The 56205-nt window shown below is 64.0% G+C and carries 52 protein-coding genes, 2 tRNA genes and 1 riboswitch (2 of these 55 only partly in view); of the genes, 32 read left to right on the top strand and 22 right to left on the bottom strand.

The window, feature by feature from the left end; all coding sequences use genetic code 11:
* Positions 1 to 75: riboswitch (ZMP/ZTP riboswitch) on the bottom strand (it extends 5 nt beyond the left edge of the window).
* Between the two features lie 216 nt (positions 76 to 291).
* Positions 292 to 2007: a heparinase II/III family protein gene (locus JQ628_RS17470; RefSeq protein WP_212224232.1), complete on the bottom strand. Its 1716-nt coding sequence runs from the start codon at positions 2005 to 2007 to the stop codon at positions 292 to 294.
* Positions 2008 to 2161: 154 nt separating this feature from the next.
* Positions 2162 to 3505 (bottom strand): RsmB/NOP family class I SAM-dependent RNA methyltransferase, encoded by a 1344-nt coding sequence (locus JQ628_RS17465; RefSeq protein WP_212224045.1) that lies wholly within the window; start codon positions 3503 to 3505, stop codon positions 2162 to 2164.
* 197 nt (positions 3506 to 3702) lie between these two features.
* Here JQ628_RS17465 and JQ628_RS17460 point away from each other — a divergent pair, with 197 nt between their 5' ends.
* Together JQ628_RS17460 and JQ628_RS17455 are read left to right on the top strand one after the other, a co-directional pair.
* Positions 3703 to 3903 carry a DUF1674 domain-containing protein gene (locus tag JQ628_RS17460; protein ID WP_212224044.1) on the top strand — a complete coding sequence of 67 codons (201 nt, stop codon included), beginning with the start codon at positions 3703 to 3705 and terminating at the stop codon, positions 3901 to 3903.
* Between the two features lie 125 nt (positions 3904 to 4028).
* Positions 4029 to 4526 (top strand): thermonuclease family protein, encoded by a 498-nt coding sequence (locus JQ628_RS17455; protein WP_433996142.1) that lies wholly within the window; start codon positions 4029 to 4031, stop codon positions 4524 to 4526.
* Between the two features lie 54 nt (positions 4527 to 4580).
* Here the strand turns inward: JQ628_RS17455 and JQ628_RS17450 are convergent, their stop codons facing one another.
* On the bottom strand, positions 4581 to 5093 hold the full coding sequence (locus JQ628_RS17450; RefSeq protein ID WP_212224042.1) for a L,D-transpeptidase: 513 nt from the start codon (positions 5091 to 5093) through the stop codon (positions 4581 to 4583).
* A gap of 315 nt (positions 5094 to 5408) precedes the next feature.
* On the bottom strand, positions 5409 to 7361 hold the full coding sequence (gene acs, locus JQ628_RS17445; protein WP_212224041.1) for an acetate--CoA ligase: 1953 nt from the start codon (positions 7359 to 7361) through the stop codon (positions 5409 to 5411).
* A gap of 373 nt (positions 7362 to 7734) precedes the next feature.
* Here acs and JQ628_RS17440 point away from each other — a divergent pair, with 373 nt between their 5' ends.
* Complete coding sequence (locus tag JQ628_RS17440; protein ID WP_212224040.1) at positions 7735 to 8880, top strand: DNA topoisomerase IB; 1146 nt, start codon at positions 7735 to 7737, stop codon at positions 8878 to 8880.
* Between the two features lie 111 nt (positions 8881 to 8991).
* On the opposite strand, the gene JQ628_RS17435 is transcribed toward JQ628_RS17440, so the two are convergent.
* Genes JQ628_RS17435 through tsaD form a run of 3 tightly spaced genes read right to left on the bottom strand, consistent with a single transcriptional unit; the run spans position 8992 to position 11465 of the window.
* Complete coding sequence (locus JQ628_RS17435) at positions 8992 to 9405, bottom strand: EVE domain-containing protein (protein ID WP_212224039.1); 414 nt, start codon at positions 9403 to 9405, stop codon at positions 8992 to 8994.
* A gap of 2 nt (positions 9406 to 9407) precedes the next feature.
* On the bottom strand, positions 9408 to 10388 hold the full coding sequence (locus tag JQ628_RS17430) for an NAD(P)H-dependent glycerol-3-phosphate dehydrogenase (RefSeq protein ID WP_212224037.1): 981 nt from the start codon (positions 10386 to 10388) through the stop codon (positions 9408 to 9410).
* 3 nt (positions 10389 to 10391) lie between these two features.
* Positions 10392 to 11465: a tRNA (adenosine(37)-N6)-threonylcarbamoyltransferase complex transferase subunit TsaD gene (gene tsaD / locus JQ628_RS17425; protein WP_212224230.1), complete on the bottom strand. Its 1074-nt coding sequence runs from the start codon at positions 11463 to 11465 to the stop codon at positions 10392 to 10394.
* A gap of 134 nt (positions 11466 to 11599) precedes the next feature.
* Between tsaD and JQ628_RS17420 the strand changes: the two genes are divergently transcribed.
* The 7 genes from JQ628_RS17420 (at position 11600) to JQ628_RS17390 (ending at position 18743) form a co-directional block, all read left to right on the top strand.
* Positions 11600 to 12334 (top strand): uroporphyrinogen-III synthase, encoded by a 735-nt coding sequence (locus tag JQ628_RS17420; RefSeq protein ID WP_212224036.1) that lies wholly within the window; start codon positions 11600 to 11602, stop codon positions 12332 to 12334.
* Between the two features lie 115 nt (positions 12335 to 12449).
* Positions 12450 to 13700 carry a COG4223 family protein gene (locus JQ628_RS17415; RefSeq protein WP_212224035.1) on the top strand — a complete coding sequence of 417 codons (1251 nt, stop codon included), beginning with the start codon at positions 12450 to 12452 and terminating at the stop codon, positions 13698 to 13700.
* Positions 13701 to 13707: 7 nt separating this feature from the next.
* Entirely contained in the window at positions 13708 to 15510 is a 1803-nt protein-coding gene (locus tag JQ628_RS17410; RefSeq protein ID WP_212224034.1) for a heme biosynthesis protein HemY, read from the top strand.
* A gap of 96 nt (positions 15511 to 15606) precedes the next feature.
* Positions 15607 to 15682, top strand: a tRNA-Thr gene (locus JQ628_RS17405).
* A gap of 227 nt (positions 15683 to 15909) precedes the next feature.
* Positions 15910 to 17619, top strand: a complete 1710-nt coding sequence (locus JQ628_RS17400) for a hypothetical protein (protein WP_212224033.1) — start codon at positions 15910 to 15912, stop codon at positions 17617 to 17619.
* A 70-nt stretch (positions 17620 to 17689) separates the two neighbouring features.
* Positions 17690 to 18100 carry a hypothetical protein gene (locus JQ628_RS17395; protein ID WP_212224032.1) on the top strand — a complete coding sequence of 137 codons (411 nt, stop codon included), beginning with the start codon at positions 17690 to 17692 and terminating at the stop codon, positions 18098 to 18100.
* Between the two features lie 82 nt (positions 18101 to 18182).
* Positions 18183 to 18743: a hypothetical protein gene (locus JQ628_RS17390; RefSeq protein WP_212224246.1), complete on the top strand. Its 561-nt coding sequence runs from the start codon at positions 18183 to 18185 to the stop codon at positions 18741 to 18743.
* A gap of 101 nt (positions 18744 to 18844) precedes the next feature.
* Here JQ628_RS17390 and JQ628_RS17385 read toward each other — a convergent pair whose 3' ends face one another.
* Complete coding sequence (locus JQ628_RS17385; RefSeq protein ID WP_212224031.1) at positions 18845 to 19900, bottom strand: polysaccharide deacetylase family protein; 1056 nt, start codon at positions 19898 to 19900, stop codon at positions 18845 to 18847.
* A 286-nt stretch (positions 19901 to 20186) separates the two neighbouring features.
* On the opposite strand from JQ628_RS17385, the gene JQ628_RS17380 reads away from it, so the two are divergent.
* Positions 20187 to 20471 carry a hypothetical protein gene (locus JQ628_RS17380; RefSeq protein WP_212224029.1) on the top strand — a complete coding sequence of 95 codons (285 nt, stop codon included), beginning with the start codon at positions 20187 to 20189 and terminating at the stop codon, positions 20469 to 20471.
* Positions 20472 to 20619: 148 nt separating this feature from the next.
* The gene (locus JQ628_RS17375) at positions 20620 to 20835 is read left to right on the top strand and encodes a hypothetical protein (RefSeq protein WP_212224028.1); all 216 of its coding nucleotides are present in this window, start codon (positions 20620 to 20622) and stop codon (positions 20833 to 20835) included.
* A gap of 117 nt (positions 20836 to 20952) precedes the next feature.
* Here JQ628_RS17375 and JQ628_RS17370 read toward each other — a convergent pair whose 3' ends face one another.
* Positions 20953 to 22641 carry an MFS transporter gene (locus tag JQ628_RS17370; RefSeq protein ID WP_212224027.1) on the bottom strand — a complete coding sequence of 563 codons (1689 nt, stop codon included), beginning with the start codon at positions 22639 to 22641 and terminating at the stop codon, positions 20953 to 20955.
* Positions 22642 to 22784: 143 nt separating this feature from the next.
* On the opposite strand from JQ628_RS17370, the gene JQ628_RS17365 reads away from it, so the two are divergent.
* The 7 genes from JQ628_RS17365 (at position 22785) to JQ628_RS17335 (ending at position 30878) form a co-directional block, all read left to right on the top strand.
* A complete protein-coding gene (locus tag JQ628_RS17365; RefSeq protein ID WP_212224026.1) occupies positions 22785 to 24158 on the top strand; it encodes a hydrolase in 1374 nt (457 codons plus the stop codon).
* Positions 24159 to 24229: 71 nt separating this feature from the next.
* Complete coding sequence (locus JQ628_RS17360; protein WP_212224025.1) at positions 24230 to 25612, top strand: cytochrome P450; 1383 nt, start codon at positions 24230 to 24232, stop codon at positions 25610 to 25612.
* A 184-nt stretch (positions 25613 to 25796) separates the two neighbouring features.
* Positions 25797 to 27206 (top strand): adenylate/guanylate cyclase domain-containing protein, encoded by a 1410-nt coding sequence (locus tag JQ628_RS17355; RefSeq protein ID WP_212224024.1) that lies wholly within the window; start codon positions 25797 to 25799, stop codon positions 27204 to 27206.
* 228 nt (positions 27207 to 27434) lie between these two features.
* Positions 27435 to 27935 (top strand): TerB family tellurite resistance protein, encoded by a 501-nt coding sequence (locus JQ628_RS17350; RefSeq protein WP_212224023.1) that lies wholly within the window; start codon positions 27435 to 27437, stop codon positions 27933 to 27935.
* Between the two features lie 211 nt (positions 27936 to 28146).
* Positions 28147 to 28926 (top strand): SDR family NAD(P)-dependent oxidoreductase, encoded by a 780-nt coding sequence (locus tag JQ628_RS17345; protein WP_212224022.1) that lies wholly within the window; start codon positions 28147 to 28149, stop codon positions 28924 to 28926.
* Positions 28927 to 29168: 242 nt separating this feature from the next.
* Positions 29169 to 29972, top strand: coding sequence for a glutamine amidotransferase (locus tag JQ628_RS17340; protein ID WP_212224021.1), 804 nt, complete (start codon positions 29169 to 29171; stop codon positions 29970 to 29972).
* A 93-nt stretch (positions 29973 to 30065) separates the two neighbouring features.
* Positions 30066 to 30878 (top strand): enoyl-CoA hydratase, encoded by an 813-nt coding sequence (locus JQ628_RS17335; protein ID WP_212224020.1) that lies wholly within the window; start codon positions 30066 to 30068, stop codon positions 30876 to 30878.
* Positions 30879 to 30993: 115 nt separating this feature from the next.
* On the opposite strand, the gene JQ628_RS17330 is transcribed toward JQ628_RS17335, so the two are convergent.
* Positions 30994 to 31069: transfer RNA gene (locus JQ628_RS17330), tRNA-Ala, on the bottom strand.
* Between the two features lie 236 nt (positions 31070 to 31305).
* Here JQ628_RS17330 and JQ628_RS17325 point away from each other — a divergent pair.
* Genes JQ628_RS17325 through JQ628_RS17315 form a run of 3 tightly spaced genes read left to right on the top strand, consistent with a single transcriptional unit; the run spans position 31306 to position 32843 of the window.
* Positions 31306 to 31596, top strand: coding sequence for a YggT family protein (locus tag JQ628_RS17325; protein WP_212224019.1), 291 nt, complete (start codon positions 31306 to 31308; stop codon positions 31594 to 31596).
* Positions 31597 to 31612: 16 nt separating this feature from the next.
* A complete protein-coding gene (locus tag JQ628_RS17320; protein ID WP_212224018.1) occupies positions 31613 to 31957 on the top strand; it encodes a DUF167 domain-containing protein in 345 nt (114 codons plus the stop codon).
* 1 nt (position 31958) lies between these two features.
* Complete coding sequence (locus tag JQ628_RS17315) at positions 31959 to 32843, top strand: bifunctional methylenetetrahydrofolate dehydrogenase/methenyltetrahydrofolate cyclohydrolase (RefSeq protein ID WP_212224017.1); 885 nt, start codon at positions 31959 to 31961, stop codon at positions 32841 to 32843.
* A gap of 129 nt (positions 32844 to 32972) precedes the next feature.
* Here JQ628_RS17315 and JQ628_RS17310 read toward each other — a convergent pair whose 3' ends face one another.
* The 3 genes from JQ628_RS17310 to JQ628_RS17300 form a co-directional block, all read right to left on the bottom strand.
* Positions 32973 to 34454 carry a M20 family peptidase gene (locus JQ628_RS17310; RefSeq protein ID WP_212224015.1) on the bottom strand — a complete coding sequence of 494 codons (1482 nt, stop codon included), beginning with the start codon at positions 34452 to 34454 and terminating at the stop codon, positions 32973 to 32975.
* A gap of 138 nt (positions 34455 to 34592) precedes the next feature.
* Positions 34593 to 35123: an inorganic diphosphatase gene (gene ppa, locus JQ628_RS17305; RefSeq protein ID WP_212224013.1), complete on the bottom strand. Its 531-nt coding sequence runs from the start codon at positions 35121 to 35123 to the stop codon at positions 34593 to 34595.
* A 163-nt stretch (positions 35124 to 35286) separates the two neighbouring features.
* Positions 35287 to 35796: a GNAT family N-acetyltransferase gene (locus JQ628_RS17300; RefSeq protein ID WP_212224012.1), complete on the bottom strand. Its 510-nt coding sequence runs from the start codon at positions 35794 to 35796 to the stop codon at positions 35287 to 35289.
* Positions 35797 to 36070: 274 nt separating this feature from the next.
* Here JQ628_RS17300 and JQ628_RS17295 point away from each other — a divergent pair, with 274 nt between their 5' ends.
* The 5 genes from JQ628_RS17295 to JQ628_RS17275 all read left to right on the top strand — a co-directional run bounded on the left by JQ628_RS17295 (position 36071) and on the right by JQ628_RS17275 (position 40192).
* Positions 36071 to 36958, top strand: a complete 888-nt coding sequence (locus JQ628_RS17295) for an alpha/beta hydrolase family protein (protein WP_212224011.1) — start codon at positions 36071 to 36073, stop codon at positions 36956 to 36958.
* On the top strand, positions 36955 to 37419 hold the full coding sequence (locus tag JQ628_RS17290) for a DUF2269 family protein (protein ID WP_212224009.1): 465 nt from the start codon (positions 36955 to 36957) through the stop codon (positions 37417 to 37419). Before JQ628_RS17295 ends, JQ628_RS17290 begins: the two co-directional genes overlap by 4 nt.
* A gap of 9 nt (positions 37420 to 37428) precedes the next feature.
* Entirely contained in the window at positions 37429 to 38745 is a 1317-nt protein-coding gene (locus JQ628_RS17285) for an SDR family oxidoreductase (RefSeq protein WP_212224008.1), read from the top strand.
* Between the two features lie 63 nt (positions 38746 to 38808).
* The gene (locus tag JQ628_RS17280) at positions 38809 to 39216 is read left to right on the top strand and encodes a thiol-disulfide oxidoreductase DCC family protein (protein WP_212224228.1); all 408 of its coding nucleotides are present in this window, start codon (positions 38809 to 38811) and stop codon (positions 39214 to 39216) included.
* A 73-nt stretch (positions 39217 to 39289) separates the two neighbouring features.
* Positions 39290 to 40192 carry an HNH endonuclease gene (locus JQ628_RS17275; RefSeq protein ID WP_212224007.1) on the top strand — a complete coding sequence of 301 codons (903 nt, stop codon included), beginning with the start codon at positions 39290 to 39292 and terminating at the stop codon, positions 40190 to 40192.
* Here JQ628_RS17275 and JQ628_RS17270 read toward each other — a convergent pair.
* The 4 genes from JQ628_RS17270 to JQ628_RS17255 form a co-directional block, all read right to left on the bottom strand.
* A complete protein-coding gene (locus JQ628_RS17270; RefSeq protein WP_212224006.1) occupies positions 40189 to 40416 on the bottom strand; it encodes a hypothetical protein in 228 nt (75 codons plus the stop codon). The genes JQ628_RS17275 and JQ628_RS17270 overlap by 4 nt on opposite strands.
* Before the next feature lie 61 nt (positions 40417 to 40477).
* Positions 40478 to 41734, bottom strand: a complete 1257-nt coding sequence (locus JQ628_RS17265) for a flavin monoamine oxidase family protein (protein WP_212224005.1) — start codon at positions 41732 to 41734, stop codon at positions 40478 to 40480.
* A gap of 204 nt (positions 41735 to 41938) precedes the next feature.
* Positions 41939 to 43765 (bottom strand): translational GTPase TypA, encoded by a 1827-nt coding sequence (typA, locus tag JQ628_RS17260; protein ID WP_212224004.1) that lies wholly within the window; start codon positions 43763 to 43765, stop codon positions 41939 to 41941.
* Positions 43766 to 43997: 232 nt separating this feature from the next.
* Positions 43998 to 44759, bottom strand: a complete 762-nt coding sequence (locus tag JQ628_RS17255) for a Crp/Fnr family transcriptional regulator (RefSeq protein WP_212224002.1) — start codon at positions 44757 to 44759, stop codon at positions 43998 to 44000.
* Between the two features lie 193 nt (positions 44760 to 44952).
* Here JQ628_RS17255 and JQ628_RS17250 point away from each other — a divergent pair, with 193 nt between their 5' ends.
* On the top strand, positions 44953 to 45333 hold the full coding sequence (locus JQ628_RS17250) for a response regulator (protein ID WP_212224227.1): 381 nt from the start codon (positions 44953 to 44955) through the stop codon (positions 45331 to 45333).
* Here JQ628_RS17250 and JQ628_RS17245 read toward each other — a convergent pair whose 3' ends face one another.
* The 3 genes from JQ628_RS17245 to JQ628_RS17235 form a co-directional block, all read right to left on the bottom strand.
* Positions 45334 to 46083 (bottom strand): hypothetical protein, encoded by a 750-nt coding sequence (locus JQ628_RS17245; protein ID WP_212224000.1) that lies wholly within the window; start codon positions 46081 to 46083, stop codon positions 45334 to 45336.
* A gap of 63 nt (positions 46084 to 46146) precedes the next feature.
* Entirely contained in the window at positions 46147 to 47697 is a 1551-nt protein-coding gene (locus JQ628_RS17240) for an alkaline phosphatase D family protein (protein ID WP_212223998.1), read from the bottom strand.
* 147 nt (positions 47698 to 47844) lie between these two features.
* The gene (locus JQ628_RS17235; protein ID WP_249128022.1) at positions 47845 to 49191 is read right to left on the bottom strand and encodes a TAXI family TRAP transporter solute-binding subunit; all 1347 of its coding nucleotides are present in this window, start codon (positions 49189 to 49191) and stop codon (positions 47845 to 47847) included.
* 279 nt (positions 49192 to 49470) lie between these two features.
* Here JQ628_RS17235 and JQ628_RS17230 point away from each other — a divergent pair, with 279 nt between their 5' ends.
* Both JQ628_RS17230 and JQ628_RS17225 read left to right on the top strand, forming a co-directional pair.
* Positions 49471 to 49776: a 4a-hydroxytetrahydrobiopterin dehydratase gene (locus JQ628_RS17230; RefSeq protein WP_212223994.1), complete on the top strand. Its 306-nt coding sequence runs from the start codon at positions 49471 to 49473 to the stop codon at positions 49774 to 49776.
* Between the two features lie 141 nt (positions 49777 to 49917).
* On the top strand, positions 49918 to 50304 hold the full coding sequence (locus tag JQ628_RS17225; protein ID WP_212223992.1) for a YkvA family protein: 387 nt from the start codon (positions 49918 to 49920) through the stop codon (positions 50302 to 50304).
* Positions 50305 to 50307: 3 nt separating this feature from the next.
* Here JQ628_RS17225 and JQ628_RS17220 read toward each other — a convergent pair whose 3' ends face one another.
* Positions 50308 to 51234, bottom strand: coding sequence for a response regulator transcription factor (locus JQ628_RS17220; protein ID WP_212223990.1), 927 nt, complete (start codon positions 51232 to 51234; stop codon positions 50308 to 50310).
* A 3-nt stretch (positions 51235 to 51237) separates the two neighbouring features.
* Positions 51238 to 54612, bottom strand: a complete 3375-nt coding sequence (locus JQ628_RS17215) for a hybrid sensor histidine kinase/response regulator (protein ID WP_212223988.1) — start codon at positions 54610 to 54612, stop codon at positions 51238 to 51240.
* 152 nt (positions 54613 to 54764) lie between these two features.
* Between JQ628_RS17215 and urtA the strand changes: the two genes are divergently transcribed.
* Positions 54765 to 56024 (top strand): urea ABC transporter substrate-binding protein, encoded by a 1260-nt coding sequence (urtA, locus tag JQ628_RS17210; protein ID WP_212223986.1) that lies wholly within the window; start codon positions 54765 to 54767, stop codon positions 56022 to 56024.
* 127 nt (positions 56025 to 56151) lie between these two features.
* Positions 56152 to 56205: the start of an urea ABC transporter permease subunit UrtB gene (gene urtB, locus JQ628_RS17205; protein WP_212223984.1), read on the top strand. It continues 873 nt past the right edge of the window; 54 of the gene's 927 nt are visible here — the first part of the coding sequence; the start codon lies at positions 56152 to 56154; its stop codon lies beyond the right edge, outside the window.

The following is a 56205-nucleotide window of genomic DNA, read 5'->3' as shown; positions in this document are numbered from 1 at the left end:
CTGCCCAGGCGCGCGGCGATTGCTCTTGCGCTTCCCGATGGTGCTCCATCCAAGTCGCCAGTCGCGCAAGCGCGGGCTGGTTAGCAGCTTTCGGCGCAGGTCTCAATGGGGATGGATAACGCTGTCCGCAGAAGAAGTTACAGCGGCAGTTCCGGCTCGGTACCATTTCTCGTCATTGCGAGGAGCGAAGCGACGAAGCAATCCAGCTTTCTTGCTGTAGCAAAGCTGGATTGCTTCGCGGAGCCTGTCATCGGGCGCGCATTCGCGCGACCCGTTGGCTCGCAATGACGGTCAGAGCGGCAGTTCCGGCTCGCGGCGGGCGTTGCGCCGCGCATTGGTCTGGGCGGCCGATGTGCTCGAGCGCACAAAACTCCAGCGGACCGAAGCGGCCTGGCGGGAGTCCTGGCGGATCACGATCTGGGCGGTGCGGCGCGGGCCGTCATTGCCGGCCAGGAACACGCTGTCCTCAAGATCGACCTTGTCGTCGAGCGCCTCGAAGGTCCAGACATCGCGGTTCGGCAGCACCAGCATGACGCCGCGCGCGTCGGAAAGCCGGCTGGCCTTCACCGACGGGTGCAGATGGAAACGCAGCGCGTAGTCGCTCTCATTGTTCTTGATGCGGCCGCCCGGCGCCGGCGACAGCGTGTCCTCGCCGTCGAGCCGCGAGCCGTCCGTCGCTGCCATCAGCACACGGCGGTGCACGACGCCGAAGCGGCCGAGATAGCCGTCGTGCGATGTCGTCAAAAGTTCGCCGTTCGGCACCACCTCGCGATAGCTCTCGACATTGACCGGGCCGGACACGATCGGCGCGCCCTGGAGCAGTTTCTTCATCGCCGACAATTCGACGAACTGGCAGGACGAGGTGTCGTGACAAACCAGCGTCGAATGCGCCGCGGTGCCGCGCGCAAAGGGGCGCCAGTTGTCGCGGCCGGTCGAGGGCATGCCGCAATTGATCACGATCCGGCTCGGACCGGAGGACAGCTCGAACGACAGGCAGCCGGCATGGGCGTCATGGCTGACACTCGGCGGCGGCGGCGGACCGGTGTCGACGATCAGCGTCATCGGCCCGGCATCGAGCCGCTGGAAACCGGTGTGCGGCATGTTCGACATCGGTACGCCGTGGGTGTCGTCATAGGCGAGCAGCGTTGCGACCAGATCGTTCGGCGCGTTGCTCATGCCGTTGAACAAGGCAAAGCTGCCATCGCCGTGACGGAAGAAACGCAGCATCGGCATCATGCGGTCGATCGCGTTGAGCAGCGCCGGCGGCGGGGCGATGTTGCGCGCCGCAAAAGTCTGCCGCAGCGGCAGCAAATCGCTGAGCAGTTCGACCAGCGCGCCTGGATTGCGCGAGATGTGGCCGCCGTCGGGCAGGATCTGCCGCTGCAATTCGTCGGACAGTTTCTTGGTGGCGCTGCGGATGTGTTTGGCCTGGTTGGCAAGGCAGAGCGAGGCGTAGCACAGCGCGATCAGCACCTGCATCCGCGGCACGCCGTCGGCGATGTCGAGCATGGCGTAGCGCAGATAACGGATCTCGCGGGTCAGGCCGCGCAGATAGCGCCGGTAGAATTTTCCGTCGGTGTCGCCGAGCACCAGCGGCGCCTGCGACAACAGCGAGATCACACGGCGCGCCATCACGTCGGCGCGGCGCTCCAGCGGCCGCTTGCGCGTCGGGTTGGAAAGCCAGTCGTCGACCAGCGAGCGGGCATTGGCGCGGGTCAGCGCGGTATCGGCGGCGCGCAGGTGCCGCAGCCAGCCGAAGCCGAGCAGCGCGACTTCCCAGTCTTCCGACGGCGGCTCGAGGTCGAAGATCGAGCGGCCGTGGCAGGTCACGATCTTGCCGGCGAACACGAAACGCCCGGCATAGATCTCGGCGGCGCGGGTGGCGTCCGCCGTGCGCAAATCGTGCGGCGCGATGATCAGCCGGTCGGTGCGGCCGGGCCACAGCCGCGACAACGCGACCGTGCTGCCGCTGGCGCGCGCCATCGCGCTCCGGGCAAAACGGCCCATGATCAGCGTCGAGATTCGTCTGCGTTGAGCGACCGACACGCCGTGCCTTGTGGGAGGGGGATTCTCGCGAATCCTTTTTATCCGGGAAAGCCTGCCAAGACACTATCTTGAAACCGCCCGAATCAGCCTGTCGGACCGGAAAATCGATGCAGAATCAGGATTTAACCAACCGGGCAGCATAGAAGCCGTCCAGCCCGCCGAGCCGCGGGTCATGGTGCGGGAGGTGGCAGGGTAGGGTACGCAAATCGCCGTCAGCGGTGATGATTTCGGCAAGGCCCGCGACCTCGTCCGGCTCGACGGCGATCCGCCGCATGCCTGATTCGGAAGCCAGCAGCGCAGCCACGGCGCGTTCGCCTTCCTCGGGCTCCAGCGAACAGGTGCAGTAGACCAGCGTACCGCCGGGCTTGAGCAGGCTGACCGCCTTTTGCAGGAGCCGCTTCTGCAAGGCGGCGAGCGGAACCATATCGGCCTCCTGCCGCAGCCATGCGACATCGGGATGCCTGCGGATGGTGCCGGTCGAGGTGCAGGGCGCGTCCACCAGGACACCATCGAACTCGCCATCGGACTTCCATTCGACGGCATCGGCCACGATCGCCTCGGCCCGTAGATTGAGCCGGGTGAGATTGTCGCGCAGCCGCGCCACCCGCGCCGGCGAGCGGTCGATCGCGGTGACGTGTGCGCCCGATTGCGCGAGCTGCGCGGTCTTGCCGCCCGGCGCGGCGCAGAGATCGGCGATGTGTTTTCCTTCGATCGCGCCGAACAGGCGCACGGGCAGCGCAGCCGCCGCGTCCTGCACCCACCATTGTCCGTCGGAAAAGCCCGGCAGCATCGTCACGGAACCCTGCAACAGCGTGCGCACGGTTCCAGTCGGCAGCGTCTCGCCGTGCAGGCGGCTCGCCCATTGCGCGGCGTCGGATTTCACCGTGAGATCGAGCGAGGGCTCGTGGCCGATCGCAATCGCCATCTGCTTTGCGGTGGTCTCGCCGTAATGCGCGGTCCAGCGCGCGAGCAGCCATGGCGGAACATCGAGCGCCTGGGTCTTGATGTCCTCGATCAGCGCCTGGCCCTCGCGCGCGCAGCGCCGCAGCACCGCGTTGACGAGGCCGGCATATTTTGCAGCGCGCCGGTCCGATTGCACCAGCCGAACCGAAAGATCGACAGCCGCGTGATCGGGAACATCCATCCAGAGGATTTGGGCCGCGCCGATCAGAAGCGCGCTCTGTGCGCGCGGCGCATCGGTTGGAATGCCGCGGTCGAGCAGGCGCGACAGCACATGCCCGAGCGTGCCGAGCCGTCGCAGGATCGTCGCCACCAGCCGTCGCATCAGCGCACGGTCGCGGTCAGAAAGGGTTTTCAGCGCCGGATGCGCGCCCGCGCCATCGAGCTGATCATCGAGCGTACGATGCTTGTGCAGCACGCCGTCCAGAATGTCGGCGGCGATCCGCCGTGCCGCAAGACCGGGCACTTCGGAAGGTACGGCAAATCGCTGCGGAGGCATGGCGCGGAAATGTTCTCTAGGCTGAGATGGGTATAATATCGGCTCATGCCATCGTCATGAAATGAACGTGTGGCATGGGAATATGCCAATTGTAAGAATCACTGACGCGGATTTCGCGATTGTGATTTCGCCGATATGGCTCGCGTTCGAGTACGGGCAATAATAGATACGGACCTACAATGGCAGGAGCTTTTGCGATGAGTGACGATCTGCCGAAACCTGCCGCGCGAAAACCGCTCACGCCGGCGGCGCAGCGTGCGCTTGCCGAAGCGGAAGAGCGCCGAAAACTCGCCGCGGCCAGTGCAAAGCCGATGGAGAAGGAATTTCAGGGGCCGAAGGGCCCGGAACCCACGCGCTACGGCGATTGGGAGAACAAAGGCATCGCATCGGACTTTTAGCGAAGCACGGACTCTTGCCGGGTTAGCCGACTCAGTTCAGCTTCCCGGAAATGTTATTTCAGCGATCAAACTCCTATCGGCCGCCGGTCGGGCGCACGAGCCGGCTTTCGTCGGTCTTGCCTTGGATTTTCGCGTTCGCGCTGCTGGCAGTCGGCGCATTGCCGATCCGGCAGTGGCTGCATTGGCCGCACTGGAACGACGGCCGATCGCAGGAATTTGAAACAATCTGGCGGCAGGCCGGCGATCTCGCCCGGCATCATCAGGCCGACGTGATCCGCACCATCGATGGCGACACGTTCGAGGCGCGGGTGCATCTCGCGTCCGGCCAGGACGTGATGACACGTGTCCGCCTGCGCGGCATCGATGCGCCGGAACTCAAGGGGGCTTGCCCCGAGGAATTGCGGATGGCGGAGACCGCGACCGGCGCCTTGCGCGATCTGCTCCGGCAGGGCGACGTTGCGATCTACAATATCGGCCCGGACAAATATCAGGGCCGCATCGTCGCCGATGTCGCCACCAAACGCACCGTCAATGTTTCAGCGGCGCTGATCGGCGCGGGCCATGTGCGCAGCTACAATGGCGGCCACCGCAATGGCTGGTGCGCCAACGCAGCGCGCCAGTAAAGAAAAAGCCGCGCGTATGCACGGCTCTCTCCGTCCTGAAACGATTTACAGAGATCAGCGGGTCACCACCACCGTCGTGCCGACCGATACGCGCTGGTAGAGGTCGGTGATGTCGTCGTTCAGCATGCGGATGCAGCCATAGGACACGAATCCGCCGACCGAGCCCGGCATGTTGGTGCCGTGGATGGCATATTCGCCGCCGGCGAGCGTCATTGCCGCCACGCCCATCGGATTCCTCGGCGAGCCGCCGGGAATCACGTCCGGCATGTTGGGCTTGTCGCGCTTGACCTCACTTGGCGGCGACCAGGCCGGATTGCGGTATTTGCCGTCAATGCGGGTGGTGCCCGCCCATTGCTTGCCGGCGCGGCCGACGCCGACCGGGTAGGAAACCGCCTTGCCCTGCTCGACGACGAGATAAAGCCGCCGCTCGTTGGTCTTCACCACAATCGTGCCCGGCGAATAATCGCCCCGGAACCCGACGATGTTGGGCGCCGCCTCGGCGGCCGACGACATCAAAATACCTGCCCCGATGGTGGCGGCGAGCGCCACCGCAATCCGCACCGACATCAAGCTCTCCACTTCCTCAGCCGCCCCTGGCGGGGCCCGCCCGGCCAATCGCGCCCGAAACACGCGTCTTGCCGGCCTCACGCACGCATTTTTAACCGCGCCCCTTCACCGGACGGTTTCCGCGCCGGCCACGGGGTGCGTTTCGATGAGGGGAAGAAATGAAAAGTTCGGATTAAAGTAAATGACTTGAAAACAACACTCGTCCCGAAAAAGACACAGTGCGGACACGGCTGCGTGAGGCGTATGAAAAGCCTTACAAAAAAGGCTCCGGCGCGCGCCGGAGCCTTTTGCTTTTGTGACTTTTAGGTGTCGGCTTTACGCCGCCGCGCCCTTCTTGTTCTGCCGGTTCTTGACGAGGTCGTCGACCACGGCGGGATCGGCCAGCGTCGAGGTGTCACCGAGGCTCGAGGGATCGTCCTCGGCGATCTTGCGAAGGATGCGGCGCATGATTTTACCGGAGCGCGTCTTGGGCAGACCGGGCGCGAACTGGATCAGGTCGGGCGAAGCGATCGGGCCGATGTCCTTGCGTACCCACGCCACCAGCTCCTTGCGCAAATCCTCGGTCGGCTGCGTGCCCGTCATCAGCGTGACATAGGCGTAGATGCCCTGACCCTTGATGTCGTGCGGATAGCCGACGACAGCGGCTTCCGACACGGCCTCATGCGCGACCAGCGAGCTTTCGACTTCGGCGGTGCCCATGCGATGGCCTGACACGTTAATGACGTCGTCGACGCGGCCGGTGATCCAGTAATAGCCGTCGGCGTCACGCCGGCAGCCGTCGCCGGTGAAGTATTTGCCCTTGTAGGTCGAAAAATACGTCTGCTCGAAACGGGCGTGATCGCCATAGACCGTGCGCATCTGGCCCGGCCACGAGCGCGTAAGGCAGAGATTGCCTGACGTTTCGCCCTCCAGCGTCTTGCCGTCGGCATCGACGATCTCGGGCACCACGCCGAAGAACGGCCGCGTGGCCGAACCCGGCTTGAGTTTGGTCGCGCCGGGCAGCGGCGTGATCAGAATGCCGCCGGTTTCGGTCTGCCACCAGGTGTCGACGATCGGGCAGCGGCTGTCGCCGACCACGCGGTAATACCACTCCCAGGCCTCCGGATTGATCGGCTCGCCGACCGAGCCGAGCAGCCGCAGCGAAGCGCGCGACGTCTTCGTCACCGGCTCGTCGCCGCCCTGCATCAGGGCGCGAATGGCGGTGGGTGCGGTGTAGAAGATGTTGACCTTGTGCTTGTCGATAACCTGCCAGAACCTGGAATTGTCCGGATAGTTCGGCACGCCCTCGAACATCAGCGTGGTCGCGCCGTTGGCGAGCGGCCCGTAGAGAATGTAGCTATGGCCGGTGACCCAGCCGACGTCGGCCGTGCACCAGTAGATATCTCCGTCGTGATAGTCGAACACGTATTGATGCGTGATCGAGGCGAACACGAGATAGCCGCCGGTGGTGTGCAGCACGCCCTTGGGCTGGCCGGTCGAGCCTGACGTGTAGAGGATGAACAGCGGATCCTCCGCATGCATGTGCTCGCACGGGCATTCCGTTGTCACCACCTTGGCGGCCTCGTGATACCAGACGTCGCGCGTCGGGTTCATGTCGACGGCCCCGCCGGTGCGCTTGACCACGACGACCCAGTCGACGCCGCCGGCCTTTGCGATCGCCGCATCGACGTTGGCCTTCAGCGGCACCTTGCGGCCGCCGCGCACGCCTTCGTCGGCGGTGATGATCACCTTGGACTGGCAGTCCGTGATGCGCTGGGCGAGGCTGTCGGGCGAGAAGCCGCCGAACACCACCGAATGGATGGCGCCGATGCGCGCGCAGGCCAGCATCGCGTAGGCGGCCTCCGGAATCATCGGCAAATAGATGGTGACACGGTCGCCCTTCTTGACGTTGCGGTTGCGCAGGATGTTGGCCATCCGGCAGACCTCGTCGTGGAGCTCGCGATAGGTGATGTGCCTGGACTGCGAGGGATCATCGCCTTCCCAGATGATCGCGGTCTGGTCGCCGCGCTTGGCGAGGTGACGGTCGATGCAATTCCAGGCGGCGTTCAGCACACCATCCTCGAACCATTTGATCGAGATGTTGCCCGGGGCAAAGGAGACGTTCTCGACCTTGTGGAAAGGCTTCATCCAGTCGATGCGCTTGGCCTGCTCGCCCCAGAAGCCGTTGGGGTCGGACACCGAGCGGGCATACATCTCGCGGTATTTGGCGTCATCGATCCATGCGCGCTTCGACCAATCCGCCGATACGTCGTAAATTTTCTCGGACATCGTCCCCTCCACACAACTCGCGGCCCGCCGTGCACAGAGATCGCCGGCCGTCTTCGATTGTTCCGGTGATTATCTTCGCCGGGCCGTGACGGGACAAGGCTCCACCGCCTCCAACCTTGGTCGGCTGAGGCCTAAAGCAGTCCCCGCCGCTGGCGGAAGCGATCACGATCGCGTTTTGCCGCAGTCCAAAATCAACGTTATCGGACGAATGGGACCTATGACCGGTATCTAATAACCATCATTAACTGATTCGGGACTCGCAATGGCGGCCGTTACCCCCTAAATGGCCACCCCGGGGCCCGAGGCCCCCAAAGGAACCCAAGCCCAATAACGGGCATTAGCGACAAACAGGCGGAGCAAGGCGTCTAGAACAATGACGGATCAGGTGAATTTCGAGGCTACGCGGCCCGTTTCCGCCGATCCTGCCGTTGCACTCGCCGAAATGCTCGGGCAACTGCCGAAGCCGGCTGAAAAACTGAAGCCGGTTGTCGCAAAAACCTCGGTTGAGGACCTCGCTGGAGAACTTGGGCTCAAGCTCGGCGAGCAGAACCAGCTCACCATCCGCCGCATCAAGCGCGGCAAGGGTTATTCATTCATTCGCGCCAATGGCAGCGTGATCCGCCAGGCCGGTACGATCCGCCGGCTGAACCGGATGGCGATGCCGCCGGCCTATCGCGACGTGCGCTATTCGCCCGACCCGGATTCCCATCTCCAGGCCGTCGGCGTCGATGCCGCGGGGCGGCTGCAATACCGCTACCATGCCGATTGGGAAAAGGTGCGCGAGCAGCGCAAGGCCCATCGGCTGGCCAAGCTTGTCGCGGCGCTGCCAAGGATCCGGCGCAACGTTTCGATGCACCTGTCGGGCGATGAGCCGACGCGTGAATTCGCGCTGTCGGCGGTGATCGAGCTGATCGCGCGCACCGCAATCCGTCCCGGCAACGAATCCTACGCCCGCCTCAACGGCACCCGCGGCGCCACCACGCTCTTGAAGTCCAACGTCACCATCGAGGACGATTGTGTCGTGCTGACCTTCAAGGCCAAGGGTGGCAAGGCCGTGCGCAAGGAATGCGACGCCGCAAAACTCGTGCGCGCGATCGGCATCTTGCGCAGCGTTCCGGGCAAGCGGATGTTCCAGTATCGCGACGCCTCCGGCACGGTGCGCGCGGCCTCGACCACGACCGTGAATGCGTTCCTGCGCGAGATCGCTGGCATCAAGATTTCGCTGAAGGATTTCCGCACCCTGATGGCCTCGGCCGTGGTCCTGGAATCGTTGTCGCGGATCACGCCGGCGGCTAGCGAGCGCGGCCGCAAGAAGCAGGTGCTGGAAGCGGTGCGTGCCGCGGCGGATGAGCTGTCGAATACGCCGGCGATCTGCCGCAAGAGCTATGTGCACGACACCATCGTGACCGCGTTCGAGGACGGCATCCTCGAGCGCTTCGCCGCGACGATGAAGGGCTACCGCACGCAAAAGAAGCGCGAGCAGCTTCTGGCGCAGGTCGTGCTGGCCGCGGCGGCTTAGTATCTCCTCATGGTGAGGAGCCGCGAAGCGGCGTCTCGAACCATGTGGCCCCGATCCCGACGCGGCCATCCTTCGAGACGGCGCTGACGCGCCTCCTCAGGATGAGGTCCGTCAAAGCCCGCCCATCTTGCAGACCATCTTCCATTCGTCCGCCGTCACTGGCTGCACCGACAGCCGCGAATATTTCACCAGCGCCATGGCGGCGAGTTTCTTGTCGGCCTTGATCGCGGCCATCGTCACCGGCTGCGGCAGCTTCTTGTCGGCCTTGATGTCGACGCAGACGAATTTGCCGGTCTTGTCGGTCGGATCGGGGTAGGCCTCCTTGATCACTTCGGCGATCCCGACGATCTCCTTGCCTTCGTTGGAATGGTAGAAGAACGCCTTGTCGCCCTTCTTCATGTTCACGAGGTTCTGGCGCGCGGTGAAATTGCGCACGCCGGTCCAGGCTTCGCCCTTCGCCCCCTTGGCGACCTGCATGTCCCATGACCAGACCGAGGGTTCGGATTTCACCAGCCAGTACGCCATTGTCATTCCTCCGCCTTGAACGGCCGCGTCAGCAGGCCCTCGATCGCGGCATCGATCGTGATCCGGCCAGCCAGGATGGCGGCGACCGCCTGTGATACCGGCATATCGACGCCTTGCGAAGCGGCCAGTTCAATCAGCACCGGCGCGGTGAAGGCGCCCTCCGCCAGCTTGCCCTGTTGCGGGGCCTCGCCGCGCCCGAGCGCGATGCCGAGCGCGAAATTGCGCGATTGCGGGCTGGAGCAGGTCAGGATGAGGTCGCCGAGGCCGGAAAGGCCGGACAGCGTCTCGGGCCGCGCGCCGCAGGCACGGCCGAGGCGGGCCAGTTCAGTGAAGCCGCGCGTGGTGAGTGCGGCCAGCGCGGAAGCGCCGAGTTTTCGCCCCGCGACAATGCCGGCCGCAATCGCCAGCACATTCTTCGCCGCGCCGCCGATCTCGACGCCGCGCACATCGGTGGTGTGATAAGGCCGAAACGTTGCCGAGCCCAGCGCCTGCACCAGCGCGCTTGCCAGCACTTCGTCCTTTGCCGCCAGCGTGACCGCGGTCGGCAGGCCCTTTGCGACGTCATCAGCAAAACTCGGCCCGGAGAGAATCGCCGGGATCGCATTCGCCGCGCTCTCGGCGATAATTTCGGTCATGAATTTATGCGTGCCGCGCTCAATGCCCTTGGCGCAGGCGATGACGGGTTTGGGCTGCTTCAGATGCGGCGCCAGCGCAGTGACGGCCTCGCGCAACTGCTGCGCAGGCGTTGCGATCAAAATGACATCGGCGCGCGCGGCCTGCGCCAGATCGCCGGTGATCCCAACGCCAGGCTCGATGCGGATGCCGGGCAGCCGGAGATTTTCCCGCGTCGCCTTCATGCGCGAGGCGCTCCAGGAGCTGCGCGCATACAGCGTGACATGACGTCCCGCGCGCGAGGCGACGCTCGACAGCGCGGTTCCCCACGCGCCCGCGCCGATCACCGCGACGGACTTGAGGGGCGGCATCCGTCAATATCCCGCGCGGGTGTTTGCGAATCCCTTGGGCGCGGTGGCGTTGGCATCGAGCAGCCACCGCGCGCGCGGCGGCGCGTCCATCGCATCGGTCATGCCGAGCGCCATCCGCTCGGCGCCGGCCCAGGCGATCATCGCGCCATTGTCGGTGCAGAGCGCCGGCGGCGGAATGATCAGCGTGGTCTCGGCCTTCTCTGCGACATCCTGCAAGGCGCCGCGGATGGCCTGGTTGGCGGCGACGCCGCCGGCCGCGACCAGTGCGCGGGGCGGGCCGAACTGTTCGCGAAACAGTTTCAGGCCAACGCTCAGCCGGTCCGCGGTCGATTCCAGCACCGCTGCCTGAAAGCCGGCGCAGAGATCGGCGACGTCCTGCTGCTCCAGCGGCGTCAGGCGGCTTGCCTCGTTGCGCACAGCGGTCTTCAGGCCCGACAGCGAGAAGTTTGCGTCAGTGCGTCCGAGCATCGGGCGGGGAAATGCAAATCGCGTGGCGCTGCCGCCGCGCGCGGCGCGCTCGACTTCCGGCCCGCCCGGATAAGGCAGCGACAGCATCTTTGCGACCTTGTCGAAGGCTTCGCCCATCGCGTCGTCGACGGTGGTGCCGAGCCGCACATATTTGCCGACGCCGGCCACCGCGACGATCTGGGTGTGGCCGCCGGAAGCGAGGAACAGGCAATAGGGAAACGCCAGCGCGCAAGTGAGCCGGGGCGTCAGCGCATGCGCCTCCAGATGGTTGACCGCGATCAGCGGCGTATCGTTCACCATCGCGATCGCCTTTGCGGTCGTCAGCCCGACGATGACGCCGCCGATCAGCCCGGGACCCGCGGCCGCGGCGACGGCCGAGAGCTGCGCGTAGCTGACATCAGCTTCCTTCATCGCGCGGTCGACGATGCCGTCGAGCAGATCGACATGGGCGCGCGCGGCGATTTCCGGCACCACGCCGCCGAAGCGGGCGTGCTCGTCGGTCTGCGAGCGCACGATATTGGACAGGATCCGGCCGCTGCCGTCGCTCTGGCGCTCGACCACGGCCGCTGCGGTTTCATCGCAGGTGGTCTCGATCCCCAATACCAGCATTGGCTTGTCGTTATCCAAGGGGGCGTCCTTGTGCTAATCCGCGGCGTCACCGGTTCCCCGTTTCGGTACCATTGCGAGGTCTCAAAGTGCAATCATTCGGTAGGGCTGAATTCTTGCTGGGCGGAGCCTGACCGATGGCTGTTCTCGTCACCCGTCCGCTTCCGGATGCCGAGGCTACGGCGGCCGGCCTGCGCGCACGCGGATTCGAGGTCATGTCGGCGCCCATGCTGCGGTTCGAGCCGCTGCCTTTTCATGCGGATGACACACAATACGGCGCGGTTGTCGTCACCAGCGCCAATGCGTTGCGCGGGATCGGGCCGCAACTCGCTGGCAGTGCGTTGCTGGAATTGCCACTGCTTGCCGTCGGCGACCATACCGCCGACGTCGCACGCCAGGCCGGATTTACGGATGTGAAGTCGGCCAAAGGCGATGCGTCCGCGTTGCGCGATCTCGTGGCCAAGCGTGCCAAATCGGGCAAGCTGAAGAAGAAAAGCCCGCTGCTGTATCTCGCCGGCGCCGATCTTGCGCGCGATCTCGAAGCCGAGCTGGGTGAAAAGGGATTTTCGGTGGTGACGCAGACCACCTACAAGATGGTTCCGGCACGAGACCTGCCGCGCGAAGTTTGCGAGGCCTTCGTGGCCGGCGGGATCGAGGCGGTGCTGCATTATTCCGCCCGCAGCGCCCGGGCCTTTCTGGACGCGGCGCGCGGCGGCGGTGTCGAGATAACGGCGCTGGCGCTGCCGCAATGCTGTATCTCGCCGGCGGTGGCGGCGATCGTCCGCGAGGCCGGTGCCACCCAGGTCGCGGTCGCCGAGAACCCTGACGAAAATGCCCTGTTCGAGGCCCTGATCCGGGCCGTTCGGGCCTGATTCCATGGTCTAAGCGGCCCTTCGGCGGAAAACCGGTGCCGCCTGCGACGGATCATGCTCTAAGACGGCGGGTCGATTCTGGTATGGTGTGGCGTTCGAAATCGAGGAACTTGCGATGGTCGATGACAGGCCCGAGGAAAAAGGACCGCTGGGCGATTCCGGCAGGCCGAAGCGCGAACCGCCGACCATCGATTTGAAGGCCACCGAGGTTTCCGAGACGCCGAAGGAGCCGGCCGAGGAGATCGCCAAGGAGACCGCCGAGCAGACCGTGACGGCGGAAGCCGATCCGCAGCCGGCGCAGGCCGAAAGCGAGGCTTCGCCGGAACCGGCCTCTCCCGAAATCTCCGAGCCGATCGAGAAGCCGGTCTCAAGGCCCGCCTCTCCCTGGCTCGTTGCGCCCATCTCGGGCGCGGTGGCGGCGGCGCTGGTCGTCGCGGTCGGCTGGGCGCTGGGATGGCCGGCGGCGCAGGCACCCCAGCCCGCGCCGCAGCTCAATGCGGCCGCGCTCGACGATCTCACCGGCCGCATCGCCGGCCTTGAAACCAAGCTAGGCAAGCCTGCCGCCGATCCGGCCGCGGCGGCGCGGATCGAAGGCATTGAAAAATCGCTCGCCGGCCTCCGCGGCGAACTCGCCGCCACGCGCGCGCAGGCGGACAAGCTTGCCTCGGCCGTCAACGAGGTGAAAGCCGCGCCGCGCGAGGCGGCCGCTGCGCCGACGGTCGATCTTTCCGAGGTCAACGCGCGGATCGCCACCATCGAGCGCGAGGTCGCGCAGCAGTCCGGCAGGATCGCCGAGGTCAGGGCGGCGGAAGCGAAGGCTGCCGACGCAAAACCGGCGGACGATCTGCCGTTGCGGCGGCTGGTGGCGGCGTCCCTGCTCGATGTGCTGGTCCGCGTCGGCGATCCCTTCGCCGCGGCGCTGGCGACGACGAAATCGCTTGACCCCAATGCCGCTGCGCTGAAGCCGCTCGAAGGCTTTGCAACGACTGGCGTGCCGAATGCGAACGCGCTGTGCCGCGAGCTGGTGACGATCGTGCCGAATCTCAATCCGCCCGCCGCGGACAATGCGGCGACGACCGGTACGGGTATCGTCGACCGCCTACAGGCCGGCGCCTCAAAGCTGGTGCGGATCCAGCGCGCCGACGCGACCGGCGACGATCGCGGCAGCGTGGTGGCGCGCGTCACCGCGGCGGCGCTGCGCAACGATCTTGCAGAAGCGCGGCGTCAACTGAACACGCTGTCGCCGGCCGATCGCGCGCCGGCGCAAGCCTGGCTCGACAAGGCCGATGCCCGCGATGCGGCGCTGGCCGCGTCCCGCAAATTCGCCAGCGACGCGATGGCGGCGCTCGCTCAAGCCAGGCAATAGGGTTTTCATGATCCGCATCATTCTGTTCCTTGGCCTGATCGCGCTGGCGGCCGCAGGCGCGGCGTGGGTGGCCGACCAGACCGGCGACGTCGTGCTGTCCTGGGGCGGCTGGCGTGTCGAGACCACGATCCCGGTGTTCGCGCTCGCGCTCGGCCTCACCGTCGTTGCCGGCGTCATGTTGTGGTCGATGCTGCACGGGTTCTGGAAAATGCCGGCGCAGTTCCGCCGCCGGCGCCACGAGCGCCGGCAGGCCCGCGGCCGGCAGGCGATCACGCAAGGCCTGCTCGCGATCGGCCATGGCGATCCCACCGCCGCCCGCCGTCACGCCGATGACGCGCGCCGCCATGCATCGCATGATCCGCTGGCGCTGTTGCTGTCGGCGCAATCGGCGCAGCTCGACGGCGACCGCGAAGGGGCGCAGCGCGCGTTCCGCGCGATGGCCGAGCGCGAGGATACGAGGCTGCTGGGCTTGCGCGGACTGTTCGTCGAGGCGCAGCGCGCCGATGATCCCTTGTCTGCGGTGATGATCGCGGATGAGGCGCTGAAGCTGTCGCCGTCGTCGACCTGGGCCTCGCATGCCGTGCTCGGCTTCCGCTGCGCGCGCGGCGACTGGGATGGGGCGCTGTCGATCCTCGACCGCAACCAATCGTCCGGCCTGCTCGACAAGGCGACTTATCGCCGCCAGCGCGGCGTGCTGCTGACGGCGCGCGCGCTGGAGCTGGAAAAGGTCGACCGCGACCGCGCGCGCGAGAGCGCGATGGAGGCGGTGAAGCTGGCGCCGACATTGGTGCCGGCCGCGGTGCTCGCCAGCAAGTTCGAGAGCGAGGCGCATCAGGTGCGCCGTTCGATGCGGATCGTCGAGACCGCGTGGCTGGCGCAGCCGCATCCCGATCTGGCGGATGCCTATGCGCATGTCAGGCTCGGTGACTCCGCGCGGCAGCGCCTGGTGCGGGTGGAGACGCTCGCCGCCAAGACGCCCGGCCATATCGAGGGCGCGCTGGCGATCGCGCGCGCCGCGATCGACGCGTCGGAATTTGCGCGCGCGCGCGAAGCGCTGGCGCCGTTCATCGACCGGCCGACCCAGCGCGTTGCGCTGCTGATGGCGGAGATCGAGCGTACCGAGCAAGGCGACTCCGGCCGCGCCCGGGCCTGGACCTTGCGCGCCGTGCGCGCGCTGCACGATCCGGTCTGGACCGCGGACGGTTATGTCAGCGACCGCTGGCGTCCGGTGTCGCCGGTCACCGGCCGGCTCGATGCGTTCCAGTGGCAGACGCCGGTGGCCAGCCTGCCCTCCGACAAGGGCGCCGCAATCGAATCCTCGCCGTTCGAGGAGGCGATGCTCGCCGCCCCGCCGCCGAAGCAGGTCGAGGCACCACCGGCCAAGGATTTGACGGAGCCGCCGCCCGCAGCCCTGCCGGAACCGCCGGCTGCCGCTGTGCCGGAGCCACAGAAGGCGCCAGAGCCGTCACCCGTACCGTTGGCCACACAGGACAATTCCCCGCCGTCCGCGGTTGCTGCGGAGCCGGCTCCGGCACCCGCCGCGGAGCCCGCGCCGGCTCCCGTTGCCGCATCCGCGCCGCCGCAAAAGCCAGAGCCGGTACCGGCCGTGGCCGCGCCCTTGTTCCGTGCCCGCCAGGACATCCCGAAGGCCCCGCCCCAAAGCATCCCGCAGGTGATCCCCATCGTCCGCGCCCCGGACGATCCGGGCGTCGACGAAGAGGCCGCTCCCGACGAGTTTTCCGAGCAAATCGGCACGCCAAAGGCGCAAGTTGGCGGCTGGCGCGGATTCTGGGCGCGCTGGGGGAGCTGAACCCGCGGGCGGCGGCAGCGTTTTCCTTGCCAATTTGGGCGGTGCCAAGTATCAGGTGCACGCGTTCGGCCGCTTCGGCCGCGTGTTCCTTGGTCCGCCGCAATAGCTCAGTCGGTAGAGCACGTCATTCGTAATGACGGGGTCGGGGGTTCGAATCCCTCTTGCGGCACCACTTCCCTTCCGCCGTTCTCCACTGTTCGTTTTGAATGCGCAGCGCACTGAAAGCAGTGCGCTTCAACAGCGTTCTGCCCGCTCCAGAGGTCCGTTGACCTAGATCAACCACGAATCGGACCGCAGCTAAGACAATTGGGCCGCGTCGGGAGCGAAAATACCAAGACTCAGATGACCGGTTCGTCGCGCGGCGCTGCAATGCGCCGCGCTAGCTGTCGTGGAGGTCACATGCCCTCGCCCATTGCCCTGCCCCCGTGCCTGATGAGCTGCTGCAAGGTCCTCTTTCCCAACCTCGATTTCTCCCGCATCACCTTTTATGAAGGCATGCCGGCTGCCGCCGGCAGCCCGAAGGGCTTCACGATGTCGGCCGGCGGGCCTGGCCCCGACATCAATATCTACATCCGCGACTACTTCCCCTGTTCGATAGACACCTTTCTGACGATCGCGCACGAGCTCGTGCACGCCGTTCAGATCCAGGGCATGATCGGCGGCGGTCATATCCCCGGTTCCTGGGCGGCCTACTACATGTCGCACTGGCTGGGCTGCGCCGGGCGCGGCTCCAAGTGCGAAAACGAGCTGGAGAAGGAGGCCTATGACTTCTCCGACGGCGGATGCAGCGGCAACGGGCAAGTCCAGGATTTCGTCAACATGCAGGCCGGCGGCAACGCGCCGTGCAAATGCAAACTGCCTCCGTGGCCGACACCGAACCCCATCGGCACGCAATCCTATGTCGATGTGTTGAAGGCCTCCGGCATTGTGAAAACCGAGAGCAGCGTCGGGCGCACGTGGTGTTCGCTCCTCAATTGGCCCATCACGCTCCTCGCAGGCGTCTTCTCCGTCTTCGGGTTCAGCAACACCGGCGGCGCGTGGGGTTCCGGCATCGGAATCGTCGTGGGCGGGATCATCGGTGGAATCATCGGCGGCTTGATCGGCGGCCCGCTCGGCGCAGTCATCGGCGCCTACCTCGGCGCGTTGTTAGGCGGACTCATCGGCGGGTTCATCGGCTGGCTCATCGACAGCATCTTCTCCGGCCCATCCGCGCGCATTTGGTTCACCGCGTTCGACGGCACGAGTTGGGTCATTCCCGACATTCCAATCTCGCGAGACGGCCACACCCGAACCAGTCACGCGCCGGCTCTCGCCGTGTTCGGCAACCAGCTGATCACCGCCTACAAGGCGAGCAGCGACAACGATCTCTGGTACAACTGGTTTGATGCCAACGGCTGGCAAGTGCAGGACAAGCAGATCACGAAGAATGGCCACACGCTAACTAGTGAGGCGCCGGCGCTCGCGGAGTACAACGGCAAGCTGTACATGGCGTACAAGGGCAGCGGCTCGACCGACATCTGGTACAACGTGTACGACGGCACGAACTGGCTGCCGCAGGATATCAAGATCACCCAGGGCGGGCACACCAAGACTAACAAAGGTCCCGCGCTTGCTGTGTACAACGGCAGACTGTACATGGCGTACAAGAGCGGCACCAGCAACGAGCTCTGGTACAACTATTTCGACGGCAATGCGTGGCTGCCGCAGGACATCAAGATCACGCAAGGCGGCCACACATACAGCAGCGAGGGGCCGGCCCTGGCCGTGTACAACGGCAAGCTGTACATGGCGTATAAGGGCGGCGGCTCCACCGACATCTGGTACAACGTGTTCGATGGCAGCGCGTGGCTGCCGCTGGACATCAAGATCACGCAAGGCGGCCACACGAAGACCAGCGCGACACCGGCGCTCGCCGTGTGCAACAACCTGCTGTACATGGCTTACAGAGGCGGTGGCAGCAGCGACATCTGGTACAACTATTTCGACGGCAATGCCTGGCTGCCGCAGGACATCAAGATAACCACGGATGGGAAAGTTAAGACGGCTCGAGGCCCGGCGTTGGCCGTGGCGCCGCCTTACCTCGTCATGGTGTATCGCGACGACAGTTGAACCACTGAAGCCAGATCTCGGGGAACCCGCAGCACCATCTTTCAGTTGTCCTTCTTTGGAGAAGACTTCGATGATCCGCGCGTTGCCGCTGGTTGCAGTGCTCGTCGTGCTATCGCCCGCGACATCGTGGGCGCAGCTCACGCCGCCGGCCGGCTCGGCCGGCGCCGGCAATTCCTCGATCTCGGGCATCCCGCCCGGGCCGGCCAACAATCCGACGCTGTATGATCCGAGCGGCATCGGCAATGCGAGCCGGATGCCGGCCTTGCCGTCGCAGGCGGCGATCCCGAAACCGCCTCCTTCGCCCGGATTCGGCAACACGGTGTTGACGCCGCGAACGGGCGCGCGCACCCCGCGGGTGCGTGCGCTGCGTCAGGCCGAGATACGCGAGGAGCGTCCGGCTCGGAGCCATCGCGCTCGCGGCAAGGCCAGCCCGCGCGAAAGGAAGATCGACGGCAAGTTCAGCATTTGCCGGGGCTGCTGAAGTCGGCGAAAGCTTCCGTGATCCAGGTCACAGTGAACTTTCCACCTGTGTGCGATGTCTCACAAATTATTGGGAGATCCACATGCGCAAATTCATTTTGCTCGCAGCAATAGTTGCTGCCTCCGCGACGTCGGCGTTGGCCGGCGATTCGCGCAGCCTGTCGCTGGCGGGCGTTGACGAGAAAATCCCGGCCGCGCTCGGCAAGGCTGCGGAAACGCCAAAGATCGTCGAAGCGCCGAAGCCGCCGGATCCGCCGCGGCCGCCGGAAACTCCCAAGGCTGCGGAGACGGCAAAGCCCACCGAGGAGCCGAAGGCCGATCCTGCGCCGCAATTCGTCACGCGACCGGCGCTTGGAAAGAAAGCCGAGCCGAGCCGGGCAAATTCGAACAGGGACGGCCAGGTCACTTTCGAGGACAAGAAGCCTGCGGCCAAGGAGCCCGTTGCCGTCAAAGAGCCAGCGGCCACCAAGGACAGCGCGGCTGTCGAGACACAGGACAAGCCTGCGGCCGAGAACAAGCCGGAGCAGAAGACCGCGAAAGCCGACAAGCCGCGGCGCAAGCGCTCGCAGCACTGGAATGAAGCGCGGATCATGCGCGAACTCTACCGCTATGGCGTGATGGCCGGCGGTTGGGGCGGCTGGTAAGGCGCGGCGATACCCGTCATTGCGAGGAGCAAAGCGACGAAGCAATCCAGGGTCACGCCCGCGACTCTGGATTGCTTCGCTTCGCTCGCAATGAGCGAAGACTAATCCGTCACCGTCTGCACGACACTGCTGACCGGGCGGCTCGAGATCACCGGCAGCTTGTCGTTCTTCACCATCATCGCGTCATATTCGGGCAGCGTGTCGAACGGCGTCTTCGCCTTCATCAGCACGACCTTGTAGCCGCCTGCCTTCAGGCGGCGCAGCAGTGCGGGCAGCGCCTCGGCCGTGTGCTTCTGGAAATCGTGCATCAGGATGATGCCCTTGCCGAGCTTGTCGACCTTGGTCATCACGGTGTTGATGATCTGATCGGGACCGCTCGAACGGAAGTCGAAGGAGTCGAGATCAGTCGAGAACATCGCGACGTTGCGGCTGCCGAGATAGGCCATGCCGCCCGGATTGTGCTGCAACTGGGGAAAACGGAAGAACGGCGCGGGCGCGGTGCCGATTGCCATCTTCACCGCGGAAAAGCCCTTCTCCAGCTCGTCTTTGACCTGCTGCTCGTTCAGCTTCTTGCTGTTGAGGTTGACGTGCGACCAGGTGTGGGTGCCCACGGTGTGGCCAGCGGCGGCAACGGCTTTCAGAATCTCCGGATGATAGGTCGCATGCTTGCCGACCGCGAAGAACACCGCCTTGGTGCATTCCTCCGCAAGCGCCTTCAGCACGGCCGGCGTGTTGACCGGCCACGGGCCGTCATCGAAGGTCAGCACGACTTCCTTGTCCTGCAAAAAGTCGAGCTGCTTGAAATGCTCGAAGCCGAAGCCGGGTCCGCCCGTGGTGTCGACCGTGACGGTGCGAGACACGCCGAGCGCATCGGGATTGGCGCAGGTGGAAACAGGCTTTTGCGCAACGACCGGCGGGGGCGGCGGAGCAGCCGGCGCGGGCGCAGCAGCCGGCTTGATGCTGAGCGCGGCCGTCGTCTGCACGTCATCTTTTGCGGCCTTCGCAGCGGCGGCGGGCGGCAATGGCTCGGCCTTGCGGGCGGCGACGGTTTGCGGGGGAGCCGCGTCAGCGCGCGGCGAAGAGGTCCAGAACCAAACTCCGGCGATCACGACCGCCGCAACAACACTGGCCACCATCAGGCCGAACGCATTACGCATCGTTACAATTCCTACTCACACAGTAACGGCGCATTAGTACGAACGAGGTCTTAACGCCCCACCAACAGGGCGTCCTCTCGGGCAAAGAAAATTTGCCGCACCCCTCCGGCCTTCGGAGGAAATTTGGAAATAGTACAGCTTTCTCAATGGTCTGAACTGAACTCGGCCGCACAGGATCGCTGTGTGATGTTTGTGTGATGTCTCTCACAGCCGTCCGGAACCCATTGGCGCATGGTGGCACCAACAGACAACGAGCCCGCCGGGCTCGCTTCAACAGGAGCCGACCATGACCACCACCTCCACCAAGACCATCCGCAACGCCAGTATCGCTCTGGCTTTCGCGGCTTCGCTCTCCGCGATTTCTTCGACCGCGAGCTTCGCCTATAGCGCCGAGGCTCAGCAGCAGTGCACGGGCGATGCGTTCCGCCTGTGCAGCAGCGAGATTCCGAATATTCCCAAGATCACCGCCTGCATGATCAAGAACCGCTCGCAGCTTTCCGCTGGCTGCCGCTCGGTGATGGACCGCGACCTCGCGGCCGCGAAGACCCGCAAGGTTTCCTCGGCTGATTAAGCTTGTTGTTCGGCTCCGATGCGGCGCAGGAAAACAGCCTGCGCCGCATCGCCGCGTTTGTTCCCTCGCTACTTGCAGATAAATGCGTTGCCGCCCGCGGTTCCGCGGCCTAGAACGCCTTCATCGCCGGATACGAAGGCTCAATACAATGACCCGTTTTCTTCTCGCCATTTCATTTGTCCTGATGGCCGCCAGCGCTTCGGCGCAGCAGCGGCCGGGCCAGGATGCCTGCGGGCGCGATGCGTCGCGGTTTTGCCGCGCATATCTCGATCAAGGCGATCAGGTGGTGCTGGCTTGCCTGCAACAGAACCGCGGGCGGCTAAGCAAGGCGTGCCAGGCGACGCTGGCGGCGCACGGGCGGTAATTTATCGCTGTCATTCCGGGGCGATGCGTCAGCATCGAACTATGGTGCGCAATTGCGCACCTGAGAATCTCGAGGTTCCGGGTTCATGCTTCGCATGCCCGGAACGACGGCAGCAAATTACGTACTGCTGCCCGCCGCCGTCGCGACCACGGGCAACACTTCGTTGGCGGCACGATCCGGCGTCTCTTCCTTCCATCGCACCGAGCCGAACGGCCGCTCCAGCATGCGGCGGACGCGGATCGGCTCGGGGCCGAGATGGAAGGCGATCGCCCGCTGGTGCAACTCGCGCTCGGACTGGGTGGCGCGGTTGCGCTGGCGCAAATAGTCGAGCCAGGTCGGACAGTGATAACGCTCGGTCCACAATTCAGGATCGGCGATGTCGCGTGCGATCGACCAGCCATAGGCGCCGTTGCGCTGGCGGCTGAGCTGCACTTCCTGCATCACGTTGTGAAAGGCGCGCGCGCTTTCCTGCGCGACGCGGTACTCGATCTCGACCACCAGCGGCCCGCTGCGCCCCGTGAGCTGCAATTGCACCTCGGGATCGGCAAGCAGTTCGGCGGCGTCCTCGTTGCGCGCGCCGACCGGCGGCATCCGCAGCCAGATGCCGAGCAGCGGCGAGAGCGCCATCAGTCCGGCGGAGACCAAGAGCGCGATCTCGACACCGGCATAGTCGGTGAGATGGCCCCAGCCCCAGCTTCCGACCGCGATGCCGCCGGCAATCGCCGCCTGGAATGCCGCCAGCGAGCGGCCGGCAACCCAGCGCGGCGCCGAAAGCTGCACGCCGATATTGAACAGCGCCACCGCCAGCATCCACACCGCGCCGGCAACCACCAGCGCGGCGGCCGTCAGTACCGGCTCCGTGCTCAGGGCGATGGCGACGATGGCGCCCGCCATCGACAGCGTGCAGGCGCGGATCGCGGCCTCACCGGAGAGGCGCTTGCGCACCTCGCCGATATTGAGCGCGCCGATCACGGCGCCCATGCCGAAGGCACCCAGCATGATGCCGTACATCTGCGCGCCGCCCTGCAAGAGGTCGCGCGCGATCAGCGGCATCAGGGCCGAGACCGAGCCGCCGATGATGCCGGTCACCAGCGTGCGTAGCAGCACGATCTTGATCGAGGGCGAATTGGTGATGTAGCGCACGCCGGAAACCATCGCGCGGTTGAGCCGCTCGCGCGGCAGCCGTGACGGCTCGCTGACGCGCTTCCACAGGAACAGCACGACCAGTAGCGGCAGGTAGAGCAGGGCGTTGGCAGCAAAGGCCGCCACCGCGCCGGCGGTCGCGACCACGATGCCGCCGATCGCGGGGCCGAAGCTGCGCGCGATGTTGTAGCTGATGCCGTTGAGCGCGACCGCCGCGGGCAGGGTTTCCGCCGGCACCTGTTCGCTGACGGAAGATTGCCAGGCCGGCCCCATCAGCGCCATGCCGGTGCCGACGATGAAGCAGAACACCAGGAGGAGGTTGGGCGTGACGAGGTTGAGCCACGCCAGCACAGTCAGTGCGGTGGCGCCGACCAGCGAAATCGCCAGCGCGACCATCGCCACCACGCGGCGATCGTGCATGTCGGCGATGGCGCCGGCCGGCATCGAGATCAGCATGATCGGCAGCATCAAGGCCGTTTGCACCAGCGCGACCTTGTCGGCCGACGACGTCATCTGCGTCATCGCCCAGGCCGCGCCGACGCCCTGGATCAAGAGGCCAAGGTTGGAGAGCAGGCTCGCCAGCCAGATGCGCCGGAACACCGAGTGTTTCAGGGGTGCGGTGATGCTGTGGTCGGCGGCGGCGGATTTCGGCGCGTCAGTCATATCCCGTTCCGTTTGGCCTGCTATGGCAGACCGGAAGATTTCGTCAGTGATGCCTGCGAATGTCGTGTCCTGTCCAGTGCCTAAAGGCGCTTTCCGGGCTTTTGCGGTGTCGCTAAAAGGTTGAAAATAAAGGGGAGATTATCATGGGACTGTCGCGGCGGACGCTTTTGAAAGGGGCCGGAGCCCTGCCTTTGCTGGCCGGGAATTTTGGCTTTTCGGCGCTCGCCCAAACCGCTGCCACGGGCGCCAGCGTCGCGGAAATCCCGCCGATCCTGTTCGCCCACGGCAACGGCGATCATGCGGCGCTGTGGATCACGACCATGTGGCGGATGGAATCCAACGGCGTGCCGCGCGATCGGATGTTCGCGATCAACTTTGCCTATCCGCTGGCGCGGGCCGACGACAAGGCCGAGCAAGCCAATCGGTCATCAACCGAAGACCAGCGCCGGGAGCTGGCGGAAGCGATCAAGGACTTGAAGGCGCGGACGGGGAGCTCGCGTGTGGCGCTGGTCGGCAATTCGCGCGGCGGCTATTCGATCCGCAATTACATCAGGAACGGGGGCGGCGCCGATGTCAGCCATGCCGTTCTGTGCGGCGTGCCCAATCACGGCGTCTATGATTGGGACGACAATCCCGGCAATGAATTCAACGGCCGCGGTCCGTTCCTGCGCGTGCTCAACGCGGGCGAGAACGAGGTTACACCCGGCACTGCCTTCCTGACGCTGCGCAGCGACGGCAACGACAAGTTCGCACAGCCCGACGGCCGCTTTGTCGGCAAGCCGGGCGTGCCGACAAACATCACGTCGGATGGTCCGGCGCTGAAGGGCGCGACCAATCTCGCGCTCGGCGCGATCGATCACCGCGAGACCGCGTTCAGCCCGCGCGCCTTCCGCGAGATCTACAAATTCATCGCCGGGCGCGAGCCGTCGCGAATCGAGATCGCGCCTGAAGCCGAGGTGAAGCTGAGCGGTCTGGTGACGGGTATGCCCGCAGGTGTGCCGACCAATCGAACGGTCGAAGGCGCGACGGTTGAAATCTATCGCGTCTCTCCTTACACCGGCGAGCGCCTCGGCGGCCCGGTTCATGCCTCGCAGACCGGCGCCGACGGGCGCTGGGGGCCGGCGAATGTCGATCCATCCTGGTATCTCGAGATGGTGCTCATTTCGGCCGGCTCGCCCACCACGCATTTCTACCGCTCACCATTCCCGCGTTCCTCGGAGGTGGTGCATCTGCGCGCGGCGCGTCCGTTTGGACAGGCCGATGCGGGCGCCGGCGCCGTCGTCCTGATGTCGCGGCCGCGCGGCTATTTCGGGCTGCCGCGCGATGTGGTGCTGTTCGACGGCAAGGAGCCGGTGGACGTCAAGCCGGGCGTGCCGACCGATTCCATCACAACCCTGCGGCTGCCCGCCGCGGAGACCGGACGGATGGTCGTGGCCATGTTCAATGGCGAGCGGATCGTGGCGCGGGCCTGGCCGGCGTCCGAAAACCGAATTGCGGTTGCCGAATTGACCTATTAGCTGTGCTAAGACGGGCGCCTTGACGGCGCCGGGTTCGGACGGCTTGGATCCTCTTTTCTAGCGAGGCGCTGATGAGCATTGCCGAAGCCTATGATACGCCGGTCTCGCTGAAACCGCTGGTGCCGCCGGCCCCGCCCCGCGCGCCCGACAACATGACCGCCTTCCAGCAGGTGCGGGCGATCCGCCAGAACCCGATCGGCGCCTGGACCCAGCGCGCCTATGAGGAAGAGATCGTCACCGGCCGATTCTTCGGGCGCGGCAGTTTCATCCTCAACACGCCCGATGCGATCAAGCATGTGCTGGTCGACAATTACGAGAACTACACCCGCACCCGCTTTGCCATGCGCGTGCTGCGCCCCATAGTCGGCGAGGGCCTGCTGGTGGCCGAGGGCCGACCCTGGAAACATCAGCGGCGCACGCTGGCGCCGGCGTTCACGCCGCGCGCCGTCACCACGCTGATTCCACACATGGTGTCGGCGACCGACGAGACCATCGCGAAACTGAAGGCCGCGAGCAACGGCCCGGTTGATTTGCGCGAGGCGATGCAGCGCATGACGCTGGAGATCGCCGGGCGCACCATGTTCTCTTTCGGTATGGACCGTCACGGGCCGGCGCTACGCGATTTCGTGACCGACTATGGTGACCGGCTGGCGCGGCCGCGTTTCCTCGACATGGTCTTCCCGCTGAACTGGCCGACCCCGCAGGATTTTGCGCGGCGCCGTTTCCGCAAGCGCTGGACCAAGTTCATCGACATGCTGATGGCCGAGCGCCGGGCTGCCGGCAAACGCGAGGGCGCGCCGCCGCGCGATCTGTTCGAACTGATGCTCGACGCGCGCGATCCGGAAACCGGGCATGCCTTCACGGAAGAACAACTCGGCGATGAAGTGGCGACCATGATCCTTGCCGGACATGAGACCACCGCCACCGCGCTGTTCTGGTCGCTCTATCTGCTCGCGCTCGATCCCGCCGTGCAGGAAGAGCTGGCGGCCGAGGTGCGCGCCGCCAACGGCAATTTCGATCTCGAGCGGCTCAAATTCACCCGCGCGGTGCTGGACGAGACCATGCGGCTTTATCCATCGGTCTTCCTGATCGCGCGCGCCGCCGAACAGCGCGACACGATTGCGGGCATGCCGGTTCGCAAGAACGACATGGTGTTCATCTCGCCGTGGCTGTTGCATCGGCACGAAAAGCTCTGGCGCGATCCCAACGTGTTCATGCCGTCGCGCTTCATGGCGCCGTCGCCGCCGCCCGACCGCTTTGCCTATCTGCCGTTCGGCGTCGGCGCGCGGATCTGCATCGGGGCGCATTTCGCGCTGGTGGAGGCAACGCTGGCGCTGGCGAAAATGATCGGCGCGTTCCGGATCTCGCTGGTCGACAAGGCGCCGGTGATGCCGGTCGGCGTGGTGACAACCCAGCCCGATCGCTCGCCGATGTTTGCGATCACGCCGCGCTAGAGCATGATCCGGAAAAGTGGCCACCGGTTTTCCGAGAAGATCATGCTCAAACAAAAAGAGCCGCGTTTTCACGCCAAAGCCTGCCGAGAACGTGGCCCGGGGGTTCCCGGCTCGTGTAACGAAAGCGGGCAAAGGAACGAAACTCTTGCAGGAAGTCCTTCTTAATCTCATCTAGACGGGCACCATGAGCGACACGCAGGCCCACTTCTCCGTCCTGAAGCAGACCGCCGATCCCGCGGTAGCGGATGCGATCGGCAGTCTGATCGAAAAGGGGCAAGACCGCGATCTTAACCGGATCAACCTGCTCGATTTCTCGCGCAACACCGGCCTCGACGAAGAGAAAGTGATCTCCGGTTTTCTGCACGCGGCGCGACTCGGCCTGTTCGATCTGAGCTGGAACGTGTTGTGCCCCGGCTGTGGTGGCGTGCTCGACGCCCATGCCACGCTGAAATCGCTGCGCCATGACGATTATCATTGCGCGATGTGCGCCGCGGGCTACGAGGCTTCCGTCGACGAAATGGTGGAGGTTGCTTTCACGGTCAGCCCGCGGGTCCGCCGCATCGGCGCGCACGATCCCCACACGCTGCCGTTCTGGGAATACTATCGGCAGATGTTCTGGAGTTCAGGCGTTGATCTGAACGAAGAATCGTTTGCGACCCTGACCGAGGAGGTCACACTGGAGTCGATCGAACTGCCGCCCGGCGAAAAGGCAGTTCTGTCGCTGCAACTTCCAAATCAGTTCATCATCGTGTTCGAGCCGGTGACGCACTCGGCGCATTTCATCGACGTGCAGGGCGAGCCGACCAGGGAGCGCCAGCAGCTTTCCATGGTGTTCAACAAGGTGCATGCGCCGACCGGTACGACGGTGATGCGTCCGGGGCCAATTCGCCTGACCCTCGACAACCAGTCGGATGTGCGCGTGCTGCCGGGCGTCTGGATTGCCGGCGACGCGCTGCACGAACTGCTGGGAAAACGCAAGCCGATCCTGACGGCCAAGCGAATTCTCTCCAACCAGACCTTTCGCGATCTGTACAAGGCCGACAATCTCAACATCGACCAGCGGCTGAAGATCACCTCGCTGACTTTCCTGTTCACCGACCTGAAGGGCTCGACCGCGCTTTATGAGCGGGTCGGCGACCTCGCCGCCTTCGATCTGGTGCGGGCGCATTTCCATGCGCTGCTGGAGATCATCGCCTCCGAAAAGGGTGCGGTGGTAAAAACCATCGGCGATGCCGTGATGGCGACCTTCATCCGTCCGGAGCATGCGCTCTCGGCGGGCCTTCGCATGCGCGCGGCCATGCAGGAGCTGAACAGGCAGCGCGGCACCGAGGATCTCGTCGTCAAGATCGGGCTGCACGAAGGGCCGTGCCTCGCCGTGATGCTCAACGAGCGCCAGGATTATTTTGGCCAGACCGTCAACGTCGCGGCGCGCGTGCAGAGCCTCTCGACCAATCAGGAAATGCATATCACCCAGCCCGTGATCGGCGCACCGGAAGTCGCCGCCATCATCGAGCGCGAGGCGATCAAGCCGATCCGCAAGGAAGCGGCCTTGCGCGGCATCGCCGACAAGATGGTGGTGTACGAGATACCTTGATGCGTGCGCAACCCTCTCCACGTCATTGCGAGCGAAGCGAAGCAATCCACTTCTCCACTCGGGGATAGATGGATTGCTTCGTCGCTTACGCTCCTCGCAATGACGGTATTGACGGACTAGATTGCCGAAACGTAATGCTTCTGTGCCTCGGCTCGCCAATTGCGGGGGCCGATATTCCGGCCCATATATTTCAGGCAATGCGGCTCCCCCTTTCGACAGAGAGAATTGATGCTGGACGGACTTCGCCAATTCATCGCCGATATCGTTTCCCCCGATATAGAGAAGGGCGCGTTTGACGAGAGCGATTATCGCCTCGCCGCGACTGCGCTGCTGATCCACGTCGTCTCGCTCGATGGCGAGCCGTCCGCGAATGAGAAGCGCAAACTGCACAGCCTGATCGAAACCCGTTTCAGCCTCGATCCCGGCACGGCGGACCAACTGATCGCCTCCGCCACCCGCGCGGAAGGTGATGCGGTCGATCTCTATCGCTTCACCAGCGTCATCATGCGCGAGGTCGACGAGGCCGGCCGTCTGCGGATCGTCGAGATGATGTGGGAGATGGTCTTTGCCGACGGCAAGGTCAGCGAGTTCGAGGACAATGTATTGTGGCGCGCTGCCGATCTTTTGGGCATTTCCGGGCGCGATCGAATCGAGCTCAAGCACCGGGTGCAGGCGAGGCAGGAAGGCGCGGTCAAGGACAGCGCAGACAAGGCCGACGCCGCCACGTGAGATGCTGTTTCCACAGCACCCCGACATGACCAAAATTTAAGGTGCCGGGCGGGCCGGCGGCGTTTTCCCGATACTTGAACAAAATGCGGATGTTGCTCGCCTTTTGGGCATGACGACATGCCATGTGCGTGGCTTGCGCGGCACCGCAGGCCTATGCTCTCGTCCACAGAACTTGAGATATCAAGACTTGGGGCATTCAGAGCATTCGATCGTGACTGAGCGCGTAACGCTGATTACCGGTGCCTCGGCAGGCATAGGCGCGGAACTGGCGCGTATTTTTGCTTCCAAGGGCCATCGCGTGGCGTTGGTGGCAAGGCGTGAGGATCGCCTGACGCAACTCGCCTCCGAGATTGCCGCTTCCGGCGGCGCCGCGCCGATCGTCATTGCCTGCGATCTCACGCAGCCCGACGCCGGCGACAGGATCGAGGCGGCGCTTACCTCTGCCGGCGCAGAAGTCGAATATGTCGTCAACAATGCCGGGTTCGGCCTGTTCGGCTATGCGATCAAGCGCGATCGCGCCGAGCAGTTGAACATGATCACGGTCAACATCCGCGCGCTGACGGATCTGTCGCTGCGGTTCTCCGAGCAGCTCATCAAAAATCGCGGTGGCATCCTCAATCTCGGCTCGATTGCCGGCTTTCTGCCGGGGCCGGGGATGGCGGTCTACTACGCCTCAAAGGCCTATGTGCTGTCATTCACGGAAGCGCTGCGCGCCGAACTCGGGCCGCATGGCGTCCGCGTCACTGTGGTTTGCCCGGGTCCGGTGCCGTCCGAATTCCAGGCGCGGGCCGGGTTCAATCCCGGCTTCGATTCCGCAATCCTGAACGTCAGTGCCGCCGAGGTCGCCCGCCAGGCCTATGAGGGACTGATGGCCAACAAACGGGCGGTGCTGCCCGGCATCGGCATCAAGATGGTGCCGTTCATGCTGCGGTTCTTTCCCCGCTCGTTTATTTTGGCGGCGGTCGGGGGCTTTCAGCTCCGCAAACGCTGAAAACGGCGATGGAATCCGCTTCGAATGGAGCGGCTTCTATCCTTTTGTTCTGACGCGTTTTCTTCCCACGAACCGGTATCCGCCCCGGATCAAGTCCGGGGCAGGCTCTCGCGCGAAACGCTCTGCAACGTCCAGACATCACACTGGCGCGACAATTGCTTGGATTTCGCCAAGTGTGCGTGAACTCACGCGGAATTAACCCCCACTGAGTACCATGACGTTTTGAATAAGCCCTGAAGGAAATGTCGTTCCGCTCGACCATCGATGGCTCCCACGTCCTGCCCTTTCCGGGCCGCAGGACGTCTGCCGTCGCACCGGTCGCTGAGCAGCCCCTGCCGGTACTGATCATCCTGCATCAGGAGACCTCCGCGCCGGGCCGGGTCGGCAATGCGCTGCGGGCGCTCGGCCACCGGCTGGACATCCGCCGGCCGCGCTTCGGCGACGCGTTGCCGGAAACGCTCGATCATCATGCTGGCGCGGTGATGTTCGGCGGACCGATGAGCGCCAACGATCCTGACCCTTATATCCGCCACGAGATCGACTGGATCGGCGTGCCCTTGCGCGAGCAGCGGCCGTTCCTCGGCATCTGCCTCGGTGCGCAATTGCTGGCGAAGCACCTGGGTGCGCGCGTGGCGCCGCATCCGGAAGACGTGACCCAGATCGGCTATTACCCGATACGCCCGACCGCAGCGGGCGAGGCGGTCTGCCCGCACTGGCCGGCAGAAGTCTATCACTGGCATCGCGAAGGATTCGAACTGCCTGCCGGCGCCGAGCTGCTCGCGGCCGGCGATGATTTTCCGGTGCAGGCGTTCCAGAGCGGCCACGCCTTCGGCTTCCAGTTTCATCCTGACGTGACCTGGGCGATGATGCATTGCTGGACCACGCGCGGTTACGACCGCTTGGATGCGCCGGGCGCGCAGGCACGCCACCGGCATTTCGAAGCGCGCGCGATGTACGATGTTGCCGAGCGCGCCTGGCTCAAGCATTTTATCGACGGATGGCTCGCGCGCATGCCGCGCTCGGTGATGTCGGAAGCCGCGGAATAATCCGCGAGGCAAAATATCCGCTTCGCGTGAAGCGGCTTTCCCGATCCATGGATGTGTTAGTGTCTTCCCATAAGAAAAAATGGGAGGCGCAACGTGGACTATCAGCACATCCTCTATGAGGTCGCCGACAAGATCGCGACCATCACATTGAACCGGCCGGACCGCATGAATGCGTGGACGCCGATCATGGAGCGCGACGTGCGTCACGCCATGGAGAGCGCGGCGGCCGATGACAATGTGCGGGTGATCGTGCTGACCGGCGCCGGCCGCGCCTTCTGCGCCGGCGCCGACATGGATGCGCTGAAGACGCTTGATCCTGACGATATCAGGCGCGCCGCGACGCTTCCGCCGTTCGACATGAACCGCGGACCGGACTGGCAGACGCGCTACGGCTATTACCCATCGATCGCCAAGCCGGTGATCGGCATGCTCAACGGCGCCACCGCCGGCATCGGCCTGGTGCACGCGCTGTATTGCGATTTGCGCTTTGCCGCCGACAATACGGTGTTCACCACGGCGTTTGCACGCCGCGGGTTGATCGCCGAGCACGGCATTAGCTGGATGCTGCCGCGCATCGTCGGCCATGCCAATGCGCTCGATCTCCTGATGTCCGCGCGCCGCGTCTATAGCGACGAGGCGCTGCGCATCGGCCTCGTCAACCGGCTCTATCCGGCCGATCAGCTCCGCGAGCAGACGTTTGCCTATGCGCGCGATCTCGCCGATCTCGTCTCGCCGAGCGCAATCGCCGTGATCAAGCGCCAGCTCTACGACGTGCCGTTCCAGACGCTGGCGGAAGCCACCATCGACGCCAACCGCGAGATGATCGTGGCGCTGCGCGGCAGCGATTTCAGGGAAGGCGTGGCGAGTTTTATGGAGAAGCGGCCGCCGCGGTTTACGGGGAAGTGAGGGGGGAGGCTTATCGGATACAGCCCGTCTTCGCCCAAGAGGGCTTCGCCGGGCACCACGTTTCACCCCTCAGGCAACTCGTGGCTGCGCCACGCGTAGCCCGAAGGGCGAAGCGTGGTGGAGCCAGGCGGGATCGAACCGCCGACCTCGTCATTGCGAACGACGCGCTCTCCCAGCTGAGCTATGGCCCCGTCGCGGTCCCCTAACAGGGCGACCGACAATTGGGGCCATTTACCGTCCGCACCCACGGCAAGTCAAGAACGGTGAAGGCTCGGGTTTTGGGGCAATTTTGCCGGGAACTTCCCTTGTTTGAGGCAGGCCGAACCGATATCTACAGCGTGATCCCGGAAAAGTGGGCACCGGTTTTCCGGGAGGATCACGCTCAGACACGCTCCAGTGCATCACACCTCCGCGAGCCCCTCCCGCCATGCGCGCCGTTCTCGACATCGTCATCATCATCCTTGACCTCTACGTCTGGCTGCTGATCGCCTCCGCCATCCTGTCCTGGCTGATCGCCTTCAATGTCGTGAACACGCGCAACCAGCTTGTCGCGGCGGTGGCCGAGTTCCTGTACCGGATCACCGAGCCGGTGCTACGGCCGATCCGCGGTTTCATCCCTGCCTTTGGCGGGCTGGATATCTCACCGATCATCGTCATCCTGATCATCATGTTCATCCAGCGGGTGATCACCTACTACATCTATCCCAACGTGATTTGACCGCGGGCGGGGCTCATTGACTGAAGCTTCGCGTGTTCCCTGGCGCTACTCCACGGACGGCATCAGCATCGCCTTGCGCGTGACGCCGCGGGGCGGGCGCGACGAGATCGACGGCATCGAAACGCTGGCCGACGGCCGTTCGGTGGTCAAGCTGCGGGTCCGCGCCATCGCCGACGGAGGCGAGGCCAATCGGGCGGTGATCGAGCTGCTATCGAAAGCGCTTCGCGTGCCCAAGGCGCGGGTAAGAATTTTGTCCGGCGTGACCTCACGCCTGAAGCAGGTTGCGGTCGATGGCGACCCCAAAGCGCTCGGTGAAACCCTGCGTGGCCTGACCGCCGGCAAGAGCGAACAGAAGGATTGAAATGACGGCCCGCATCATCGACGGAAAAATCATTGCCGCAGACCTTCGTGCCCGCGTCGCGACCGAAGTCGAGCGCGTCAAGCGCCAGCACGGCCTGACGCCGGGGCTCGCCGTGGTGCTGGTCGGCAACGATCCCGCCAGCGAAGTCTATGTCCGCAGCAAGCATACGCAGACCCAGGCCGCCGGCATGGCCTCGTTCGAGCACAAGCTGCCGGCCGATGTCGCGCAGGCCGATCTGCTGGCGCTGATCGCCAAGCTCAACGCGGATCCCGCCGTGCACGGCATTCTCGTGCAACTGCCGCTGCCGAAATCGATCCATACCGAAACGATCATCAACGCCATCGATCCGGCCAAGGACGTCGACGGCCTGCATCCGAACAATGCCGGGCGCCTCGCCGGCGGTTTTGCGGCGCTGTCGCCCTGCACGCCGCTCGGCTGCATCATCCTGAGCAAGAGCGTGCATCCTTCGCTCGAAGGCATGAACGCGATCGTAATCGGCCGCTCCAACCTGGTCGGCCGTCCGCTGGTGCAATTGCTGCTCAACGAAAACGCCACGGTGACGATCGCGCACTCGCGCTCGCGCGACCTGCCAAAACTCTGCGCGCAGGCCGATCTGGTCTATGCCGCGGTCGGCAAGCCCGAAATGGTCCGCGGCGACTGGCTCAAGCCGGGCGCGACCGTGATCGATGTCGGCATCAACCGCATTCCCGTGCCGGGCGGCAAGCCGCGGCTGGTCGGCGACGTCGCGTTCGACGAGGCGATGAAGGTGGCGGGTGCGGTGACACCGGTGCCCGGCGGCGTCGGGCAGATGACGGTGGCGTGCCTGCTGGTGAATACGCTGCGTGCGGCGTGTGCGATCAAGGGACTGCCGGCGCCGGGGGTTTAGAGCGCGAACGCTACCCCGACCGTCATTGCGAGGAGCGCAGCGACGAAGCAATCCAGCTTTCTTTCCTGTAGCAGGCAAAAGAAGCTGGATTGCTTCGCTTCGCTCGCAATGACGGAGGAGAGAGCGGGATCACCCCGCGCAATTCTCGATCAGCCGCCGATAGAACCGGATCATGTCGGCATAGCCCTCGATCGGCAGCCGCTCATTGGTGCCGTGAAACCGCTTCAAATCCTCCGAATTGGCGCGCACCGGCGAGAACCGGAAGATCTTGTCGGTGACGCCGACATAGTGCCGCGAGTCGGTGGCGGCGACCATCAGGCCCGGCGCCACGATCACATCGGGAAAGACTTCGCGGATGGTGCGGCCCAGCATCTGGAACGACGGGCTCGCCGTGCCCGTCACCGGCGGCGGGTCGGTATTGCCGGGAAACGGCTTTATCGTGATGCGGTCGTTGTTGATCGTGCTGCGGACATGCTCGGTCACGCTCGCCTGGGTGTCGCCGGGAATCAGGCGGAAATTGACGGTCGCCTCTGCATGGCCCGGCAGCACATTGTCCTTGTCGCCGGCGTTGAAGATCGTCAGCGCCGTGGTGGTACGCACGCTGGCCTCTGTCGGGCCGCTCTTTTCAAATTCGCGCAGCAGCAGCGGCTTGAACAGCCAGAGGTTCGACAGCACCACGCGATTGAAACCGGTCATCTCCGGCGCTAGCGTGTCGAACATTTCCGACACCGTGCCGCGGACCTGCATCGGCAGCAGATGGTCCTCGAGCCGCGCCAGCGCCGCGGCCATCATGCCGATCGCGGTCTGCTTCGGCGGCATCGAGGAATGGCCGGGCGTGGCCTGCGCATTCAGCACCAGCGTCGCATAGCCCTTTTCGGCGACGCCGATCAGCGCGGCCGGCTTTTCGAGGCCCTTGATCATGCCATCGGTGATGAGCAGGCCCTCATCGAGCACGAAATCCAGCCTCACGCCGCGCGAGGCGAGCAGCGCCGCGATGCTTTTCGCGCCTTTGGTGCCGGCGGTTTCCTCGTCATGGCCGAACGCGAAATAGATCGTGCGCTTCGGCTTGAAGCCGGCTTTGGCCATCGCCTCAGCGGCTTCCAGCATCGAATAGAGATTGCCCTTGTCATCCCAGGCGCCGCGGCCCCAGATGAACCCATCGGCAATGACGCCGTCATAAGGCGGCTGCTGCCAGTCCTTTTCGGTGCCCGGCGCGACCGGTACGACGTCCTGATGCGCCAGCAGCGCGATCGGCTGCGCCTTCGGGTCAGAACCTTCCCACGTGTAGAGCAGGCTGTAATCGGCGACGATCTCGCGTCTGGCCGCGGCGTGAAACGCCGGAAAGCTTTTTTCGAGATGCGCCTGCATGCCGCGCAGCGCGTCGGCGTGCTGGTCGGGTTTTTCGTAGCTAGAAATGGTGCGGAAGCGGATCGCCTCGGCAAGCCGCGCCGCTGCGGCCTTCGCATCGATCTCGGCGCGCGGGATGGCGGCGACCTGGAGCTGCCGCGAGTGGTGGGTGAAGGTGTTGAAGGCGAGAACGCCGGTGAGGGCGACGAACGCGGCGACCAGCAGGAGGAAGATGTTGCGGATGATTTTGAAGAAACGGCGCATGCAACTCTATCCCCTCATGGTGAGGAGCGCGGCTTCGCGCGTCTCGAACCATGAGGCCACAGACGGGCCTGCATCCTTCGAGACGCGGCCAAGAGGCCGCTCCTCAGGATGAGGAACAGCGCGCCGCGCGCTTGATCCTCACTTCTTCTTCGCCCGCTCGATGCCTTCCATGATCAGCTTCTGCGCGTCGGCGGCGTCGCCCCATCTCAGGACCTTCACCCACTTGCCTTTTTCGAGATCCTTGTAGTGCTCGAAGAAGTGCTGGATCTGTTGCAGCGTGATGTCGGGCAGATCGTTGTAGTTTTTCACCTTGTCATAGCGCTGGGTCAGTTTTGACGTCGGCACCGCGATGATTTTTTCATCGCCGCCGGCTTCGTCCTCCATCAAGAGCACGCCGACCGGGCGCACGCTCATGACGGCGCCCGGCACGATGGCGCGGGTGTTGGCGATCAGCACGTCGCAGGGGTCGCCGTCGCCGGAGAGCGTGTGCGGGATAAAGCCGTAATTGCCGGGGTAGCGCATCGCCGTATAGAGGAAGCGGTCGACCACCAGCGTGCCGGCCTCCTTGTCCATCTCGTACTTGATCGGCTCGCCGCCGACGGGCACCTCGATGATGACGTTGACGTCGTGCGGCGGATTTTTTCCGATCGAGATGGCGTCGATGCGCATGGGAAGGGCTCCGCTGGTGCAGGGATAGCAACTGGTCATACGCGGGCTTGACCCGCGTATCCATCGCACTTGCAAAAAGCGCTTTAGATAAAGATGGATTGCCGGGTCAAGCTATATCGAAGACGCGCTTCGCGCTTTCGCCCGGCAATGACGAGTCCGAACCTCAGTTGGTCCAGGCGAAGGCGACCTTGTCGAGCGACTTTGCCCCGAATTTTTCCGAGGAGCGCGCCACCATGCGGCCGCCGAGCGCGCGATAGAATTCGGTCGCAGGCTCGTTGTCGGAGAGCGCCCAGATCACCATGCTCTTCAGCCCGCTCTGCATGAGGTCGCGGCGGGCGGTCGTGAACAGGCGGCGGCCAAAACCGAGGCCCTGAAACTCGGGGCGCAGATAGAGTTCGTAGATCTCGCCTTCGAAATGCAGGGTACGGGCGCGGTTGCGGCCATAATTGGCATAGCCCGCCACCTTGTCGCCGAACACCAGCACGCTGACGCGGCTGCCCTTGCGGATCGCGCTGTCCCACCAATGCGGGCCGCGGCGATTGATCAGCTTTTCGAGTTCGGCGCCGGGGATGATGCCCTGATAGGCCGAGCGCCAGGCTTCGTCATGGGTAGACGCTACCGCGGCTGCGTCAGCAGCTTTGGCCGGCCGGACCTCGATTAGCGTTGTGCTCATGATCCGGATCAAAGCAAGTCAGCGGGCTCGCTTCAAGATGCATCGTTAATTATCGGTTAACCTGTGGATTTTTTGCATCAGTTTTCCATTAACCATGTGCCGAAAGGGGACAATGCACTACCTCAACGGGAATTTTGTCGGTGCAGCGCCGGGTAAAACGGAAAGATTGCGCGCATTGCGAAGGGTTCGATCACGGAAAATCTCCGCAATGTGATTCGTTGTCGGTATTCTGCTGGCGAATCCGATCCCTTACCTGCGCCCGCCAAGCCATCAGATGCCCTCGCTGAAAGTGTTTTTCGCGCTGCTTGTCCTTGCCTTGCAGGTGCCGCACGCCGCGGTGGCGCAGACGAACCCCGGCCCGCAGGGCGGTGAGGGGCAACCGAATCGGATGCAGCAATGGCTGGTCCCGACGCCGGCAGATATTCTTTCCCACGCCGTGCTGTTTCGACCGCCGGGCGAAGGGCCGTTTCCGCTCGCGGTGATCGCGCATGCCACCACGCAAAACGTCTTGCGTCGTGCGCAAATGCCGCAGCCCGAATATCGCGCGCTCGCCGCCTGGCTCGTCGCGCGCGGTTTTGCCGTGCTGGTGCCGGAGCGCCCGGGCCACGGCGCGACAGGCGGAAAATATCTCGAGGATCAGCGCGGCTGCGATGAAGCGGATTATTCTCGCTCCGGCCGCGCCACCGCGGACGAGATCGCTACGGCTACAGACTTCATGCGCAGGCAATCCTTCATCAAGCCGGACGGCACAGTGATTTTGGGACATTCCGCCGGCGGCTGGGGCGCGCTGGCGCTGGCGGACGATAAGGAAATTTCCGCCATCATCGTGTTCGCCGCCGGACGCGGCGGCCGCGCCAATGATTTTCCGAACCAGGTCTGCGCGCCGCACACGCTGGTCGCGGCGGCAAAGGAATTCGGCCAAGGCGCGCGCGTGCCGGTGACATGGCTGGTCGCCGCGAACGACACATATTTTTGGCCCGCGTTTTCCAGGCAACTGGCCGATGCCTTTCGCTCCGGTGGCGGTAAAGTGGATTTTCATGAGTTGCCGGCGCATGGCGGCGAGGGCCACTGGCTGGCCGAAAGCGAAACCGGCGTTAAACTGGCCGCAAGCGATCTCGATCGCGCATTGAAGGCGCAGATCCCGGCCAAGAAAAAGCGATGACGCTGTATTTCGCGATCAAATATCTGCACGTGCTCGGCGCCATCGTCATCCTCGGCACCGGTACGGGCATCGCCTTCTTCATGCTGATGGCGCATCGCAGCCGCGATACGGCTCTCATTGCGCACACCGCGGGGATCGTCGTGATCGCGGACATGCTGTTCACCCTGACGGCGGTGCTGCTTCAGCCTGTCACCGGTTTTGCCCTGATGATGCTGTCGTCGACCTCTTTCAGTGAGCCCTGGATCATCCTGTCGTTGGGGCTTTACGCCGTAGCCGGCCTGTTCTGGGTGCCGGTGATCTTCATGCAGATCGAGATGCGCGATCTCGCCCGAAAGGCCAATGCGCAGGATCATCCGTTGCCGCTGCGCTATTCCGTGCTGTTCCGCCGCTGGTTCCTGTTCGGCATTCCCGGCTTCGGATCGATCATGGCGATCCTCTGGCTGATGATTGCAAAGCCGTAGGGAGCGACGATGGCCGGGACACGCAGGATATTGGTGCTCGGCGCTTCCGGCCTGATCGGCCGCTTCGTCACCGACGATCTGCGTGTGCGCGGATTTGAAACGGTCGGCGTGGCCCGAAAATTCTCCGCTTCGCAAGGAGGCGGCAAGCTCGATCTCGAATTGCCCGTGATGTCGATGGATGCGGCGGCGCTGGCGGCCCTGCTGCGCGACCACGCGATCGACGTCATCGTCAATTGCCTCGGCGTGTTGCAGGACGGCCCCGGCAGCGACACCGGCGCGGTGCATCGCGATTTCGTCGCGCGGCTGCTGTTGGCCATCCGCGAATCCGGCCGCCCGATTCGCCTCATTCACATCTCGATTCCCGGAACGGCCGAGACGGACGGCACCGCTTTCGCCACGACCAAGCGCGAGGCCGAGCGGCTGATCGCGGTATCCGGCATTCCTCACGCGATCCTGCGCCCGGGTTTCGTGGTGGCGCCGGCGGCCTATGGCGGCAGCGCGATGCTGCGGGCGCTGGCGGCGCTGCCGTTCGATCTGCCCGCGCGCGAGGCGGCGACGCCCTTTCAGCCTGTCGCGGCGGAGGACATCGCCGCAACCATTGCCTGGTTCGCCGAGCGCGACGTTGACGCGATGCCCGCCGTCACATGGGAGCTGATGCAGGCGGAGCCCGTCACGCTTGGCGGTGTGATCGCGCAATTCCGCCGCGCCTTCGGCACTACCAAATGGCCGCGCATTGCGATGCCGGCCTTCTTGCTCGATCTCGGCGCGAGGCTCGGCGATCTCGCAAGCCTGCTCGGCTGGATGCCGCCGATGCGCACCACCGCGATGTCAGAACTTCTCCGCGGCGTCAGCGGCGACCCCGCAGGCTGGATGGCCGCCACCGGCATCGCGCCGAAGACGATCGAGCAGATGGTCGGCCGGCGATCTGCCGCCATTCAGGACAAATGGTTTGCGAGGCTGTTCCTGGTCAAGGCGCTGGTGATCGTGAGCCTTGCCCTGTTCTGGACGGTCTCCGGCTTCATCTCGCTGGTGATCTCGTATGACGCCGCCGCCGGTATCCTGCGCACGCACAATTTCCCACCCGCACTGGTCGGGCCTTTCACCGTGGTGACCAGTCTGATGGATATGTCGATCGGAGTGCTGATCGCTTTCCGCCGCACCTGTGCTGCCGGATTGGCGGCTGGTATCGTTTTGTCGCTGGGCTACATGGCCGGGACGGCGATCCTGACGCCGGATCTCTGGATCGAGCCGCTCGGCGCGCTGGTGAAGACCGGCCCCGCCATCGTCCTGATGCTGGTCGCGCTGCTCACTTTGGATAATAGATAGCGTTTTCCAGCGAAGTGGGGACCGGTTCGCGTGAAGAAAACGCGTCAAGAAAAGAGAATCCTGATGACGACGTGGCCCGACGACGACGTGATTCTCTACGACGGCGTCTGCGTCTTCTGCTCCCGCTGGGTCCGCTTCGTCGCCACCCGCGACACGGCAAGACGTTTTCGTTTCACCGCGATCCAGTCGCCCTACGGCACACGTCTCGCGCAGGCATTTGGTATCAACCCGGATGATCCCGACACCAATGCCGTAATCCACGGTGGCGTCGCGTACTTCAAATCCGATGCGGCGCTGACGGTGCTCGGCACGCTGCCGGGCTGGGGCGGGGTGCAGGTGTTGCGAACAGTGCCAAAACCGCTGCGCGATGCGGTCTACAGCCTCGTCGCGCGCAATCGCTACCGGATTTTCGGGAAGTACGACGAATGTTTCGTGCCGGATGCGGACATGCGGGACAGGGTGCTGGAATAGATGGGCTATCCAAACCCCCAGAGGTTGTTCTACGCTAAGAGATATCTAGCCGCTTGAGCGAGTTCGCAGACCAATGGCTAACGCAGTTTTTACGACCAAGGTAACCCCAAGCTATAAGGACTTGCCAGAACTCCAGTACCATTTTCCTCGTCGATATCTCGATCGAGCTAAGCAAACTGTGGGCGATTACATCGTCTACTACGAACCGCGTCGATCGACATCCGAGTTGTCAAGCTCCGGTGGGCGACAAGCGTACTTTGGGTTTGCACGCGTAACGGAAATCGTCGAGGACGCGGACCTTCCTGATCATTACTTTGCTCACATCGCTGACTATCAAGATTTTGCGAGCCCCGTGCCATTCGCAGACGGCTCAATGTATTACGAAAGTGCACTTCAAAAGGAGGACGGCAGTACAAACAAAGGAGCGTTCGGCAGCGCTGTGCGACTACTGTCTGACAACGAGTTCAATAAAATATTGAAGGCAGGGTTTTCGCCGATCATCGGTCAAGATGCTGCGATCGTTCCCAGTTTGCCTTTGAATGAGATATCGGAACCAAGTGTTCCTTTCGAGCGGCCAATGGTCGAGGTAACGGTAACTCGTCCCTTCCGCGAGAGGTCGTTCATGTACAATGTGCGTGCCGCCTACGCGAACCGATGCGCAATGACTGGGCTACGTCTTATTAATGGAGGTGGTCGCCCTGAAGTTCAGGCAGCGCATATCCAGCCTGTAGCAGCAAGCGGACCCGACTCGGTTCGTAATGGTCTCGCGCTCTCTGGTACAGTGCATTGGATGTTTGATCGAGGACTTATCTCCGTTGGAGACGACTACAAAATACTCATAGCAAAGAATCATGTTCCCGAAGATGCGGCCCGCCTCCTGAATAAGGATGGCGCGATCTACTTACCGAAAGACGAAACTCTTTACCCCAACGCGTATTTCTTGAAATTTCATCGGGACCAAGTCTTTAAAGGCTAAAGACCGAGCGCGTTCTTTGGATCAAGATCGTACTTGAGCCCAAACCATTCGACGAATTTGTACGGCGATTGCTTCATCCGCCAGTGCGAGTTCAGCATTTCGTCATCGATACCGGCGTCGTCAATTGTGATGACGTAAATATCCTTAAGGCGCCGATCCACAGCGTTGCGCCATCTAGGGAAGCTAATCTCTTTCCACGCCCAATTGTCATTGGACTTCTTCACGGCAAACCTCCGACAGCATCGAATGCGTAGCATAAGACATGGCGGGTAACGTGCAACAGCGTTACCTGTTGATTGCGTGAAGCAGCTCCCTCGCCGCCCTTTCCCCCGAATCCCGCGCCCCATGCGCTGTCGAGAAAAAATTCGGCGAGGTCGCTTCTCCCGCGAAGAACAGCCGGCCGTCCACCGGCGCGGCCAGTATCTCGCGGTCGCCCGCATGCCCCGGCAGGGCGTGCGAATACGACCCGCGCGAAAACGGCTCATGCGCCCAGCGCGATTCGGCGAGCGGTTTCAGCTTGCGGCGAAAATCGTTGCCGAGGTAGCCGACGACCTCGTCGATCGCCGCGGCGGTGATGGCGCCGTTGCCGGCGTCCTCGAGTTGGCGGGCGTAGCGGCCGCCGAAAAAGCCCTCGATGCAGGGCTGGCCGAACGGACGCAAATGATAGGTGCCCATTTCGGTGCGCATGCTGGCGCCGCGCAGATTGCCTTCCTTCGGGAGCGCTTCGGGATCGGCGAGGGCGAGGGTGACTTTATCGGCGAGGCCCAGCGGCAGGCCGCGAGCGGCGGCGACTTTTGCCGGCAATGCAGGGTGGAAGCGGATCGCTTCGTCGGCGATCAGGTTGGTTGGCACGGTGACGATCACCTTGCCTGATGTGAGCGTGCCCCTGGCGGTCTCGATGCGAATATTTTTTGCGGAGTGGTCGATCAGTGTCACCGCGCAATCGAGCGCGACCGGGCAACCGGCGGCGTAAGCGGTGACCAGCGCGCCGTAGCCGCGGCGGACGCGCCAGTTGACATCTGAGTCCTCATAGGCGTCCATGTCGAGGATGGAAACGCGATCGAGCTCCGCGCCGTTGATGTAGGTCGAGATCGCATTGATCATCGGATTCCAGCGGTTGTCGGGCTCGAGATAAAGGCTCGCCTGCTCGTCGCGGCCGGTACGCTCCGCCTCCAGCGCAGCCCGCTCGGCACGATCGTAGAATTCGTCGAGCGCACCCATGAAGTCGGCGCGGTCATCGATCGGGAACGCCTTGCCATAGGCGCGCTCGCGCCAGGGCGGCAGGCTCTTGTTGATCTCAAAGCCGAGTTTTTCGGCGATGCCGACGAAGGTGTTTTGGTCTGCCGAGTGCAGCCAGCCGCAGCCGACGTCGAACACCACCTCGGGCGAGGCCTGAATGGTGTAGGCCCGGCCGCCGACGCGGTCGCGCGCTTCCAGCACGAGCACGGAGAGGCCGGAATTCTTCAGCGCGTTCGCCGCACCGAGGCCGGCTGCGCCCGCGCCGATGATGGCGACGTCCACATTGGAGGGGAGGGAGCTCATGCGAGGGCTGTAGCACGTTCGCATGAGGGGCTGAAGGTGCCCGGCGCATGGCCGCCATCACGCGAGGAATCACTGCTTGCGTGTCCCGGACGCGGTGCAGCGTGTAAACGCTGCTCCGCAGAGCCGGGACCCCGGCTGCGGAAACAATGGGCCCCGGCTCAGCAGCGCGTCACTTCGTGATGCACTGCGTCCGGGGTACGAAAATCAGGCCACCGCTTCCTTGGCCTTTTCGGCGCGCTTGCGATCGTTGGCGTCCAGAAACTTCTTGCGCAGACGGATCGATTTCGGCGTCACCTCGACCAGCTCGTCGTCCTCGATATAGGCCAGCGCCTTTTCCAGCGTCATGCGGATCGGCGGGGTCAGGCGCACCGCTTCGTCCTTCGAGGTGGTGCGGATGTTGGTGAGCTGCTTGCCCTTGAGCACGTTGATCTCGAGATCATTGTCGCGGGTGTGCTCGCCGACGATCATGCCCTTGTAGACCTTCCAGCCGGGCTCGATCATCATCGGGCCGCGGTCTTCCAGCTTGAACATGGCGTAGGCCACCGCCTCGCCCTGGTCGTTGGAGATCAGTACGCCGTTGCGGCGGCCCTGGATATCGCCCTTGAAGTTGGCGTAGCCGTGGAACAGGCGGTTCATGATCGCGGTGCCGCGGGTGTCGGTGAGCAGTTCGCCCTGATAGCCGATCAGGCCGCGGGTCGGCGCGTAGAACACCAGGCGCAGGCGGTTGCCGCCGGAGGGGCGCATCTCGATCATCTCGGCCTTGCGCTCGCTCATCTTCTGCACGACGACGCCGGAATGCTCTTCGTCGACGTCGATCACGACTTCCTCAACCGGCTCCTGCCACTGGCCGGTGGCCTCGTCCTTTTTCAGCACGACGCGCGGACGCGACACCGAGAGCTCAAAGCCCTCGCGGCGCATGGTCTCGATCAGGATCGCGAGCTGCAATTCGCCGCGGCCCGACACTTCCATGGAATCCTTGTCGGCGGCCTCGGTGACGCGCAGCGCGACATTGCCTTCGGCCTCGCGCATCAGGCGGTCGCGGATCATGCGCGAAGTGACCTTGTCGCCTTCGGTGCCGGCGAGCGGCGAGTTGTTGACGATGAACGACATCGACACGGTCGGCGGATCGATCGGCTGCGCGGGCAGCGGCGTATCGACGGAGGGATCGCAGAAGGTGTCGGCGACGGTGCCCTTGGTGAGGCCGGCAATGGCGACGATGTCGCCGGCTTCGGCGCTGTCGAGCGGTGTGCGCTCGATGCCGCGGAAGGCCAAAATCTTGGTCAGGCGGCCGCTCTCGATCAGCTTGCCGTCGGCGCTCAGCACCTTCACCGCCTGGTTCGGCTTGATCGAGCCCGAGGTGATGCGGCCGGTGATGATGCGGCCGAGATAGGGGTTGGCTTCGAGAATGGTGCCGATCATGCGGAACGGACCCTCTTCCACCTTCGGCGGAGCGACGTGGCGCAGGATGAGGTCGAACAGCGGCTGCATGCCGGCCTCGTGCGAGGCCTCCGGGCTGTCGCCCATCCAGCCCTGCTTGGCCGACCCGTAGAGGATCGGGAAGTCGAGCTGCTCTTCTGAGGCATCGAGCGCGGCAAACAGGTCGAACACCTCGTTGATGACTTCGGTCGGGCGCGCATCGGGACGGTCGACCTTGTTGATCACAACGATCGGCTTCAGTCCGACCTTCAGCGCCTTGGAGACCACGAACTTGGTCTGCGGCAGCGGGCCCTCGGCGGCGTCGACCAGCACCAGCGCGCCGTCCACCATGTTGAGGATGCGCTCGACCTCGCCGCCGAAATCGGCGTGGCCGGGGGTATCGACGATGTTGATGCGGGTGTCCTTCCACTGCACGGAAGCGGCTTTCGCCAGAATCGTGATGCCGCGCTCGCGCTCCAGATCGTTGGAGTCCATGGCGCGTTCGGCCACCTTTTGATTTTCGCGGAAGGTGCCGGACTGCTGGAGCAGGCGGTCGACGAGGGTGGTCTTGCCGTGGTCGACGTGGGCGATGATGGCGACGTTACGAAGGTTCATGGCTCTTCTTCTGGTCGTGCGGTGGCGTGATCTCACCGGAAAACCGGGACCCAACTTTTCCGGATCGCGCTCTAAAACCTGAAATTTGAAGGGCGTTCATCGCCCCAAAAAGGAAGCCCGGTCAAAAGGACCGGGCACACCTTACGCGTTGCGGCGCAATATATTCAGAAAACGCTAAAAAACAATGGTTTGTTTGGGGTTTGGTTAGCCCATTTTCGGGCACCAGCGCCGCTCAATTGTCCTTTTCCGGGTCCGGATAGACCCCCCGCAGCACCTCCTCGAAGTGGCTTTTGACGGCTTCATTACAGAGGCATGACCGTTGGCGCAGTGCCGGGGGATTTCGCACCAGAATCGAGCCCCGCCGGGTCTCCAGCACGCCCTCGGCCTTGAAGGTCTGGATCACGCGGCTCGCATAGGAGCGGCCGACTCCCAGCAGGGTGGCGAGCTGCTCATGGGTCAGCGGCACGCTGTTCTCGCCGTCGGTGCGCTCCATCGCGGAGACGATCCATTTGGCCGTGCGCTGCTCGATCGAGTGGATGGCGTTGCAGGCGGTGGACTGAAAGATCTGCGCCAGCATGCAATCGGCGTAGCGGGCAAAGATGTTGCGCAACGACGGCGACTTCAGCTTGGCCGCTTCGAGCCGGGAAACCGGTAGCCGGGCAAATGGTCCGCCGAACTTGACGACGATGCGGGTGTAGGCCGGTAAAAAGCCCTGGCTGACGATGCCGCCGACCGCGCCCTCGCGTCCGATCAGGACCGTTTCGACATCGCGGCCGTCCTCGTTTGTAACGAGATAAGAGACGAGGCTGGGCCCGCAGGGAAAATACACCGTCTCGACGTCATCGCCGGCGTTGTACAGCAAGGCATTCGACTTGGCCTCGTCCTGCGTCAGGTGCGGTGCCAGCAACTCGTGGTCAGCGGCGTTGAGTCGCCGCAGCAGATTGTTGAACGGCCGGTCGTTGACCTCGGCAGTCCGGTTAGATCGCGTCAGCATTGGAACTTCCCTGTCCCTACCAAGTCACGGTAGTCGATCCGGTTCCAATTGAATGTTCACAAGTGAACAGACAGCAGACGCCCGATGTGGTGGTTTCATTTCGGGAACTGCCGGTGCCTTATGGGCGACGCGCCGGCCATCAGGCCTCCTCCGTGCGTCCGCCGGGGGCACTCGGTCATCAGAAACGAGCAAAATGAAACCCGCCGATTCCGACGGAATGCCCAGCGACATTTTGATTGTCGAGGATGATCCCCTCATCGCGCTCGATTTCGAGGACCGGATCCTCGGCTTCGGCGTGAAGAGTGTGCGTGCCACGGGGAGCGTGGCCGGTGCGCTCGCGCTGATCGACAAGCAGGCGCCGGATTTCGCGCTGCTCGACGTGGCCCTGGTGCGGGAAAACAGTTTTGCGATCGCCGAGCGGTTGGATGCGCTGAAGATTCCGTTCGTCTTCATCACCGGCTATGGCAGCGAAGCCAAATTGCCGGCGGTATTCTCGAAAATGCCGCTGCTGCCAAAACCGTGCTCCAGCGATACGTTGCGAGCGGCACTCCGGCCACGATCGCGGTGCGAATAGCTATTTCGCCGGGCCGATGCAGAGCTCGGCGAGGTCGGCATCGATGCCGTTCAGAAATTCGAGCGGGCCTGTTTTGGCCATCTGTTCGAGCTTGGCCGCCGCGCCGCTCGCGGCCGCGGATTGCTCCGACAGCTTGACGAATTTCGTCAGCGCGGCCGACTTGTTCGTCGCGAGATATTTATCGACGGCGGCTTCCGCCGCGTCCGTCGGATTCATTTTCAACAACGCCTCGTTGGCGGTCCCGAGCGGCGAAACGGCCATCAGCTTGATCCGCTTGACCAGCATATAGCGATCGAACTGTTCGAAGAATGCATCCAGCACGCTTGCCTGCCGGATCGGCAGCTCGAGCTCCAGGCTCTTCTTCACGGCCGGATCGTTGCGCAGCCGTTTGAACTCGGCGCCGGCGCCACGGCCGGCAGCGCCTGTGAATTTTTCCTCGTAGACTTTGGGATCGATGAAATCGTTGAGGGTAAGCAATAGTTTCTCGTCCCACTTGATGACGAGGTCCCGACCTCGCTGCTCGAGTTGTTCCGGCGCAATGCCCTTTGCGGCCAGGCATGCCGGATCGGCGTCCTTGCGCAGTGACTTGCCGAGTTCAGCGACCAAAGCCTTGCCGTACGCTGAATCGAAAGCTCCACGCACCAGCGAAGGAATCTCGGCGCGCGATTCTTCCGGCGACTGCGCATGCGCCATCGTCGTCACGCCGGCGAGCCACAGCGCGCCGGCAACCATCAACCTGCCAAACTTCATGGCTGCTTCCTGCCCGGAGCGGGCGCACGACCAAAACAAGGGTTTCAGCCGTTTAGGTCGCCGTTACACAGGCTTAGGTTCAAGCGTGGTCGACCAAAGCGCCACGTCAGCGCGGTCGCGCAGGGTCACGGTCATCTGGCCGCTCGTGCCGTCGATTTTGACATGGCCGAAGAACTGCATACCGGCCGATGGCGGCAGGTTCTGCTTGTCCGGCCCCGGCGCCTTGATGAATTTCACCTCGGGCCCAAAGGTGTTGTCGAGCTCGTTCGGGCCGAAGGTGCCGGCATGCAGCGGGCCGGAGACGAATTCCCAGAATGGATCGAACTCCTGGAATTGCGCCTTGTCGGGATTGTAGTAGTGCGCGGCACTGTAATGTACGTCGGCCGTCAGCCAAACCGTGTTGACCACGCCCGATGCCTTGATGAAGCGCAGGAGATCGGCGATCTCCAGCTCGCGACCGCGCGGCGGGCCGTCGCCTTGCGCAAAGGCTTCCGAACCTTTCTTGTTCGCCGCATCGTCATAGACGATGATTGAAAGTGGCATGTCTGAGGCGAGCACCTTCCAGGTGGCGCGCGAATTGAGCAGTTCGCGCTTCAGCCAGGCGAGCTGGTCCGGGCCCAGGAAATAGCTTTCGGGACCGTAGCTCGTCTGGTCGTTGGGTCCGTTCGGCCCGCGATAGCTGCGTTCGTCCAGCACGAACACGTCGAGATGCGGACCATAATGGATGGTGCGGTAGAGCCGGCCGGGTTCGACAATGCTCTCGCGCATCGGATACATTTCGTGGAAGGCGCGGGCGGCACGCGCCGCGAGCAGGCCGATGTCGCGCTCCTTGTAGGCGGCGGGCAGCTGTTTCGACGCCGACCAGTTGTTGGTGACTTCGTGGTCGTCCCATTGCACGAAGATCGGCACCTCGGCATTGAAGGCGCGAAGATTGTCGTCGAGGAAATTGTATTTGTGCGCGGCGCGGAACTCGTCGAGCGTTTCGGCAACCTTGGCCTTTTCCGGAATGGTGAGGTTCTTCCACACCTTGCCGCCGCCGAGATCCACCTCGGGCTTGATCGGGCCGTCGGCATAGATCGTGTCGCCGGAATGCAGGAAGAAGTCCGGCCGGTGCTTGCGCATGGCGGCGAAGGTGAACATGCCGCCGTCATCAGGGTTGATGCCCCAGCCCTGTCCGGCGACATCGCCGCCCCAGACAAAGCTGACGTCGCGCCGGTCGCTGGGGGCGGTGCGGAAGCGGCCGGTGACCGGCTCGCTCAGGATTCCCGGATGGGACAGGTCTCGGAATTTGACGCGATAGAAGATGTCCTGACCGGCGGGGAGATTTTCCAGCAGCATCTTTGCGGTGAAATCGCTCTCGGGCAGCGCGGCGATCGGCGGCAGCGCGCGCACTTGCGCGAAGGATTCGGTGGTGGAGACCTCGACCATCATCTGCGAGGGCCGGTCGGCGCGGGCCCAGACCACGCCGCCATCGGTGCTGACGTCGCCGGATTGCACGCCGCAGGTGATTTGCGGCCGGTCGGCGGCGCGGCTGAGATAGGGCATCGCGATCGCGCCGAGCGCACCGGCCCCTGCGGAGGAGAGAAAACGCCGGCGGGAAAATTTGATGGTCATAAGGGCCTCGCCGCTTCTCCGTCATTGCGAGGAGCGAAGCGACGAAGCAATCCATAGCGCTACGAGTCGCAAGATGGATTGCTTCGCTTCGCTCGCAATGACGGCTTAGAACGAATGTATGACGACTCGATAAAGAGAAGTTGCTCTTTATGCGGTGCCTGCCGCGCGGAATTGTGCGCTGGTGCGCTGGAGGGTCTGCGGCATGCTCATGAGCAGTGTCTTGCGGTCGGCGACGGCGTTGTGAAACTGCTCGAGCGCGATGTTGAAAGCGTTGAGCGTGCCTTGCTCGATCGCGCCGTGCTCGTAGCATTGCAGCGTGTCGCGCAGGATGTCGTCGGCCTCGGCCTGCATGCGGTCGAGCTCTTCGATGGAATCGCACTGGCGCGCGGTGCGCAGCATGTCGAGCAGGCGCTCGCGCTGCGAGGTATTGGTCTGGCGCTCGTCCTTCTTCAGGTAGCCCGCGAACCAGGCGCCGGCCGAGCCCATGGCGGAAAGCGCCATCAGGCCCCACCAGATGAAATCGCTGTAGCGATCGAGGAACGTCTTTTCGTCGCCGTCGACGAAGGCCGCGGCGCCCGGATGAACCGGAATGGTGGCGTCCTTGTCGGTGTCGGGCGTTTCGATCTTGGCCGCCAGCGGGAATTCGTTCTTCAGCGACTGCCGGATGGCGAAAAGCTGCCGGGTGAAGGCGGCAATGGTCGATTCCGAGATGCCGCGCCGCGCCACGATGTGGTGCGTGAAGCTGATGGTCTTGACCTCGTCCTCCGGCCGGTCGGTGCCGAACGAGCCGGCGGGAATTTCCGAGGCCTCGTAGGCCGGATGGTTTTGCGCGATCGCGTCGGCCAGATCGATGGCGAGGAAAGTCGGCTTGCCGCCGTCGCGGGTGGAAGCCGCAATCGCATCGGTCGTGATCTTGCTGTTGACGGGACCGGCGGCCAGGAATGCATCAGCCTTCTGGCTTTTGATCGCTTCGACCGCCTCGTTGGCGGGAAACTGAACGATCGTCACCTTGGCGGGATCGACGCCGTATTGCTGTAGGATCACCTTCAGCAGGTTGACGTTGGCTTGCGTGCGGCCCACGACGCCGATGCGATGGCCGGCGAGCTGCGCCACCTTGGTGATTTTTGGCGCGGCCTTCCTGCCGCGGACTTTCGGCTGCGGCGGCACCCACAACACGGCGACATTCTTGCGCAGCGTCGCCACGGCCTGCGCGTTCCTCGGCACTTCGAGGTCGCCGCGAATGATGGCGAGATCGGCCTTGCCGTCGGCCAAGGCCTGCGCGCTGGCGACGGCGCCGTCGGTCGGAACCAGGCGAAGGCGGATCTGGCTGGATTTCTGGGTGCTGAAGGCCTGCGCCAGCGTCTGCGCCACCTTGAGGTCGTCGCTGTTGGCGGGACCGACCGCGATACGCAGGCTTTCAATCCGCATCGCAAAATAATAGCCGGCCACCAGCGTGCCGATGATCGCGAGAAAGCCGGCCAGCACGACGAACATCAGTCGCCGTTTCGCCGAGCGGGGCGACGGCGGGACTGTCGGTTCGGTTGTGTCCGGTCCGGTCATCGATCTCTGAAATAATGGGCCGAGGTTCAATGTGCTGCTGCCGAATAGGCGGACTATGCCCGCATTCTAGCAAATTCCCTGCCGATTCGGCCGGCTCAGCCGCTTCATGGTTAGCGGGCCGCAATGGACCGGATTTGCTGCCATATTGTGGCATGGATCGGATGGCCGGCGTTCGGTGTTAGGGTAAAGTTCCCGTGAAAGGTGGAGGCGAGCATGTTGGAGCGGCTGACGGCGGAGGCGCGAACGGCGGCGCTGCTGGAATTGTCCGGCTGGAGCGAGGTGTCCGGCCGGGAGGCGATCACCAAAACCTTCACCTTCAAGGATTTCAATGAAGCGTTCGGCTTCATGTCGCGCGCCGCGCTGGTCGCCGAAAAGAAGGACCATCACCCGGAATGGCGCAACGTCTACAAAACCGTGGAAGTGGTGCTGGCGACCCATGACGCCGGCGGCGTCACCCGGCTCGACATCGAGCTTGCCAAGGCAATGAACTCCATCGCCAGGCAGTTCGGCGTCAGCTAGCGCATGATCCGCGAAAGGTGGGCACCGGTTTTTCGAAAAGATCATGCGCCGACAAAAGCGTGCTTGCAGTGACAGGTCGTCATCCCCAATTGAAATACCGGCCGCGTGGCGATACGCCGCGCCGGCTGAGGGGAGAGGTTGATGGCAACGTTTGAACACAGCGTGGGGTTTGAGCCCGCCGACCGGCTGGCGCAGGACCGCGAGAGCGTGCGCCGGCGGTTCAAATCCAAGTTCAAGCAGGTGATGGCAAAGCTGCCGTTCGCCGAGGACCTGCTCGCCGCCTATTATTGCGCATTCGACCGCCAGACACCGCGGCATGTGCAGGCCTCGCTGCTGGGGGCAATCGCCTATTTCGTCCTGCCATTCGACTTCATGCCGGATGTGCTGCCGATCCTCGGCTTCACCGACGATGCCGCCGTGCTGGCGACCGCCATCCGCCTGGTCACGACCCACATCACGCCGGAGCACCGCGAGGCCGCCCGCGCCGCGCTCAAGCGCGGCGTCGAGCCGGCTGACGCATCCGAATAGACGTCAGGTTTTCCGGTTCCTCGCGTGGACCGCAATGGCCGCTGCGGCGGTGCGGTTTTCGACGCCGAGCTTGGAATAAATCTGCTCGAGATGCTTGTCGATCGTGCGCGGCGACAGCCCCAGGATTTGCGCGATGTCGCGGTTGGTCTTGCCCTTGGCGAGCCATGACAGCACTTCGCCCTCGCGCGTGGTGAGGCCAAGTTCGCTGGAGAACTCCACCGGCGTGTCGACGCCGGCGTCCCTTGCGAGCCGCAACAGGAATTCGTTCGGCGCGAGCTTGCCCATGAAATGCAGCCGCAGCGGCTCCTCGCCCGGCAGCAACATCGATGGTGCCTTGGACGGAGCTTTGCCGCCCTGCGCCTGATCCAGCCATTGCGGCAATGGCTCGGGCAGCTCGAAGTCGTCATTCGCGCTGGCCGGAAAGGTCGCCGACAGCAGCTTTTGTGCCTGCGGGGTCGCCCACAGGATCTTCCCCCGACCGCTGACGGCGAGCAGATAGCGGCCGGAAACATCCAGCGCGGCCCGCGCGCTCTGCGTCATCCGCGCGTTGGCGAGATGCACGCGGATGCGCGCCAGCATCTCCTGAACCACGATAGGCTTTGTCACGTAGTCGACGCCGCCGGCCTCCAGACCCCGTACGATATGCTCGGTTTCGGCAAGGCCCGTCATGAAGATGATCGGCACATTGGCAAGGCCGGCGTCGCGCTTCAGCCGCTTGCAGGTCTCAAATCCATCCATGCCGGGCATCACGGCATCCAGCAGCACGATATCGGGCGTGATCTGGTCGACGATCCGCATCGCGCTGGCGCCGTCGAGCGCGACCATGACGGTCATGTCGGCGCCGTCGAGCGCGTCGGTCAATAACCGCAGCGTCTCCGGGGAATCGTCGACGACCAGTGCGACGTCGCGCTTCTTGGGTTCAGTGATCATAGTTCAGTGATCATAGCTGTACAGGGTCTTCAGCGCTGCCATGAATTGATCCAGGTCGAATCGATCAATCAATGAGCGCATTTCCGAGACGAAATCGGCGAGTACGGGAGATTCCTTGCCGATTTCGTCGAGCTTGAGCTGGATGGCTCTGATATGGCCGAGCTGTCCGAGGCGGATCAGCTCCTCGACATGTTTCACCGGCGGGCGCGAACCGGTGTCCGGCCGCCATCGCGGCGCCGCGACCGCATGCTCGGCTTCATACTGCCATTCGAGCTTGAGCAACTGCCGAATGGTTTCGAGCAGGCGGGGGATGTCGATCGGCTTCATCAGGTAGCCGTCGTGATAGGGCTGCGCCAGCGGCGCGCCGTGCGCTTCGAGCGCGCTCGCCGACACCATCAGGATGCGCGCCTGATGATGGCCGTTGGCGCGCAATGTCTCGGCCACCGTCCAGCCGTCCATGCCTGCCATCGAGATGTCGAGCAGGAACAGATCGGGCCGGCAGTGCTGCGCCAGCGCCAGGCAGCCGGGCCCGTCGGGCGCGCTGAGCAGGATGAAGCCGAGCGGCGCCAGCACCTCGCGCAACAGATCGCGCTGGGTCGGATCGTCGTCGGTGATCAGGATCGTCTTGCGCGGGCCGTGATAGCCGAACACGGGGGCATCGACCGGCGCGGATTGCGTCGGGTTGGTCACTTCCGACAGAAGAATTTTTACCCGGAACGTGCTGCCCTTGCCGACCGTCGACGTCACCTTGATGTCGCCGCCCATCACGCCCGCCAGCAGGCGGCTGATGGTCAGCCCGAGACCGGTGCCTGTGTGCGGCTGCGACACGCCGATCGCGCCGCGCTCGAATGGCGCAAAGATGCGCTCGAGATCATCAGGCTGAATGCCGGGACCGGTGTCGATCACCTCGAATTCCGTCACCGGGCTGCGGTAATGCACCACGAACTGCACGCTGCCGGCTTGCGTGAACTTGATGGCGTTGGACAGCAGGTTGATCAAGATCTGCCGCAGGCGCTTCTCATCGGCATAGACCACGACCGGCAGCACCGCAGGTCGCTTGAAGATGAACTCAACTCCCTTGGCCGCGGCCTGCAGGCGGAACATGCCGACGAGCTGGTCGAGGAAATCGCTGAAGCGGACCTGGTCGCGCGACAGATACAGCCGTCCGGCCTCGATCTTGGAAATATCCAGAATGCCGTCGATCAGGCCGGAAAGGTGATCGGCGCTGCGGCGGACGACGCGCACCTGGTCGCGCGGTTTTGCCAGCAGGCTCGCATCCTGTTCCAGCAGTTGCGCGTAGCCGCTGATCGCGTTCAACGGCGAGCGCAATTCGTGGCTGAGTCCGACTACATAGCGGCTCTTGGCGAGGTTGGCGGATTCGGCGACTTCCTTGGCGCGCTGCAATTCGGCGTCGGTGCGCTTGTGCGCGTCGATTTCCTGAATCAACAGCGTGGTTTGCCGCCGCGTCTCGGCTTCCGCCGCGCGCCGGCTCTGCTGCGCCAGCACGAACAGCCATGCCACCACGCCGATGATGATGGTGAGCGCGAAGAACACCTTCCACAGCACGTCTGACAGAAGCTGCGTGTTGGACTGCGCGGTCGCCGATGTCTCCAGATAAATCAGCCCGAGCGTCAGCGCCACCAGACCGGCCGATATCGCGAACACGCCGAGATAATGCCCGAACTGCGAATTGATCCGCGCGAAGATCGGCTGCGGCAGCATCTTGCCGAGCGTCTCCGACACCTGTGCGCCGATCCGCGCATGCGGTTTGCACAGATCGTGGCAGCGCGCATCGAGCGAGCAGCACAGCGAGCAGATCGGGCCGGCATAGGCGGGGCAGGAGGCCATGTCCTCCGGTTCGAACGAATGCTCGCAGATGCAGCACTGGATCGACTGCAGATTCTGCCAGCTCCGCTTCGGCTTGCGCGCGATGTAGTATTTGCCGTCGGTGGCCCATGCGATCAGCGGCGCCGTGATGAATGCCACGGCGAGCGCGACGAAAGCCGACAGCGCCTTAGCCGTCGGCCCGAACAGGCCGTAGAACGCAGAGATCGACACGATGGTCGCAATCAGCATCGCGCCGACGCCGACCGGGTTGATGTCGCAGAGATGCGCGCGCTTGAACTCGATGTGCTGCGGCCGCAGGCCGAGCGGCTTGTTGATGACGAGATCGGCGACCAGCGCCCCGACCCAGGCGATCGCGACATTGGAATAGAGCGCCAGCGTCTGCTCCAGTGCCTTGTAGACCCCGATCTCCATCAGCAGCAGCGCGACCAGCACGTTGAACACCAGCCACACGACGCGGCCGGGATGGCTGTGCGTCAGCCGCGAAAAGAAGTTCGACCAGGCGATCGAGCCGGCATAGGCGTTGGTGACGTTGATCTTGATCTGCGAGAGGATGACGAAGGCGCCGGTCAGCGCCAGCGCCATGTCCGGCTGCGACAGCACATAGCGGAACGCTTCGAGATACATGTGCGCGGGCTCGGCGGCCTGCTCGGCGGTGAGGCCGTGGCTCAACGCGAAGAACGCGAGGAACGAGCCGAGCAGCAGCTTGAGCGCGCCGAAAATGATCCAGCCCGGGCCGGCGATCAGCAGCGAGGTCCACCAGGAGGCGCGTGAGGTGCGGCGATCGCGCGGCAGGAAGCGCAGGAAGTCGACCTGTTCGCCGATCTGCGCCACCAGCGAAAACACCACAGAGGCGGCGGCCCCGAACATCAGGAGGTCGAGGTGGCCCGAGGGATCGCCATGCTCACCCGCGAACTTCCGCCATTCACTGAACGAATGAGGACTGGCCCAGGCGATCGCCGCAAACGGCAGGATGTGCAGCACGACCCACACCGGCTGCGTCCATAGCTGGAAGCGGCTGATCAGCGTGATGCCGTGCGTCACCAGCGGGATGATGACGACAGCGCTGATGAGGTAGCCGAGCGGCCGCGGAATGCCGAAGCACATTTCGAGCGCGCTCGCCAGGATCACCGCCTCGATCGCAAAGAAGATGAAGGTGAAGGACGCGTAGATCAGCGAGGTGATGGTCGAGCCGATATAGCCAAAGCCCGCGCCACGGGTGAGCAGGTCGATGTCGATGCCGCATTTGGCGGCATGGTACGCAATCGGCAGGCCGCAGGCGAAAATGATGACGCTGACGACCAGGATCGCGGCGGTGGCGTTGGTGAAGCCGTAGTTCAGCGCGATGGTGCCGCCGATGGCTTCCAGCGCCAGGAACGAGATCGCGCCAAGGGCGGTGTTGGCGACGCGGGCGGCGGACCATCGCCGCGCGGCCTTGGCCGTGAAGCGCAGCGCGTAGTCTTCCAGCGTCTGGTTGGCAACCCATTGATTATATTGGCGCCTGACGCGGTCTATCCGCTGTCGCCCTGCCACTTGCCTGGAACTCCCCCGTACCCGGACTACGCCACTAACCTACGTCGCTATTTTGCGGTGCAATATACGCGATCTTGCGTATCTGTGCGCTGCACAATCCGGGCCAACCTCACCTGACCAAGCGTGTCCACGAACCAAAAAATGGGGTGCTCATGTCAGACGAGAACAAACGGGGTTTACAGTCTCCTTTTCGCCGTAAGCTGCTCATGGGAGCGGCCGCTCTACCTGCGATGGCGCTATTGCCGCGCGTGGCCTTTGGCGCCGGACCGGCGACATCGGCGGTCAATACGACGGGCCTTGCCGTCACCGACACTGAAGTCACGGTCGGCATCCTGCACTCGGCGACCGGCACCATGGCAATTTCCGAAACCGGATCGATCCAGGCCGAAAAGCTCGCCATCGAGCAGATCAACGCCATGGGCGGCGTGCTTGGCCGCAAGATCAAGGTGATCCAGGAAGACGGCGCCAGCGATTGGCCGACGTTTGCCGAGAAGGCCAAGAAACTCCTCGTCAACGACAAGGTGGCCTCGATCATGGGCTGCTGGACCTCGGCCTCGCGCAAGGCGGTGCTGCCAGTGATGGAGCAGTACAACGGCATGCTCTATTACCCGACCTTCTACGAAGGCCTCGAGCAGTCCAAGAACGTGATCTACACCGGCCAGGAAGCGACCCAGCAGATCCTTGCCGGCATCGACTGGATCACCAAGGAGAAGAATGCCAAGTCGTTCTACTTCATCGGCTCCGACTACATCTGGCCGCGTACCTCCAACAAGATCGCGCGCAAGCACATCGAAAACTTCCTGAAGCTGAAGGTCGTCGGCGAGGAATACTTCCCGCTGGGCAGCACCCAGTTCAACTCGGTGATCAACAAGATCAAGCTGACCAAGCCCGACGTGATCTTCACCGACGTCGTCGGCGGCTCCAACGTCGCCTTCTACAAGCAGCTCAAGGCGGCCGGCATCGACCTGTCGAAACAGGCGCTGCTGACCATCTCGGTCACCGAAGACGAGATCGACGGCATCGGCGGCGAGAACATCGCCGGCGCCTATGCCTGCATGAAGTACTTCCAGTCGCTCAAGAACGACAACAACGAGAAGTTCGTTGCCGCGTTCAAGAAGATGTGGGGCGACAAGACCGTGATCGGTGACGTCACCCAGGCTGCCTATCTTGGCCCGTGGCTTTGGAAGGCGACCGTCGAGAAAGCGGGCTCCTTCGACGTCGACAAGGTGGCGGCGGCCTCGCCCGGCATCGAGTTCAAGGGTGCACCGGAGGGTTACGTCCGGATCCACGAGAACCATCACCTCTGGTCGAAGACGCGCGTCGGAAGGGCAAAGCTGGACGGTCAGTTCGAGCTGGTGTTCGAGACCGCCGATCTGGTCCAGCCCGATCCGTTCCCGAAGGGCTACCAGTAAGCGCGACGTCTCTCGCGTCTTCTCCAACAACACAGCTCCCTGGCGTGGACCGTCAATCCACGCTTGACGGCCCCGCGTCGCGTTCCGGCACGCGACGCGGGGATTTCCTCCCGGCGGAGAAACATTGATGTTCGGCGACTATTCGATTGGCGATCTCGGCTCGATCTTCGTGATGCAGGGC

The sequence above is a fragment of the Bradyrhizobium lablabi genome (assembly GCF_018129385.1).
Lineage (GTDB): Bacteria > Pseudomonadota > Alphaproteobacteria > Rhizobiales > Xanthobacteraceae > Bradyrhizobium > Bradyrhizobium lablabi_C.
Note: the sequence above shows the minus strand (reverse complement) of the source record. Positions and strands in the feature narration are given on the sequence as shown.

What these genes read in the sequence shown, in the direction of transcription:
- JQ628_RS17470 (WP_212224232.1), bottom strand. Translation starts at nt 2,007, where the DNA reads ATGGGCCGTTTTGCCCGGAGCGCGATGGCGCGCGCCAGCGGCAGCACG.
- JQ628_RS17465 (WP_212224045.1), bottom strand. Translation starts at nt 3,505, where the DNA reads ATGCCTCCGCAGCGATTTGCCGTACCTTCCGAAGTGCCCGGTCTTGCG.
- JQ628_RS17460 (WP_212224044.1), top strand. Translation starts at nt 3,703, where the DNA reads ATGAGTGACGATCTGCCGAAACCTGCCGCGCGAAAACCGCTCACGCCG.
- JQ628_RS17450 (WP_212224042.1), bottom strand. Translation starts at nt 5,093, where the DNA reads ATGTCGGTGCGGATTGCGGTGGCGCTCGCCGCCACCATCGGGGCAGGT.
- acs (WP_212224041.1), bottom strand. Translation starts at nt 7,361, where the DNA reads ATGTCCGAGAAAATTTACGACGTATCGGCGGATTGGTCGAAGCGCGCA.
- JQ628_RS17440 (WP_212224040.1), top strand. Translation starts at nt 7,735, where the DNA reads ATGACGGATCAGGTGAATTTCGAGGCTACGCGGCCCGTTTCCGCCGAT.
- JQ628_RS17435 (WP_212224039.1), bottom strand. Translation starts at nt 9,405, where the DNA reads ATGGCGTACTGGCTGGTGAAATCCGAACCCTCGGTCTGGTCATGGGAC.
- JQ628_RS17430 (WP_212224037.1), bottom strand. Translation starts at nt 10,388, where the DNA reads ATGCCGCCCCTCAAGTCCGTCGCGGTGATCGGCGCGGGCGCGTGGGGA.
- tsaD (WP_212224230.1), bottom strand. Translation starts at nt 11,465, where the DNA reads ATGCTGGTATTGGGGATCGAGACCACCTGCGATGAAACCGCAGCGGCC.
- JQ628_RS17420 (WP_212224036.1), top strand. Translation starts at nt 11,600, where the DNA reads ATGGCTGTTCTCGTCACCCGTCCGCTTCCGGATGCCGAGGCTACGGCG.
- JQ628_RS17415 (WP_212224035.1), top strand. Translation starts at nt 12,450, where the DNA reads ATGGTCGATGACAGGCCCGAGGAAAAAGGACCGCTGGGCGATTCCGGC.
- JQ628_RS17410 (WP_212224034.1), top strand. Translation starts at nt 13,708, where the DNA reads ATGATCCGCATCATTCTGTTCCTTGGCCTGATCGCGCTGGCGGCCGCA.
- JQ628_RS17400 (WP_212224033.1), top strand. Translation starts at nt 15,910, where the DNA reads ATGCCCTCGCCCATTGCCCTGCCCCCGTGCCTGATGAGCTGCTGCAAG.
- JQ628_RS17395 (WP_212224032.1), top strand. Translation starts at nt 17,690, where the DNA reads ATGATCCGCGCGTTGCCGCTGGTTGCAGTGCTCGTCGTGCTATCGCCC.
- JQ628_RS17390 (WP_212224246.1), top strand. Translation starts at nt 18,183, where the DNA reads ATGCGCAAATTCATTTTGCTCGCAGCAATAGTTGCTGCCTCCGCGACG.
- JQ628_RS17385 (WP_212224031.1), bottom strand. Translation starts at nt 19,900, where the DNA reads ATGCGTAATGCGTTCGGCCTGATGGTGGCCAGTGTTGTTGCGGCGGTC.
- JQ628_RS17380 (WP_212224029.1), top strand. Translation starts at nt 20,187, where the DNA reads ATGACCACCACCTCCACCAAGACCATCCGCAACGCCAGTATCGCTCTG.
- JQ628_RS17375 (WP_212224028.1), top strand. Translation starts at nt 20,620, where the DNA reads ATGACCCGTTTTCTTCTCGCCATTTCATTTGTCCTGATGGCCGCCAGC.
- JQ628_RS17370 (WP_212224027.1), bottom strand. Translation starts at nt 22,641, where the DNA reads ATGACTGACGCGCCGAAATCCGCCGCCGCCGACCACAGCATCACCGCA.
- JQ628_RS17365 (WP_212224026.1), top strand. Translation starts at nt 22,785, where the DNA reads ATGGGACTGTCGCGGCGGACGCTTTTGAAAGGGGCCGGAGCCCTGCCT.
- JQ628_RS17360 (WP_212224025.1), top strand. Translation starts at nt 24,230, where the DNA reads ATGAGCATTGCCGAAGCCTATGATACGCCGGTCTCGCTGAAACCGCTG.
- JQ628_RS17355 (WP_212224024.1), top strand. Translation starts at nt 25,797, where the DNA reads ATGAGCGACACGCAGGCCCACTTCTCCGTCCTGAAGCAGACCGCCGAT.
- JQ628_RS17350 (WP_212224023.1), top strand. Translation starts at nt 27,435, where the DNA reads ATGCTGGACGGACTTCGCCAATTCATCGCCGATATCGTTTCCCCCGAT.
- JQ628_RS17340 (WP_212224021.1), top strand. Translation starts at nt 29,169, where the DNA reads ATGTCGTTCCGCTCGACCATCGATGGCTCCCACGTCCTGCCCTTTCCG.
- JQ628_RS17325 (WP_212224019.1), top strand. Translation starts at nt 31,306, where the DNA reads ATGCGCGCCGTTCTCGACATCGTCATCATCATCCTTGACCTCTACGTC.
- JQ628_RS17315 (WP_212224017.1), top strand. Translation starts at nt 31,959, where the DNA reads ATGACGGCCCGCATCATCGACGGAAAAATCATTGCCGCAGACCTTCGT.
- JQ628_RS17310 (WP_212224015.1), bottom strand. Translation starts at nt 34,454, where the DNA reads ATGCGCCGTTTCTTCAAAATCATCCGCAACATCTTCCTCCTGCTGGTC.
- ppa (WP_212224013.1), bottom strand. Translation starts at nt 35,123, where the DNA reads ATGCGCATCGACGCCATCTCGATCGGAAAAAATCCGCCGCACGACGTC.
- JQ628_RS17300 (WP_212224012.1), bottom strand. Translation starts at nt 35,796, where the DNA reads ATGAGCACAACGCTAATCGAGGTCCGGCCGGCCAAAGCTGCTGACGCA.
- JQ628_RS17295 (WP_212224011.1), top strand. Translation starts at nt 36,071, where the DNA reads ATGCCCTCGCTGAAAGTGTTTTTCGCGCTGCTTGTCCTTGCCTTGCAG.
- JQ628_RS17290 (WP_212224009.1), top strand. Translation starts at nt 36,955, where the DNA reads ATGACGCTGTATTTCGCGATCAAATATCTGCACGTGCTCGGCGCCATC.
- JQ628_RS17285 (WP_212224008.1), top strand. Translation starts at nt 37,429, where the DNA reads ATGGCCGGGACACGCAGGATATTGGTGCTCGGCGCTTCCGGCCTGATC.
- JQ628_RS17280 (WP_212224228.1), top strand. Translation starts at nt 38,809, where the DNA reads ATGACGACGTGGCCCGACGACGACGTGATTCTCTACGACGGCGTCTGC.
- JQ628_RS17275 (WP_212224007.1), top strand. Translation starts at nt 39,290, where the DNA reads ATGGCTAACGCAGTTTTTACGACCAAGGTAACCCCAAGCTATAAGGAC.
- JQ628_RS17265 (WP_212224005.1), bottom strand. Translation starts at nt 41,734, where the DNA reads ATGAGCTCCCTCCCCTCCAATGTGGACGTCGCCATCATCGGCGCGGGC.
- typA (WP_212224004.1), bottom strand. Translation starts at nt 43,765, where the DNA reads ATGAACCTTCGTAACGTCGCCATCATCGCCCACGTCGACCACGGCAAG.
- JQ628_RS17255 (WP_212224002.1), bottom strand. Translation starts at nt 44,759, where the DNA reads ATGCTGACGCGATCTAACCGGACTGCCGAGGTCAACGACCGGCCGTTC.
- JQ628_RS17250 (WP_212224227.1), top strand. Translation starts at nt 44,953, where the DNA reads ATGAAACCCGCCGATTCCGACGGAATGCCCAGCGACATTTTGATTGTC.
- JQ628_RS17245 (WP_212224000.1), bottom strand. Translation starts at nt 46,083, where the DNA reads ATGAAGTTTGGCAGGTTGATGGTTGCCGGCGCGCTGTGGCTCGCCGGC.
- JQ628_RS17240 (WP_212223998.1), bottom strand. Translation starts at nt 47,697, where the DNA reads ATGACCATCAAATTTTCCCGCCGGCGTTTTCTCTCCTCCGCAGGGGCC.
- JQ628_RS17235 (WP_249128022.1), bottom strand. Translation starts at nt 49,191, where the DNA reads ATGTTCGTCGTGCTGGCCGGCTTTCTCGCGATCATCGGCACGCTGGTG.
- JQ628_RS17230 (WP_212223994.1), top strand. Translation starts at nt 49,471, where the DNA reads ATGTTGGAGCGGCTGACGGCGGAGGCGCGAACGGCGGCGCTGCTGGAA.
- JQ628_RS17225 (WP_212223992.1), top strand. Translation starts at nt 49,918, where the DNA reads ATGGCAACGTTTGAACACAGCGTGGGGTTTGAGCCCGCCGACCGGCTG.
- JQ628_RS17220 (WP_212223990.1), bottom strand. Translation starts at nt 51,234, where the DNA reads ATGATCACTGAACCCAAGAAGCGCGACGTCGCACTGGTCGTCGACGAT.
- urtA (WP_212223986.1), top strand. Translation starts at nt 54,765, where the DNA reads ATGTCAGACGAGAACAAACGGGGTTTACAGTCTCCTTTTCGCCGTAAG.